Origin of the sequence: Bradyrhizobium cajani, assembly GCF_009759665.1 — a bacterium.
GTDB lineage: Bacteria > Pseudomonadota > Alphaproteobacteria > Rhizobiales > Xanthobacteraceae > Bradyrhizobium > Bradyrhizobium cajani.
Map to the genome: position 1 here is coordinate 114,452 of NZ_WQNE01000015.1, position 57,671 is coordinate 172,122.

General features: G+C 63.9%; 43 protein-coding genes (2 of these 43 running past the window's edge). 31 read left to right on the top strand and 12 right to left on the bottom strand.

Translation table 11 applies throughout. The features are described from left to right. From GPL20_RS19345 to GPL20_RS19420, 16 genes are all read left to right on the top strand, one after another. On the top strand, nt 1-9,719 hold the 3' portion of the coding sequence (locus GPL20_RS19345; protein WP_167533108.1) for an Ig-like domain-containing protein. Its footprint begins 4,471 nt before the window's first position; the window shows 9,719 of its 14,190 coding nt (coding positions 4,472-14,190); its start codon lies beyond the left edge, outside the window; it ends in the stop codon at nt 9,717-9,719. Between the two features lie 181 nt (nt 9,720-9,900). Then, a complete protein-coding gene (locus tag GPL20_RS19350) occupies nt 9,901-10,461 on the top strand; it encodes a sigma-70 family RNA polymerase sigma factor (protein WP_157331094.1) in 561 nt (186 codons plus the stop codon). A 114-nt stretch (nt 10,462-10,575) separates the two neighbouring features. Continuing rightward, nucleotides 10,576-11,556, top strand: coding sequence for a FecR family protein (locus GPL20_RS19355; RefSeq protein ID WP_157331095.1), 981 nt, complete (start codon nt 10,576-10,578; stop codon nt 11,554-11,556). A 117-nt stretch (nt 11,557-11,673) separates the two neighbouring features. Beyond that, nucleotides 11,674-15,108, top strand: a complete 3,435-nt coding sequence (locus GPL20_RS19360; protein ID WP_157331096.1) for a TonB-dependent receptor domain-containing protein — start codon at nt 11,674-11,676, stop codon at nt 15,106-15,108. Nucleotides 15,109-15,260: 152 nt separating this feature from the next. Beyond that, entirely contained in the window at nt 15,261-16,073 is an 813-nt protein-coding gene (locus GPL20_RS19365; protein WP_157331097.1) for a calcium-binding protein, read from the top strand. Between the two features lie 12 nt (nt 16,074-16,085). After that, nucleotides 16,086-17,909 (top strand): type I secretion system permease/ATPase, encoded by a 1,824-nt coding sequence (locus tag GPL20_RS19370; protein WP_157331141.1) that lies wholly within the window; start codon nt 16,086-16,088, stop codon nt 17,907-17,909. Further along, nucleotides 17,896-19,206 (top strand): HlyD family type I secretion periplasmic adaptor subunit, encoded by a 1,311-nt coding sequence (locus GPL20_RS19375; protein ID WP_157331140.1) that lies wholly within the window; start codon nt 17,896-17,898, stop codon nt 19,204-19,206. Before GPL20_RS19370 ends, GPL20_RS19375 begins: the two co-directional genes overlap by 14 nt. Before the next feature lie 5 nt (nt 19,207-19,211). Next, nucleotides 19,212-19,829, top strand: coding sequence for a biliverdin-producing heme oxygenase (locus tag GPL20_RS19380; RefSeq protein WP_157331098.1), 618 nt, complete (start codon nt 19,212-19,214; stop codon nt 19,827-19,829). 1 nt (nt 19,830) lies between these two features. Next, nucleotides 19,831-20,793 carry a tonB-system energizer ExbB gene (gene exbB, locus GPL20_RS19385; RefSeq protein ID WP_157331099.1) on the top strand — a complete coding sequence of 321 codons (963 nt, stop codon included), beginning with the start codon at nt 19,831-19,833 and terminating at the stop codon, nt 20,791-20,793. Nucleotides 20,794-20,798: 5 nt separating this feature from the next. Then, a complete protein-coding gene (exbD, locus tag GPL20_RS19390) occupies nt 20,799-21,287 on the top strand; it encodes a TonB system transport protein ExbD (RefSeq protein ID WP_157331100.1) in 489 nt (162 codons plus the stop codon). 161 nt (nt 21,288-21,448) lie between these two features. Further along, nucleotides 21,449-22,108, top strand: coding sequence for an energy transducer TonB family protein (locus GPL20_RS19395; RefSeq protein ID WP_246250712.1), 660 nt, complete (start codon nt 21,449-21,451; stop codon nt 22,106-22,108). Between the two features lie 227 nt (nt 22,109-22,335). Beyond that, nucleotides 22,336-23,286 (top strand): PDR/VanB family oxidoreductase, encoded by a 951-nt coding sequence (locus GPL20_RS19400; RefSeq protein WP_157331101.1) that lies wholly within the window; start codon nt 22,336-22,338, stop codon nt 23,284-23,286. A 19-nt stretch (nt 23,287-23,305) separates the two neighbouring features. Continuing rightward, nucleotides 23,306-24,646 carry an aromatic ring-hydroxylating dioxygenase subunit alpha gene (locus GPL20_RS19405; RefSeq protein ID WP_157331102.1) on the top strand — a complete coding sequence of 447 codons (1,341 nt, stop codon included), beginning with the start codon at nt 23,306-23,308 and terminating at the stop codon, nt 24,644-24,646. Beyond that, on the top strand, nt 24,643-25,119 hold the full coding sequence (locus GPL20_RS19410; RefSeq protein WP_157331103.1) for an aromatic-ring-hydroxylating dioxygenase subunit beta: 477 nt from the start codon (nt 24,643-24,645) through the stop codon (nt 25,117-25,119). The genes GPL20_RS19405 and GPL20_RS19410 overlap by 4 nt, the downstream gene beginning before the upstream one ends. A gap of 7 nt (nt 25,120-25,126) precedes the next feature. Next, a complete protein-coding gene (locus tag GPL20_RS19415; protein WP_157331104.1) occupies nt 25,127-26,743 on the top strand; it encodes an ATP-dependent acyl-CoA ligase in 1,617 nt (538 codons plus the stop codon). A gap of 22 nt (nt 26,744-26,765) precedes the next feature. Continuing rightward, complete coding sequence (locus GPL20_RS19420; RefSeq protein ID WP_157331105.1) at nt 26,766-27,494, top strand: SDR family NAD(P)-dependent oxidoreductase; 729 nt, start codon at nt 26,766-26,768, stop codon at nt 27,492-27,494. Nucleotides 27,495-27,502: 8 nt separating this feature from the next. Here the strand turns inward: GPL20_RS19420 and GPL20_RS19425 are convergent, their stop codons facing one another. Genes GPL20_RS19425 through GPL20_RS19440 form a run of 4 tightly spaced genes read right to left on the bottom strand, consistent with a single transcriptional unit; the run spans nt 27,503 to nt 32,343 of the window. Continuing rightward, nucleotides 27,503-27,985 (bottom strand): MarR family winged helix-turn-helix transcriptional regulator, encoded by a 483-nt coding sequence (locus GPL20_RS19425; protein ID WP_157331106.1) that lies wholly within the window; start codon nt 27,983-27,985, stop codon nt 27,503-27,505. A 14-nt stretch (nt 27,986-27,999) separates the two neighbouring features. Then, nucleotides 28,000-28,596, bottom strand: a complete 597-nt coding sequence (locus GPL20_RS19430) for a MarR family winged helix-turn-helix transcriptional regulator (protein WP_246250715.1) — start codon at nt 28,594-28,596, stop codon at nt 28,000-28,002. Between the two features lie 25 nt (nt 28,597-28,621). After that, the gene (locus GPL20_RS19435; RefSeq protein ID WP_157331107.1) at nt 28,622-30,187 is read right to left on the bottom strand and encodes an indolepyruvate oxidoreductase subunit beta family protein; all 1,566 of its coding nucleotides are present in this window, start codon (nt 30,185-30,187) and stop codon (nt 28,622-28,624) included. Continuing rightward, nucleotides 30,184-32,343 (bottom strand): thiamine pyrophosphate-dependent enzyme, encoded by a 2,160-nt coding sequence (locus GPL20_RS19440; RefSeq protein ID WP_157331108.1) that lies wholly within the window; start codon nt 32,341-32,343, stop codon nt 30,184-30,186. Before GPL20_RS19440 ends, GPL20_RS19435 begins: the two co-directional genes overlap by 4 nt. Nucleotides 32,344-32,688: 345 nt before the next feature. Between GPL20_RS19440 and GPL20_RS19445 the strand changes: the two genes are divergently transcribed. The 4 genes from GPL20_RS19445 to GPL20_RS19460 are packed head-to-tail and all read left to right on the top strand — an operon-like array spanning nt 32,689 to nt 35,902. Continuing rightward, nucleotides 32,689-33,795, top strand: a complete 1,107-nt coding sequence (locus GPL20_RS19445) for a cupin domain-containing protein (RefSeq protein ID WP_157331109.1) — start codon at nt 32,689-32,691, stop codon at nt 33,793-33,795. Nucleotides 33,796-33,837: 42 nt separating this feature from the next. After that, the gene (locus GPL20_RS19450; protein ID WP_157331110.1) at nt 33,838-34,746 is read left to right on the top strand and encodes a fumarylacetoacetate hydrolase family protein; all 909 of its coding nucleotides are present in this window, start codon (nt 33,838-33,840) and stop codon (nt 34,744-34,746) included. Then, nucleotides 34,746-35,177: an acyl-CoA thioesterase gene (locus GPL20_RS19455; RefSeq protein WP_157331111.1), complete on the top strand. Its 432-nt coding sequence runs from the start codon at nt 34,746-34,748 to the stop codon at nt 35,175-35,177. Before GPL20_RS19450 ends, GPL20_RS19455 begins: the two co-directional genes overlap by 1 nt. Beyond that, a complete protein-coding gene (locus GPL20_RS19460; protein ID WP_157331112.1) occupies nt 35,174-35,902 on the top strand; it encodes a hypothetical protein in 729 nt (242 codons plus the stop codon). The genes GPL20_RS19455 and GPL20_RS19460 overlap by 4 nt, the downstream gene beginning before the upstream one ends. 171 nt (nt 35,903-36,073) lie before the next feature. Here GPL20_RS19460 and GPL20_RS19465 read toward each other — a convergent pair whose 3' ends face one another. Continuing rightward, nucleotides 36,074-37,609, bottom strand: coding sequence for a hypothetical protein (locus GPL20_RS19465; protein WP_157331113.1), 1,536 nt, complete (start codon nt 37,607-37,609; stop codon nt 36,074-36,076). A gap of 20 nt (nt 37,610-37,629) precedes the next feature. Beyond that, nucleotides 37,630-37,974, bottom strand: coding sequence for a hypothetical protein (locus tag GPL20_RS19470; RefSeq protein ID WP_157331114.1), 345 nt, complete (start codon nt 37,972-37,974; stop codon nt 37,630-37,632). Nucleotides 37,975-38,444: 470 nt separating this feature from the next. Between GPL20_RS19470 and GPL20_RS19475 the strand changes: the two genes are divergently transcribed. Then, nucleotides 38,445-39,452: a class I SAM-dependent methyltransferase gene (locus tag GPL20_RS19475; RefSeq protein ID WP_157331115.1), complete on the top strand. Its 1,008-nt coding sequence runs from the start codon at nt 38,445-38,447 to the stop codon at nt 39,450-39,452. A gap of 250 nt (nt 39,453-39,702) precedes the next feature. Further along, nucleotides 39,703-40,047, top strand: a complete 345-nt coding sequence (locus GPL20_RS19480; protein ID WP_157331116.1) for a YciI family protein — start codon at nt 39,703-39,705, stop codon at nt 40,045-40,047. Between the two features lie 205 nt (nt 40,048-40,252). On the opposite strand, the gene GPL20_RS19485 is transcribed toward GPL20_RS19480, so the two are convergent. The 5 genes from GPL20_RS19485 to GPL20_RS19505 all read right to left on the bottom strand — a co-directional run bounded on the left by GPL20_RS19485 (nt 40,253) and on the right by GPL20_RS19505 (nt 45,703). After that, entirely contained in the window at nt 40,253-40,657 is a 405-nt protein-coding gene (locus GPL20_RS19485) for a VOC family protein (RefSeq protein WP_157331117.1), read from the bottom strand. A 343-nt stretch (nt 40,658-41,000) separates the two neighbouring features. Beyond that, nucleotides 41,001-41,714, bottom strand: coding sequence for an ABC transporter ATP-binding protein (locus tag GPL20_RS19490; RefSeq protein ID WP_212470554.1), 714 nt, complete (start codon nt 41,712-41,714; stop codon nt 41,001-41,003). Next, nucleotides 41,711-43,480, bottom strand: coding sequence for a branched-chain amino acid ABC transporter ATP-binding protein/permease (locus GPL20_RS19495; protein ID WP_157331118.1), 1,770 nt, complete (start codon nt 43,478-43,480; stop codon nt 41,711-41,713). The genes GPL20_RS19490 and GPL20_RS19495 overlap by 4 nt, the downstream gene beginning before the upstream one ends. Beyond that, complete coding sequence (locus GPL20_RS19500) at nt 43,477-44,520, bottom strand: branched-chain amino acid ABC transporter permease (RefSeq protein WP_157331119.1); 1,044 nt, start codon at nt 44,518-44,520, stop codon at nt 43,477-43,479. The genes GPL20_RS19495 and GPL20_RS19500 overlap by 4 nt, the downstream gene beginning before the upstream one ends. Nucleotides 44,521-44,554: 34 nt before the next feature. Next, entirely contained in the window at nt 44,555-45,703 is a 1,149-nt protein-coding gene (locus tag GPL20_RS19505) for an ABC transporter substrate-binding protein (RefSeq protein WP_157331120.1), read from the bottom strand. 619 nt (nt 45,704-46,322) lie between these two features. Between GPL20_RS19505 and GPL20_RS19510 the strand changes: the two genes are divergently transcribed. Genes GPL20_RS19510 through GPL20_RS19540 form a run of 7 tightly spaced genes read left to right on the top strand, consistent with a single transcriptional unit; the run spans nt 46,323 to nt 53,682 of the window. Continuing rightward, entirely contained in the window at nt 46,323-47,105 is a 783-nt protein-coding gene (locus tag GPL20_RS19510) for an aspartate/glutamate racemase family protein (protein ID WP_157331121.1), read from the top strand. 35 nt (nt 47,106-47,140) lie between these two features. Next, nucleotides 47,141-47,569 (top strand): Ohr family peroxiredoxin, encoded by a 429-nt coding sequence (locus tag GPL20_RS19515; protein ID WP_157331122.1) that lies wholly within the window; start codon nt 47,141-47,143, stop codon nt 47,567-47,569. A gap of 12 nt (nt 47,570-47,581) precedes the next feature. Further along, a complete protein-coding gene (locus GPL20_RS19520) occupies nt 47,582-48,760 on the top strand; it encodes a thiolase family protein (protein ID WP_254125568.1) in 1,179 nt (392 codons plus the stop codon). Further along, nucleotides 48,757-49,998 (top strand): SDR family NAD(P)-dependent oxidoreductase, encoded by a 1,242-nt coding sequence (locus GPL20_RS19525; RefSeq protein ID WP_157331123.1) that lies wholly within the window; start codon nt 48,757-48,759, stop codon nt 49,996-49,998. The genes GPL20_RS19520 and GPL20_RS19525 overlap by 4 nt, the downstream gene beginning before the upstream one ends. 34 nt (nt 49,999-50,032) lie before the next feature. Further along, complete coding sequence (locus GPL20_RS19530; protein ID WP_167533109.1) at nt 50,033-50,815, top strand: cyclase family protein; 783 nt, start codon at nt 50,033-50,035, stop codon at nt 50,813-50,815. 60 nt (nt 50,816-50,875) lie between these two features. Beyond that, entirely contained in the window at nt 50,876-52,033 is a 1,158-nt protein-coding gene (locus GPL20_RS19535; protein WP_157331125.1) for an ABC transporter substrate-binding protein, read from the top strand. Nucleotides 52,034-52,044: 11 nt separating this feature from the next. Beyond that, nucleotides 52,045-53,682: an ATP-dependent acyl-CoA ligase gene (locus GPL20_RS19540; RefSeq protein WP_157331126.1), complete on the top strand. Its 1,638-nt coding sequence runs from the start codon at nt 52,045-52,047 to the stop codon at nt 53,680-53,682. Nucleotides 53,683-53,701: 19 nt separating this feature from the next. Here the strand turns inward: GPL20_RS19540 and GPL20_RS19545 are convergent, their stop codons facing one another. After that, on the bottom strand, nt 53,702-54,208 hold the full coding sequence (locus GPL20_RS19545; RefSeq protein WP_157331127.1) for a MarR family winged helix-turn-helix transcriptional regulator: 507 nt from the start codon (nt 54,206-54,208) through the stop codon (nt 53,702-53,704). A 310-nt stretch (nt 54,209-54,518) separates the two neighbouring features. Here GPL20_RS19545 and GPL20_RS19550 point away from each other — a divergent pair, with 310 nt between their 5' ends. Together GPL20_RS19550 and GPL20_RS19555 are read left to right on the top strand one after the other, a co-directional pair. Further along, entirely contained in the window at nt 54,519-56,840 is a 2,322-nt protein-coding gene (locus tag GPL20_RS19550) for a bifunctional salicylyl-CoA 5-hydroxylase/oxidoreductase (RefSeq protein ID WP_157331128.1), read from the top strand. A gap of 16 nt (nt 56,841-56,856) precedes the next feature. Then, nucleotides 56,857-57,671 carry the 5' portion of an acyl-CoA dehydrogenase family protein gene (locus GPL20_RS19555; protein ID WP_157331129.1) on the top strand. It continues 364 nt past the right edge of the window, so 815 of the gene's 1,179 nt are visible here — the first part of the coding sequence; its start codon is at nt 56,857-56,859; the stop codon falls past the right edge of the window.

Sequence of the window (57,671 nt, forward strand, 5' to 3'; positions counted from 1 at the left end):
TGACGGTCTCCGGCACCAACGGTGTGCTGGCCGCCGGCGAGAGGATCCAGGTCAGTAGCGACGGCGGGACCACCTGGGTCGACGTGACGCAATCGACGTCGACGACCTGGAGCTATGCCGACCCGGCGACGCATGCCACGAGCTTTACTTACCAGGCCCGCATCGTCGATCTCGCTGGCAACATCGGCACCGCCACAAGCCACGCGGTGACGATCGACACCACGGCGCCGGCCGAGGCACTGGCGATCACGGCGATCAGCTCGGACACCGGCACGGCCGGCGATTTCATTACCAGCGACACGACCCTGACGGTCTCCGGCACCAACGGTGCGCTGGCCGCTAGCGAGAAGATTCAGGTGTCGAGCGATGGCGGCGTCACCTGGGCCGACGTCACGCAGTCGACGGTGACAAGCTGGAGCCATGTCGACCCGGCGACACATGCCGCGAGCTTCACCTACCAGGCGCGCATTGTCGATCTCGCCGGCAATATCGGAACGACGGCCAGCCAGGCGATCACGATCGACACCGGGGCACCGGCCGAGGCGCTGGCGATCACGGCGATCAGTTCCGACACCGGCACGGCCGGCGACTTCATCACCAGCGATACGACGCTGACGGTCTCCGGCAGCAATGGCGCGCTGGCCCCTGACGAGAAGATCCAGGTCAGCAGCAATGGCGGTGTGACCTGGGTCGACGTCACGCAGTCGACCGCGACGACCTGGAGCCACATCGACCCGGCGACGCATGCCGCGAGCTTCACCTACCAGGTGCGCATCGTCGATCTCGCCGGCAATATCGGCACCACGGCCAGCCAGGCCGTGACGATCGACACGACGGCGCCATCGGAGGCGCTGGCGATCACAGCCATCAGTGCAGACACCGGCACCGCCGGCGATTTCGTCACCAGCGACACGAGTCTGACGGTCTCCGGCACCAACGGTGCGCTGGCCCCCGGCGAGAGGATTCAGGTGTCGAGCGATGGCGGCGTCACCTGGGCCGACGTCACGCAGTCGACGGCGACGACCTGGAGCCATGCCGATCCGGCGACGCATGCCGCGAGCTTCACCTATCAGGCCCGCATTGTCGATCTCTCCGGCAATATCGGCACCGCCACAAGCCATGCGGTGACGATCGACACCGGGGCACCAGCCGAGGCGCTGGCGATCACGGCGATCAGCTCCGACACCGGCACGGCCGGCGATTTCGTCACCAGCGACACGACGCTGACGGTCTCCGGCACCAACGGCGCGCTGGCCGCTAGCGAGAAGATCCAGGTGTCGAGCGATGGCGGCGTCACCTGGGCCGACGTCACGCAGTCGACGGCGACAAGCTGGAGCCATGTCGACCCGGCGACACATGCCGCGAGCTTCACCTACCAGGCGCGCATTGTCGATCTCGCCGGCAATATCGGAACGACGGCCAGCCAGGCGATCACGATCGACACCGGGGCACCGACCGAGGCGTTGGCGATCGCGGCGATCAGTTCGGACACCGGCACGGCCGGTGATTTCATCACCAGCGACACGACGCTGACTGTCTCCGGCAGCAATGGCGCGCTGGCCGCCGGCGACAAGATTCAAGTGTCGAGCGATGGAGGGACGACCTGGGTCGACGTCACGCAGTCGACCGCAACGACCTGGAGCTACCTCGACCCGGCGACGCATGCCGCGAGCTTCACCTACCAGGCGCGCATCGTCAATCTTGCCGGCAATATCGGCACCACGACGAGCCATGCGGTGACGATCGATACCACGGCACCGGGCGAGACGCTGGCAATCACGGCGATCAGCTCCGACACCGGCACGGGCGGCGATTTCGTCACCAGCGACACGAGTCTGACGGTCTCCGGCACCAACGGTGTGCTGGCCGCCGGCGAGAGGATCCAGGTCAGTAGCGACGGCGGGACCACCTGGGCCGACGTGACGCAATCGACGTCGACGACCTGGAGCTATGTCGACCCGACGACGCACGCCACGAGCTTTACTTACCAGGCGCGCATCATCGATCTCGCCGGCAATATCGGCACCACCACAAGCCATGCGGTGACGATCGACACCACGGCGCCGGCCGAGGCACTGGCGATCACGGCGATCGGCTCGGACACCGGCACGGCCGGCGACTTCATCACCAGCGATACGACGCTGACGGTCTCCGGCACCAACGGTGCGCTGGCCGCCGGCGAGAAGATCCAGATCTCGAGTGATGGCGGGACGACCTGGATTGATGTCACGCAGTCGACGTCGACAACCTGGAGCTACGCCGACCCGGCGACGCATAGCGCCAGCTTCAGCTACCAGGTTCGCATCGTCGATCTCGGCGGCAACATCGGCACCACGGTCAGCCAGGCGATCACGATCGACACCACGGCCCCCGCGGAGACGCTGGCGATTACGGCCATCGACCAGGATACCGGCACGCCGGGCGACTTCGTGACCAATGACCCGACGCTGACGGTGTCCGGTACCAACGGCGTGCTGGCCTTTGGCGAGAAGATCCAGGTCTCCAGCGACGGCGGTGTGACCTGGGCCGACGCCACGCAGTCGACGTCGACGACGTGGAGCTATGTCGACCCGGTGACACATGCATCGAGCTTCACCTATCAGGCCCGGATCGTCGACGCCGCCGGAAATATTGGCACCACGGCCAGCCATGCCGTCACGATCGATACGTCTGCGCCGACGGAGAGCCTTGCAATCGGCTCTGTGGCGGGAAGCTCGTCGCCCACGAGCACCGCGATTACGATATCCGGGACCAACAGCGTGCTTCAGGCCGGCGACAAGGTCCAGATCAGCACCGACGGCACCACCTGGACCGATGTTGCCCGCAACAGCCTGACGCGGTGGAGCTTCGTCGACACCACTGTCCGCACCGCGAATTTCACCTACTTCACGCGCGTTGTGGATTCCACCGGCAATGTCGGCGCCACCGCGAACCAGCCGGTTGTGGTCGCCGGCAATGGCGGGACCGCGACGATCGCCGGCGCCTCCTCCGTCCTCGCCGAGTTTACCGGGAGTGGCGGCACGCTTCAGATCGGGCCGGCCGGACTGACCGGCACGATCAACGCGATCTCGATCGCTAGCGGTTCCGTCACGATCAACGGCACCGGTACCGTCACGGCGACCACCGGCGACGCGATCGATCTCTATGCGACCGGCGCCACATCGGCCAATCCGGCGAACCTGACCGTCAATCCGACCGGACAGGTCACCGGCGCCGCATCCGGTATCTCGGTCCTTCAGAACGCATACGGATCCATCACGGTCACGGCGTCCGGACCGGTGACGGGTCAGTCGGGCAAGGGCATTTGGGCCCAGCAAAGCGCCACGGGCACCGGCAGCATCCTGATCAACGGGTCGGGCAGCGTCACCGGAAGCGGCGCGGCCTTCAGCGGAATCGTCGCCACGATTCTGAATGCATCGAACAACAACAATATTACCGTCAACGAGAGCGGAGACATCACGGGCGGATATGACGGCATCCGGGTCGTGACCAACGGCAATGGCAATGAAATCATCACCACGGGTGCCAATGCCACCGTTACGGGCCTGACGCATTACGGCATCGAAGCGCAGTCCGGCGGCACCGGCAACATCTCGATCACGACCGGCTCTACCGGCACGATCACGGCCGCCAGCGCCGCCATCAACGCATACAACCAGGCCTCCGCGATTCCAAAGGTCGGCGGCGTCATCGCCAGCTCGATTTCGGTGACCGCCAACGGCACGATCAATTCCGGAACGGTGCTGACCGGCAACGGCAGCCTGCCGGCCGGCATCCTGGCAGGCTACAAGGGCGGAGCGAACAACACCGTCAATTCCAGCGTCTACGGCAATGTCAACATCGACAACTACGCCAATGTCAATGCCGCAGCTGGCGACGGCATCCGCGGCTACAATTTCGGCAGCGGCAACGTCACCATCAATCACCATGCCGGCGCGATCACCGCGAAGAACGAGTATGGCATCGCCGCGAGCAGCTACGGCAGCGGCAATGTTTCGATAACGACGAGCACCGGCACGAGCATCGCCTCCGGCTCGCATGGCATCATGGCAATCAATCTGGCGACCGCGATCGCAGGCTCGGCGCTGTCGAGCGTGAGCGTCACGGCCTCGGGCACGATTACGTCAGGCACCCATCTTTCGAGCGGAGGCAGTCAACCGCAGGGCATTTCCGTCGGCTATTTCGGCAGCAATGGCACGTCGAATTCCAACATCAACGGCACTGTCACCCTGGACAATTCCGCCAACGTGACGGCGCTCGCCGGCTGGGGTCTTCTGGCCTACAACTGGGGGAATGGCAACGTCACGCTGATCGACCGGGCCAATACGGTCGTCTCGGGCGCGCAGATCGGCATCGCGGCCAGCTCGAACGTGAGCGGACCGACGGCGACGCCCTCCACGGTGACGCTCACTGTCGAGGCCAACGCCACGATCACGTCCGGGGCCCTCTATGGCCTCGCGGGCATCCAGTCCAACAACGCCAGCGGCGGCAGCATTTTTATCACCACCGCCAGCGGCGACGTCATCACCTCCGGCGGGACCGGCATCAATGCAAATGCGGTAGCTTCGAGCGCCTCGTCCGGGACACAGGTCTCGGTGACGGCGGCCGGCACGATCAATTCGGGCTACAATTTCTTCTCGAACGGCTCGGGTCCATCGGGCATTGCGGCCGGCTTCGGCAGCAGCAATGGACAGGTTAATTCGGCCGTCCAGGGTAACGTTGTCGTCAACACCTCGGCGTCCGTCACGGCCGCCTCGGGCTGGGGTCTCAACCTCTACAATTTCGGCACCGGCAATATCAGCGCGACGGTTCAGGCGGGGGCGGTGATCAAGGCACCCCTGGTCGGCATCAACGCCTTCGCCCAGGGGGGCGGCAGCGTCACGATCATCAACAACGGCGCGATCACGTCATCGGGCGTGGCGATCAACACGGGCACCGGCACCGGCGCGTCCAGCGTCAATGGCACGATGTCCGTGACCAACACGGGGACCATCGTCGGCTCCGGCTCGGTGTTCAACCAGGTCGTTCAGATCAACAGCTCCAACAGCACGCAGGCGGCGACCTTCACCAACGCCGGCACCGTCACGGCGAGCCTGTTCGGCAAGACGACCAACAGCTACGCCCTTGCGATGTACAGCGTCAGCGGGACCGTCACGGCCCTCAACAACGGCGGCGGCGTTCTGACCGGAAACGTCTCGCTCGGCGGGGCCGCGAGCTTCACCAACGCGGCGGGGGCCATCTGGAGCCTTAACGGCCAGAATTCCATCGGCAGCAGTGGGGGTTTGGTCGCCAACGCCGGAATCATGAACGTGCTCGGGTTCGCCATCCTGTCGTCCGGCGGCAGTCTGGCGCTGGCCAACACCGGCAGCATCAATCTCGCGCCCAATAGTGCGGCGCGGATCTTTGGCAACGTGTCGGGCAATGGCACGATCTTGATCGGAGACAGGTCCGAGCTCGAGATCTCCGGAACGGTGACGGGGCAGACCGTGTCCTTCGCGACGACCGGTCGCGGCCTCCTGACCATCGACCTTCCGTCCTCCTTCAGTGCCACGATCGATCATTTTTCGATCGGCAATGTGATCGCGTTGACCGGGGCCGGCATTTCGAGCGCGACGCTGGGAAGCGGCACGATTTCCGTCACGGGCGCGAGTCAGAGCTATTCCTACAACGTCACGAACGTGCAATCCGGCGCCATGCTCGACATCCTGGCCGCCGACAAGCTGATGCTGCTGTCGGCCTCCACGGTCCAGCTTTCCGACAACCTCCAGTATTTCATCTCGAGCCCTGCGCTGTCCTACGTTCTCGACCACGATACGATTTCGGGTTCCGGCTCCGGCTTCGTAGTGAGCACCACGGATGCAAGCATCGCTAACACCTACTCGGTGGTGGTGAACCAGACCTCGTCGATCAATGTCACGGGCGCCGGCGTGGGCGTGGCCGTTTCGACAGGCGGTGCCAATATCGCCATCGTCAATGCCGGAACGGTTTCGAGCGGCGGCACCGGAATCAGCTCGAGTTCCGGCGGCGGCGCTGCCGACATCTCGGACTACGGCAATGTCAGCGGCACCCAATATGCGATTGCCGCAACGTCCAGCAGCGGAAAGCTGAACATCCTGACCGGCATCGGTGCGAGCCTCACCAGCGCCAATTCGTACGGGCTCTACGCGCAGACAACCTCCGGCGACATCAACATCACGACTCTGTTCGGAACCATCAATTCGGGAAGCGCCGGTATCCTGGCGCAGGAGCAGGGCAGCGCGGGTGCCTCTGGCTCGATCACGGTCATCAACGAGTCGACCATCACCTCCGGAGCCTTTTCAATCAACTCCGGTGCTGCGACCGTCGGTCCGGCCAACGGCTCTGCCGGCATCAGGGCCGGAATTCTGAACAACGGCACGACGTCGTTCAACGGCTCGACCACCACCGGCAACGTCTATGTCGAAGACCGCGGCAACATCACGGCTGCGACCGGCTCCGGAATCTTTGCCTTCAACTATGGGGCCGGCAACACGACCGTGTCGCTCGGGCAGGGCGCGCAGATCCAGGCGACTGCCGCGGGCAGCCCGACCAGCTCGGGCTTCACCCAATACGGCATCTTTGCCTTCAACTATGGCGCCGGCAGCTCGACGGTCACCACCGGCTGGGGCTCGACCATCAATTCCGGCGGGACAGCCATCAATGCCGGCAACCAGGCCACGACGATTGCGCAGGGCTCGGGCAGCACGGTCACCGTGATCGCGCAAGGCATCATCACTTCCGGCGTCAACAACAACAATTCCGGCAGTGCGCCATCCGCCATTCAGGCCGGCTACAACCCGGGCAATGCCGGCGTTTCCAATCCCAACACGAATAACGTGTACGGCGACGTTTTCGTCGGTGTGTCCGGCGACGGCAGCACCAACGGCTTCATCACCGCGGCGGCTGGATCGGGCATCAATGCGTACAACTATGGTGTCGGCAGCGTGACCGTCACACTGGGGCCCCGGGTTTCGATCCAGGCCCTGACCGCAGCGACAAGCTCGACATCGGGGAATGCACCCTATGGCATTGGTATCCTGACCCTTGGGCCCGGCAACATCACCGTCACGACGGGTAGCCAGGACAACATCCAGTCCGGCAGCACCGGCATCAATGCGGTCAACGAGGCGACCTCGATCGCGGCCGCCGTCGGAGCCACCATCGCGGTGACGACGGCTGGAGTCATTCACTCTCGAACGCTTCTGAACAACGGGGGCAATCAGCCATCGGGAATTTCCGCGGGCTTCCTCGGGGGCCTCACCCAGACGCCGAATCTCAACGTCAACGGCGCGGTGATCATCAACAATGCTGCAACGATCACCGCCGATGCGGGCATAGGCATCAACGCCTACAATTTCGGCAACGGCAACATCGCCGTGAACCAGGCCAGCGGCGCCAATATCACAGCGGTCCAGCAGGCGATCAGTGCCCATGCGGAAGGCGCGGGGACCGGCGACATCGCGGTCAATGTCTACGCCAATTCGACGCTGACCTCCGCGGCCAGTTACGGCATCATGGCCCTCAACACGAACAACGGGAGCATCTCGGTCATCACCTCCGCCGGCGACGTGATCAACTCCGGAGGCGCGGGCATCAACGCGGCCCAAGAGGCTACGGCGACTTCCGCCAGCACGTCGGTCGTTGTGACCGCTGCCGGCACGATCAATTCGGGGACGGCGCTGACCGGTTTCGGCAATCAGCCCGCCGGCATCATTGCAGGCTATATCGGGCAGGCCACCAATCCGGCGCCCGGCAATGCCGCGAACTACAATGTCCACGGCGAGGTCGTCGTGAACAACTTTGCGACGATTACCGCAGCCGCCGGTAACGGGATTCAGGCCTATAACTACGGAACCGGCGACGTCTACGCGAACAATTTCGGCGCGACGATCACCGCGCTCGGTGGCGCCAGCCCGCCGAACGGATCGGGCGTGGGCATTCTGGCGCAGACCTACGGGCCCGGCAGCGTCTACGTCACGACGACGGGGGCAACCTTCATCAATTCCGGCAGCTCGGGCATCGCCGCGTTGAACAAGGCGACGACCGCCGACCCTGGCAATCCGACGGTTGTCGTGCCCGCGACGTCCGTGATCTCGGTGATTGCCAACGGCACGATCCACTCCGGCACGATTCCGACGGCCAACGCCGCCGGCGATCCGGCTGCCGGTATTCTGGCGAGCTACAACCCCAACAATCAGAGCACAGTCGACAGTCGTGTGCTCGGCTCCATCTTCGTCGACGATCACGCAACCATCGTTGCGCCGACCGGGACGGACGGCATCCGTGCCGCCAACTATGGGACCGGCAATATTTCAATCGTCGTCGAGTCCGATGCCGACATTATCGCCGGCCGTTACGGTGTGGCCGGGCTCGGCTATGACGGGGGCGACGTCAGCATCGTCATTGCCGGTTCTGTGATCGGCGGGACCGCGGGCATCGACGCCATCACGACCGGGTCCGGAATCGTGACGATCGACAATTCCGGCTTCGTCAGCGGTGTGATCACCGCCTACAACGGCACCGTCACCAACCAGGCCGGCGCCGACTGGCAGCTCAACGGCGCCAGCGTGTTCACCGGCACGAGCACACTTTCCAACGCCGGTACAATCGAGAGCACCGGCGTGTCGTCGATCCAGGGGCTCGCAGGCCTTACCAACACCGGAACGATTGCGGTTGAATCCGGAAGCCTGACCATTGGTTCTTCCGTAACCGGCGGTGGCACGGCCATCGTCCACAATGCGTCGCTCGTCCTGAGCGGTGCCTCGGATATGCTCGTCTCCTTCAATACGGGACCGACCACGCCCGGAGTGCTCGTGCTCGGCGACGTCACGCATTTCACCGGAACGGTCACAGGCTTCACCTATGGAGACACGATCGATCTGGTCGGGATTGCGCCCGGAAGCGTCAGCGTATCCAATTCGGGCGGGCTGACCGTAAACTACGGGACGGGGGCGTTCGCGCTCGTCGGCGACTATGATCCGACGGGCTTCTCCATCGCATCCGACGGCCAGGGCGGGACGAATATCGTCTGGAATCATCAGGCGCCGGTCATCGTGACCAGCCAGTTCGGCACGGTACACAATCCGGATGGATCGACGACCATCACGGGCCTGCTGGTGACCGATTCCGATCCGAATGCGGGGACCGAGACATTCAGCCTCGCGGCAACGACGCAAGCCGCGTCGTCGGGAAGCAGCGTCTCCGTGTCGACGAGCTCGGGCTCTCTCTCGGCCATCAACGGCATCTTTGCATCCGGGGTGACCTATCTGCCGGGAGCCACGCCGCCGGCGACGGACATGGTCTCGCTGACGGTCAAGGACGGTTTTGGTGCGACCCAGACCGTGAACTTCGTCTTCAATCAGGCCGGTATCGGCCCGAACATCACCCTGCAAGGCACGGCCGGCAACGACGTGATCTTCGCCACCAATTCCGCAGACACACTGGCCGGCGGCACGGGGCTGGATCAGTTCGTGTTCGCACCGGCATCGGCCTCGCCAATCATGCACACGATTTCCGACTTCACCGTGGGGATCGACAAGCTCGATGTTCGTCAGTTCAGCGGACTTTCGGCATCGTCACTTCCCAGCGAGGTTCAGGTCGGGAACGACACGCTGCTCTCGCTTGGTGCGAATGACTCCATCCTTCTGAAGAACATCGTTGCAACGAGTCTGCACGCGACCGATTTCATCTTCCACGCCTGAGGACAATGGATGCGTCGTGCGCCGAGATTGCCTGCTGGTGGTGGCCTTGGCTGCGCGAAGGACGACGGCGTCCTGCTGCTTCCGGACCTTTCCTGAACCCGGCCGCGCCCGCAACGCGCCGTGTAACTTGGAAGCTCTCTAAGATCTTGATCTTGCGCGGTTAATCACCGGACATGTAAGAGTGACGCCGTCCGCGCCAACTCTTGCAGGCGCCGTGTGCTTCGGGTCCGTGATGTCCGACGTAGTGGTTGCCCCGATCTCAGCGCTCATCGATGCGTACTACGGTGAATTGCGATCTTACGCCTCCCGCAAGCTCCGCAATCCCGTCGCGGCCGAAGATATCGTTCAGGAAGCCTGGTTGCGCTTTGCCAGTTCCGACAACGAGAACATCGCCAATCCGCGGGCGTATCTCTACCGGCTCGTCGGCAACCTCGTCATCGACCAGCAGCGTCGCGAGCAGACCCGAGGACGCGCTGCGGCGCAACCTGCCGAGCATCTTGACGTCGCCGACGAGACGGCCGACCTGGAGCGCCAGATCGTGGCGCGGCAGCGGCTGACGCTTCTGGCCAAAGCCGTTTCCGAACTGCCGCCGCGATGCCGGGATTGCTTCATCCTGCGGCGCTTCGACGACGTCGAGCCGGACGAGATCGCCATACGCATGGGAATCAGCCGGAATATGGTCGAAAAGCATCTCCGGCAGGCGCTTGTCCACTGCACCAGGCGCCTGCGCGAAGGCGATTGATTTTTTCTCCCAATCGACCTCCTCTATTTTAGAATTGCTCCGTCATAGAGAGTGAGATCGCGGGCAACCGCCACTCTCGCGGCGCTGTTTTCATGCTGGATCGACGAATTATCCATGAATGACGGGGAGAGGCCGACCACCCTCGACGAGGCGGCGGAATGGTACGTGCGGCGGGACGCCGGGGCGCTCGACGCCGCGGAAGAGGCGCTGTTCCGGGCATGGCTGATGCAGCCGGCCAATCGCACGGCCTACGAGGAGATCTCCCGCACCTGGGATGATCTCGGCCGTATCCCGCGACCTCGGCTGAGCATGGCCGCGCCGCGACCTGATGGAATCCGCCGGCTTCCGCTCCGGGGGCATCGGCCTCGTTCATCCCGGGTCCGCCGCTGGGCGGCTGCCGCTGCGGCGGTCGTGGCGACCGTCGTCGCTGCTGGCTACGCCTTCGATCTTCCTATGCGGCTCGAGGCGGATGCAATGACCGCCACCGGCGAAACCCGGACCGTGCCCCTCGATGACGGCAGCACCGTCGTCCTGAACACCGCGAGCGCCATCGCCGTCGACTATTCGCGCGAGCGGCGGCGCATTCGCCTCCTGCGCGGAGAGGCCGTCTTTACTGTTGCCAAGGATGCGGCACGCCCGTTCGTCGTCGCCGCCGCGTCGGGCGAGGCGGTCGCGCGCGGCACGGTCTTCGCTGTCCGCAAGGAGGATGAGGCCGCAACGGTGACGGTGCTGGAAAGCCGAGTTGGCGTGTCCTACCCGGCGGCTGGCCGAACGGCGGTTGAGCTCTCTTCCGGAGAGACCATCGATTATTCGCGCCGCGGTCTCGGCGAGTTGCGGGCGGTCGACGCCGATGCGGCGACCGCCTGGCGGCGTGGCAAGCTGATCTTCGTCGACCGTCCGCTCGGAGAAGTGGTCGCGGAGCTGAATCGTTACCATTCTGGACGGATTCAAATCATCGACGGCTCCATCGGCAGTCACCTGGTCAGCGGCGTGTTTGAAACCAGGAATCCTTTGCAGGCACTGGACGTTATCGAGCAGACGCTCGGGCTGCACTCGACGCGGCTGAGCGGTCTGCTGATCCTGCTGCACCACTGAGCGAGAAAAGTTCGCTCAACCGACCTCCTCTTTTTCAGGGCGTCTGCGTCTCACTGTCGGAAGGCGATTGCACCGGCACCTGGCCGATGCGAGTTGCGACGGACAGGTGACGGGGGCGTGGTGTTGGGGGCGAGTGCAAGGAAACGGATCGAGATCGCGTTCCTGACAACGACGGCGATGTTTGCGGCAAGTCCCGGGTCGTCGGTAGCGATTGCGCAGACGGCCCAGAATCTGACGAGCGCGTCTGTCAGGACCTATGCGATCCCGGCCGGACCGCTCGCCGCGGCGCTCAATCGCTTTGCCGACGTCTCGCAGCTCCAGCTCATCTACAGCGCCGTCATCGCGCGCGGGCGCCAGACCGGTGGCATCAACGGTGCGTTCACGCCGCAGCAGGCCATGGCACACCTTCTTGCCGGCTCCGGCTTGTCCTACCACTTCACGGGCGGCAACGCCGTCACGATCTTCGATCCTGCAAACAAGGACGCGGGCGCACCGCCTTCCTCCGATGGATCGCTGCTGCTCGACACCATCGACGTCACCGCCAAGAAATCCGACGGCTTCACGCCCGACACGCCATATCAAACGCCCGGGTCCGTCTCGCATATCTCGCGCGAGCAGATCGACCGCGTGCCGCCGACCTCCGCCGGCGATGTGTTCATCAACACCCCCGGCGTGATCTCGGCAGGCAGCCACGTCGGCACGTCGATCAATCCCAACATCCGCGGTCTTCAGGGCATGGGGCGCGTCGCGACGATGATCGATGGCGCGCGACAGACCACGAGCTCCTATCGCGGTTATGTCGGCAATCGTGACGAGACCTATGTCGATCCAGACCTGATCGGCGGCATCGACATCTCCAAGGGCCCGAGCACCGGCGTCGGGGTCGGCGGCATCGCGGGAACGGTCAATCTGCGCACGCTCGATGCCAGCGACATCGTCAAGGACGGCCAGTCGTTCGGCGTTCGCCTGAAGGGCAGCGTCGGCACCAACGCCGTGACCGAACGCGCGCCCAGCTTCCTGTCCAGCACCACCGTCAATCCGGCCAGTGAGAGCCGTCCGTCCTACTTCAACGGCGGTTCCCAGTCGGGAAGCGCGGTGGTTGCGGCGATCAAGGACAATTACGAATTCCTTGTCGCCTATTCGAAGCACGTCCAGGGCAACTATTTCGCTGGAACGAACGTACCTCCCGGGATCACCTTCAAGCCTGCGGCGAACGCCAATGCGCTCATCGGCCCCGGTCAGGAGGTCTTCAACACGTCGGAGAACACCGACTCGTTTTTGGCCAAGGGAAAGGTGAAGTGGGGCGACGGTCAATCGCTCGAGCTTGGCTACCTCTCGTACAATTCGCGGTATGGCGAGCTCGACGAGCTCAGCTATCAGTTCGCCCTGAATTCGGGAATCCTGCAATACGGGCAGTTTCCGCTTTCCGAAACCCATGTCGACACCTACACGGCCAAGTACAAGTTTCAGCCGTCGGACAGTCCCCATGTGAACTTCCGGGCCAATCTCTGGCTGAGCGATGTCGCATCGGAACGCCATGGCCTGCTGCCGGGGCCCTCCGGGATGACAACCCTGGGCGGCGACACCGGCAACACGTCCGTGTTTGCCACGCCGCTCGGCCAGCTCACCTGGGACAATGGCGTGGAGTTCACACGCGAGCACGCGACGGCGGAGCAATTCGCGAGTTCGGTTACCGGATCGGAGGGCTGGGAGACCAACGGCCCATCGGGCGTACGGCTGATGACCGGGACGTTCAGCAACGCAAGTCTGAAGCCGACGGACTGGCTGACGCTCTCCGGGGGGCTGCGCTACGACCACTACAACTCCGAGGGGGAGGGATATCTCACCAAGTTTCCAGAGCGTTTCGGAGGACGGGTAAGTCCCAATGCCGGCATCGTTCTCTCGCCGATCGAGGGACTTCAGTTCTACGGCCAGTACAAGGAGGGCTACCGCCCTCCGAGCCTCCGCGAGTCCCATTGGCACTATCAAGGGCTGCTCTGGAACAATCCGAATCTCCGGCCGGAGATCGCCAAGAACTATGAAGGCGGCTTGAACGTCCTGCGCAACGATCTTGTCAGGCCCGGCGACAAGCTTCGCGTCAAGCTGTCCTATTTCGACAATCACTACGACGACTACATCGTTCGCTTTCAAACGGGGGAAGAGGCCGTCTCGGGTGGTCAGAAGTATCAATGGTACAACATCGACAGCGCCAACTTTCGTGGCTTCGAGGTTTCCGGTGGATATGACGCGGGCTCGTTCTTCCTCGAAGGCAACTTCACGAAATACACGAAGATCGAATATTGCGAGATCGCCTCCCGCTGCGCGCCGCCACTTTCCACCGCCGTCGCGAGCGCGACGGGTGCGCTCAAGAACGACTACGCGGCAAACTACATCCCACCGGAATACGCAGGCAGCGTCACGGCCGGCATCCGGCTGTTCGACCAGAAACTGACACTGGGCGCCCGAACGCAGTTCTCCTCGCCGCGCTCGGGCAGCGTCTGGCCGCCATCCGGCGCGGCGACGTTCACATGGCCATCATACAACGTGTACGACCTCTTCGGCAGCTACCGGATCGACGCCGATTCGATCGTGAACTTCAGTGTCGAGAACATCACCGATCAGTACTATTTCGGTGCGCTCACCTCGATCGGCGTCCCGTCGCCGGGCCGCACGGCCCGCGTCAGCTACACCACGACGCTGGACGACACCAAGCCGCTGGTCCGCAAGCTCCCACACATTCAATTGGGCAATGCCTCGCTCGGCGAGCCGGGAAGCGACTGGACCGGCCTCTATGTGGGTGGGCATCTCGGCTACGGCCTGGGCAGAAGCGCGGGTGTGACCACGACCGGTAACGGAACGCCTGGAGGCGTCGCCGCAACGGAGTCGGCCAACGTGAACGTCTCCGACCTCACGAGAGGATTCCAGGGCGGATTCAATTATCAGTTCGCCAATCGCCTGGTGATCGGAGCCGAGGGAGAGTTCTCCTGGACCAAGCTGAGGGCAACGCAGGCGGCTATCGCAACCGAATCGCCGCAACTGGCGGCGGGAAGCTTCCTCCAGGCCAAGACCGACTACAGATTCGATTGGACGGCGTCGCTGCGCGGACGCCTCGGCTACGCCTTCGATCGCACCTTGCTCTATGCCGCGGGCGGCATCGCGTTTCTGAACGAGACCGAGATTCGCACGCAGTACCAGGCGCAGAGCGGATCGGTGGCCGGCACGCTGGCGAGGCTCACGGAAGAGGCTTCGGCGGTACGCCGTGGCTGGACCCTGGGGGCGGGCTTCGAACATGCGCTGACGAGTCATTGGACGCTGAAGGGCGAATATTCCTACGACCACTTTGGCAATCAGGGATTCCTTTTCCCGAGTGCGACTGCTGGCGTCATGGGACCGTCGACCGTGAGGGTCTGCGTCCTGTTTCTTCCGAACGGCACATGCCGGGTCTTCACCAACCGGACCGTTCCGGGCTCCTCCCAAACCACCAATGGACGCAAGGCGGAGAATGACCTCGACCTGCACGCGATCAAGTTCGGCGTGAACTACCGCTTCTGATCGTTCCGATGATGATCGCGCTGAACCTGATCAGCCTCGGCATCGCGAACGAGCAAGCGGCGAACTTCGAAACCCGAGAATTCTGCGGTAACCCGCCGCAGAAGTGAAGGCTCGCCGGGCGGCGGCCGATACAGCAAGCAAGGAGACATCTCATGTCTGTCGAAATCGATCTGACGAACAACAGTCGCGATCTCCTGGACTACTTCAAGAACACCTGGCAGGCGGACTTCGCCTACAACGGAAATGGCAGCTTCTACGATTCGACGCAGGCGCAGCCCTTCTCGCAATGGGGCGCGGGGACCAATGGCCACAGCGGCGTCGTCCTCGAGGGAGATCTCTATTACCCGATCGGGACCGGCGGCGGTCTTTCGTCGAGCAGCACGCTGGACGGCCTGGACTTCGGTCACGGCTATGCCGGCGGCTCGACCGGGCCGTTCAGCGTCACCTCCGATCTCCACATCGATCTCGGCGGCGCGGCACCGGATGCCATGTTCAACGAGGCGCTCTACGCACTGTCCCATGGTGGCAATCTGCAACAGACCACGCTGCCCGTTGCCCCGGGTGTCAGCGTTCCCTTCCATGGTCTCTACGACTACTTCGCGGAGGTCGGCACCCATCAGGTCGGCACGAGCGGAGACGACATCCTCTACAGCTTCGCCGGCAACGACACCCTGACCGGCAACGGAGGCAACGACATCTACACCTTCGACCTGCACGGGCTCGGCACGTTGACCACCGACTTCACCAAGGTCGGCAACGACGTCGTCAGCGATTTCACCGCCAGCAACGACTCGCTGATCTTCGGTCTACAGAACAGCGCCTACGACACCTATGCCGAGGTGCTCGGCGCGGCGACCCAGCAGGGTGCCAACACCGTGTTCGATTTCGGCACGCTCGGAACGGTCACGCTCGACAACGTGAACAAGGCGGATCTGGTGGGTGGCACCAACCTGTTCCTCGTCTAGGTCGGGGACTTGATGCTTCTCTCCTCGAAAGCAACTCCGCCGCAGGCCATGCCTGCGGCGGTCGTCGCGCCCCTCAGGCGCGCCGCGGCCGGATTGGCGCTGGTCAGCGGAGCCATCAACATCCTGATGTTGACGGCGCCGCTGTTCATGCTGCAGGTCTACGACCGCGTGCTGGCGAGCCGCAGCATCCCGACCCTCGTCGGTCTCGCCTGCCTGGCGCTGGGACTCTATGTCTTCCAGGCGTTTCTGGACGTCATTCGCGCCCGTATTCTTCTCCGCGTCGGCGAGCGGATCGATCGGCAGATCTCGGCTCGGGTACACGAGGCCATCATCCGCCTCCCGCTCGAGACGCGAGCCGTCGGAGACGGCCTGCAGCCCCTTCGCGATCTCGACAGCGTCCGGAACTTTCTCGGCACGCAGGCACCGACCGCTCTGTTCGATCTGCCCTGGATGCCGCTCTATCTCGCCATCTGCTTTCTCTTCCATGTCTGGATCGGTGTCACCGCCTTGAGCGGCGCGCTCATATTGATGTCGCTGACCGTCGCGACGGAGCAGCTCACCCGCGCATCGCTGCGCGACACCACCAGGCAGGGCATGGACCGCAATGCCAGGATGGATGCGAGCCGACGGAATGCGGAAGTCGTGCGCGCGATGGGCATGAATGATGCGCTCCTCGCGCGGTGGTCGATTGTGAACGGCGCTTATCTCACCTCGAACCGTCGCACCGGCGACGTGGTCGGCGCATTCAGCGCGAACTCCCGCGCGATCAGGCAGATCCTCCAGTCGGCGATCCTGGGCGTCGGCGCATATCTCGTCATCGGGCAGGAGGTGACGGCTGGCGTGATGGTCGCGAGCTCGATCATGATGGGGCGCGCGCTTGCGCCTGTCGACCTCGCGATCGCGGGCTGGAAGCCTTTCCTGGCGGCGAGACAAAGCTGGCTGCGCCTGACGGATCTGCTCGCTCTCGTGCCGCCGCCTGCCTCGGTGCTGGCGCTGCCGCGGCCGGCCCGAAACCTCACGGCCGAGGCGCTGACCATCGTTCCGCCAGGTCGCAAGAGCCCCACCGTTAGCGGCGTCAGTCTGAGCCTTTCGGCCGGAAGTGCCCTGGGCGTCATCGGACCGAGCGGCAGCGGAAAGTCCACGCTCATCCGCGCGCTCGTCGGCGTATGGACGCCCATCGGCGGCAAGATCAGGCTGGACGGTGCGTCCCTCGATCAATGGGACCGCCGCGCGCTGGGGACGCACACGGGCTATTTGCCTCAGGGCGTGGATCTGTTCGAAGGCACCATCAGCGAGAACATCGCCCGGTTCAACGACAATCCGGACCCCGCCGCCGTCGTCGCCGCAGCGAAGGCCGCGGGCGCGCATGATCTGATCACCCAGTTTGAAAAGGGCTATCAGACCAATGTCGGGGAGGGCGGCTCCGTGCTGTCGGCCGGACAACGCCAGCGCATCGGGCTGGCCCGGGCACTCTACGGCGATCCTTTCCTCGTCGTGCTCGATGAGCCCAACGCCAACCTCGACGCCGATGGCGAACGCGCCGTGATCCAGGCCATCGCCGCGATCCGCGCGCGCGGAGGCATCGCGATCGTCGTTGCGCATCGCCCGAGCGCGCTCGGCGCCGTCGACTACGTCCTGATGATGGAAGCCGGGCGCTGCAAGGCGTTCGGACCGCGCGACGCGGTGCTGTCGCGTGTCCTGCGGAACGGTTCTGCGCGCACGGCGATGGCAGCTGACGGCGAGCAGCGGTCGGGCGCGCTCATGCCGCTCCGCGTGGTCGCAGGCTCGACCGAAACGCTTGAACGACCTGACGGGGGCGATGATGTCGAACGATGATGTCGCCGACGTGTCCCGTTCGATCAGACGCCAGTTCATGTTGGGCGGCGTCGCTTGCCTCGTCCTCTTTGCGGGCCTCGGCGGGTGGGCGACGGCGACAAATCTGGCGGGTGCCGTCATGGCCGACGGCACATTCGTGGTCGAATCCTACGTGAAGAGCGTGCAGCACCCGACCGGTGGCGTCGTCGGTGAATTGCTGGTTCGCGAGGGGCAGCGCGTCAATCGCGGCGACGTCCTGATCCGCCTCGATGCGACGCAGGTGAAAGCCAATCTCGCCATCGTCAGCAAGCGCCTCGATGAACTGATGGCGCGTGAGGCCCGGCTCGAAGCTGAACGCGACGACCAGGAAGCGATCGTGTTTCCGCCGCTTCTCGTTGCGCGGACCGGCCAGGCGGAGGTCGGGCGTGTCATGCAGGGCGAGAAGAACCTGTTCCTGTCCCGTCGCGCGACCCGGGACAGCAAGAAGGCGCAGTTGAGGGAGCGCATCGCCGAGTACGAGCATCAGATCGACGGCCTGAGGACGCAGCAATCGGCGTACGAACGCGGCATCGAGGTTCGCCGGCGGGAGATGACCAGCCTGCGCGATCTGCTGCAGCGGGGCATCACGACCGTTCAGCGTCTGAATGAGCTGGAGCGGGACGAGGCGACACTGGACGCCTATCGCGGCCAGGTGGTTGCGGGGCAGGCGCAGGCAGCGGGCAGCATCGCCGAGGCCAGATTGCAGATCCTCCAGGTCGATCAGGACCTCAAGGCCGAGGTGACGAGCGACCTGCGCGATACGCAGGCCCAGATCGGCGAATTTTCGGAACGCAAGATCGCCGCCGAGGATCAGTTGCGGCGCATCGACATGATCGCACCTCAGGATGGATGGGTGCATAATCTGTCCGTTCACACGGTCGGCGGTGTCGTGCCTCCCCGCGAGACCGTCATGGAGATCGTTCCCGACGAGGACCGGTTGACGCTCGAGGCGCACATTCCGCCGCGGAACATTCACGATGTTCGTCTCGGACAACGCGCAAGTCTGCGCCTGACCGCCTTCAACCTGCGTACGACCCCGGAGCTCGAAGGAGCGGTGAGCCGCGTGGGTGCCGACCTCACGCAGGACCAGCGGACGGGCACGTCCTTCTACGTCATCCGCATCTCCATTCCGCCGGAGCAGCTGGTCCGGATTGCCGGGCTGAAGCTCGTTCCGGGAATGCCGGCCGAAGCGTTCATCCAGACCGGCGAGCGCACGGCGCTCTCATACCTCGTCAAGCCGCTTTCGGATCAGATCAATCGAGCCTTCAGGGAGAACTAGCGACAATGAGTACGATCGATATCGAAGAGTCTCTCGATGCCAGCCGGGCCAGACGCCTGAAGGCCGCAACGAGCGGTCAGCATGACGGCCTTGACGAACAGATCATGGCGCAGAACCCGTTCGCGAACCGCGAACGTTATGGTCGCTTCGTGACCGTGCAACGTGAATTCCATCGCGACATCGATGGGCTCTACCTCTCTCACGCGCTCGGCCGATTGTTGCCCGGTCTCTCCTCGCGCCGCCGCCTCGGCCTGATCGAGCAGGATCTGAGCGACCTCGGCATCGTGCCGGCCAGCCTCCGCGACAGGCCCGAATTCGACGGCAAGGGCGCCGACGTGCCGACGGCGATCGGTTGGCTCTATGTTGCGGAAGGCTCGAATCTCGGCGCGGCGTTTCTGCTCAAAGCGGCCGGAAGACTTGGGCTGTCGGAGTCCTTCGGAGCCCGTCATCTGGCGGCGGCCCCAGAGGGGCGCGCTGCGCATTGGAGGACGTTCACGATGGCGCTTGACGCCGTGGACCTCTCTGATCCCGAGGAAGAACGCGCCGTCGCCGGGGCGCGAGCCGCTTTCTCCCGTGTGCAGGAACTGGTGTCCGACCTGCTCGGGCCAGCAGCGGGGACATGACATGGCTCGCTCGGAGAAATGGCGTTGGACGATCACGACGTTCGTTCTGATCGTCGCGCTGGCGTTGGGAGTAGCCAGCGGATTTGCGCAACAGCCGGACACGCCGCCTGCGGCGAGCCTCGCCGCGCCGGCCGGCCAGCCGGCTTCGGAAGAGGCTGCAGAGACGGTCAAGCCAGCTTCCGCCGCGGTCGCTCCGGCAGCGCGTTCGGAAGCGTGGTCGCGCAGCCCGGACCCCCGCGCCGGTCTGCCGCACGATCTGTCGCCGCTCGGGATGTTTGCTGCGGCCGATTGGGTGGTCAAGGCCGTGATGGTCGGGCTCGCCTTTGCCTCGCTCGTCACCTGGATGGTGCTGTTTGCAAAAGCAGTCGAAATTGCCTGCGCCCGGGCCCGGGCCAACCGCGCGTTCGAAATCATCATGGCTTCGGAAAGCCTCGCTGTGGCCGACCACGCGCTGGCCGAGCGCGGCGGACCGGCCGCCTTCATGGTGCGATCGGCCAGCGAGGAAATGGCGCGCTCGGCGGTGGTGCTGGACTATGCCGGAGACGGTGGGCTGAAAGAGCGTGTCGTTTCCCGGCTTGCCCGCATCGAAGCCCAGGCTGGCCGTCGCCTGACTCGGGGCACGGGGGTGCTGGCGACGATCGGTGCGACCGCACCCTTTGTCGGCCTGTTCGGAACGGTGTGGGGCATCATGAATGCCTTCATCGGCATCTCGCATGCGCAGACCACCAATCTCGCGGTGGTCGCGCCGGGCATCGCCGAAGCCTTGCTCGCCACTGCGATGGGCCTCATCGCGGCAATTCCGGCGGTGGTCCTCTACAACGTGTTCGCTCGCGCCATCACCGGCTACCGGCAATTGCTCGCTGATGCTGCGGCCGGCGTCGAGCGCCTCGTGAGCCTCGATCTCGATTTTCGCAAAGTTCCGGCCGCTGCAAACCGGGCGGCGCCTCCACTTGCAGCCGAGTAGACGTCATGGCCGGAGGGATACGCGAACGCTTCGATGACGGGCTCGAAGATAACCACGAGATCAACGTCACGCCGTTCATCGACGTGATGCTCGTGCTGCTCATCATCTTCATGGTGGCGGCCCCTCTCGCGACCGTCGATATCCATGTCGACTTGCCGGCGTCGACGGCTCAACCCGCGCCGCGCCCCGAGCGGCCTCTCTATCTGTCGCTGAAGGACGATCTGACGCTCGCTCTCGGCAATGATCCGGTGGTGCGCGAGCGCCTGCAGGCGGCGATGGACGCCGCAACGCAGGGCAACAAGGACACGCGCGTTTTCGTGCGAGCCGACAAGACGGTTGACTACCAGCATCTCATGGAGGTGATGAACCTCCTGCGTGGGGCCGGCTATCTGAAGATCGCACTGGTCGGGCTCGAGACGGCTACGGTGCCGACGGTGGACGTCGTTGCTCCCGGTCACGGTCAGTCGATGATGCCGGGGACAGGTGGGCCGTGAGGCGTTCCGGCGGATTTGTCACATCGGGGAATAAGCTCGCGGAGACGGCACTCTGGGCCTCCGGCGCAGTCTTCACGCTCGTGTTCCATGCAGGGATCGCGGTCTGGCTGCTGCGATCCGAGCCGGTTGTTGCCGCGGCCGATGCGCCGCCTGCCGCCGTCATGATCGAGTTGGCCGACACGCCGCAGGCGGCGATGACGGAGACGAACGAGCTCACCCCGGCGCTGAAATCCGTCGAGGAAAACGTCGCGCAGCTTGAGCAAAAGCGGGAGGAGGTACCGAAGGAGCAACCGCCCGAACCGACCATCGAACCCACGCCCGAGCCAGTCGAGCAGGATGTCAGGGAGAAGCCGCCGCTCCAGGACAAGGCCGAGGTTTCGCTTCCGCCAGCTCCGCCGAAAACGGAAAAGCCAAAGCCGAAGCCAAAACCTCGCAAGGAGCAGACCGCGACGGAAGCGCACGCGGCAATCCGGGCGCAGGTCCAGGCTCAACAATCAAGCCGCACTGCCGCCGCGCAGACCGCGTCCGGCATCTCCTCCCTGTCGCCTGCCAGTTGGCAGTCGCTCCTGATGGGGCATCTGGAGCGGCGCAAGCGCTACCCTCCGGGTGCCCAATCGCGCGGCGAGAGCGGCGTTGCCTATGTGCGCTTCACCATCGACGAGAGGGGTAACGTGCTGTCCGCTAGTCTGGCCCGCTCGGCGGGCTTCGCCGAGCTCGATCAGGAAGTGATCGCGTTGGTGCATCGTGCGTCACCGGTGCCGGCGCCGCCAGCAGGTGCCAAGCGAATCATCACGGCGCCGGTACGTTTCAGCGCGCGATAGGCTGATAAATCATCCCGCTTCCGGACCGATAAACTTCAATATCGCCTCTCGCTCTCGCAACAGGTCGGCTGGCGCCAGTCGATTTGCGCGCAGATGTCCACGGCCGATGCGGAAAATGCGCAGGCCGTTCGTCCCGGTCAGGGCGATTCCATCCCCACCCCGACGATTGACATGGAATTATTACATGTCTAAAAATATGCAAATCCATATAATTGTGAGATGCCTGAATGGACGCGCATCCGCTCAAGCTCAAGGTGAGGTCGTGTATCGCGGAAACCCCGCTGGTGCGGAGCCTTGTGCTGGGCGTGGAGGGCGGTGTCGTGCCGCGATGGCAGGCGGGCGCGCATGTTCGCGTAGGGCTCCCGGACGGAGGAGACCGGCCCTATTCACTGATGGCCCTGCCGGGCCTCACGGACGACGCGCTGGCGCTCGGGGTCCTGCGCGAGGAGGCCTCGACCGGCGGCTCGCGGTTCATGCATGCGTTGAAGGTCGGCGATGTCGTGAAGGCAACTGCGCCGGTCAATAATTTTCGGCTTCATGAGGGAGCCTCTCCCGCACGGCTGTTTGCCGGCGGCATCGGCGTCACGCCCATCCTGTCGATGGCGGCTGAGCTGAACGCCCGTGGCAACCCGTATCGCCTGCACTACGCGGGCCGCGCGCGGGGGCTGCTGGCGTTCCTGCCGCAGTTGCAGGAGATCTGCCCGAACAGCCTCTCCATCCATTACGACGATGACGAGTCCCGCCTGGATATCGCGGCGGCGCTCGGCGATGTGCCGGCTGGCTGCCATGTCTACGTCTGCGGCCCCGCGGGCATGATCGACGCGGTGAAGGCGGCTGCGCTTGCCGGGGGCATCGCGCCGGACCGCATCCATTACGAGCTCTTCAAGGCAGAGCAGCCGAGCTTGCCCGACAAGCCGTTCGAGGTCGAGCTCAAGTCGACCGGGCAGGTTGTCACCGTGGCAGCCGATCAGACCATCATCCAGGCGCTGGAAGCGGCCGGTCTCGACGTTCTCTACGACTGCCAGCGCGGCGATTGCGGCATCTGCCAGTGCGGCGTGCTCTCGGGCGTTCCCGATCATCGCGATGTCATTCTCAGCGATGACGAGAAGGCGTCGAACAAGGTCATGCAGATCTGCGTATCGCGCGCCAAATCGGAACGGCTGGTGTTGGATCTCTGACGGGAGGCAAGGGGGTACCATGGCGAATTACCGAAACAATGCCTTTGCGATCGAGGCGCTGGTGCGCCAGGCCGAGGTGCATCGCGACGTCTATGTCGATCCCGAGATCTTCGAGATCGAGATGGAGCATCTGTTCCCGAACAGCTGGGTCTATGTCGGGCATGCCAGTCAGCTCGCAAAGCCCGGCGATTTCATCACCGCCACGATCGGCCGGCAGCCGGTGATGGCGAGCCGCCATACCGACGGGACCATCCACGTCTTTTACAACCGCTGCCCGCACAAGGGCGTGAAGATCGCATCCGAACCCTGCGGCCACACCGGAAAATTCTTCCGCTGTCCCTATCACGCCTGGTCGTTCAAGACCGACGGCTCGCTGCTCGCGATTCCCCTGAAGAAGGGATATGAGGGCACAGGGTTCGGCGATGCGCAGGCCAACGAGGGGTTGTCGAAGATCAAGAACGTCGTCGTCTATCGCGATTTCATCTTCGCGCAGTTGAACGACAATGGCGTTTCCTTCGAGGATTATTTCGGCGAGAGCCTGTCGACGATCGACAACATGGTCGAGCGGTCGCCGGAAGGAAAGCTCGCGGTCGTGGCTGCGCCGATCCGCTACATGCACACCTGCAATTGGAAAATGCTGGTCGAGAACCAGACCGACACCTGCCATCCGATGGTGGCGCATGAAAGCTCCGCCGGCACCGCGGTGAAGGTCTGGAAGCGTGAGCAGGGGGATGGCACGGAAACGCCGATGGCGGTACAGCTCTACGGGCCTTTCATGAGCCCGTACGAATTCTACGAGCAGAGCGGCATCAGGATCTGGCCCAATGGCCACGGCCATACCGGCGTCGCCAACTCCATCCACTCGAACTACTCTGACATCGAAGGCTATCTCGCCCAGATGGTCGCGGCCTATGGCGAGAAGCGCGCGCACGAGATCCTCGGCGAAGTCAGGCACAACACCGTCTACTTTCCGAATGTCATGGTGAAGGGCGCCGTCCAGATCCTGCGCAACTTCATCCCGATCGCGGTCGACAAGACGCTGGTCGAAAGCTGGGTCTATCGCCTGGTCGGCGCGCCCGACAAGCTCTATGAGCGTGCCCTGATGTACAACCGCTTCATCAACGCGCCGACCTCGATCGTCGGTCATGACGACCTCGAAATGTACGAACGCGCCCAGGAAGGGCTGAAGTCCAACGGCAATCAATGGGTCAACCTCCAGCGCCTCTATGAGGCCGGTGAGCCGGCGGACGTCACCGCCGTCATCAACGGGACGTCCGAGCGGCAGATGCGGAACCAGTTTCATGCCTGGGCCAAGTTCATGACCATCGACATGGACAAGCGTATCGAGGCCGCGGAATGATCACCGAGAAGACCATCACGGACTTCGTCTATCGCGAGGCCGATCTGCTCGACACGATGCAGTGGCAGGCTTGGCTCGATCTGTTTCATCCCGAAGGGCGTTACTGGATGCCGCTGGAATGGCAGCAGCAGGATCCGGTGCTGCAACCCTCCCTGATGTACGAGGACCTGCTGCTGTTGAAAGTGCGGGTCGAGCGGCTGGCCGGCGAGCGGACCTTCAGCCAGAAGCCGAAGAGCCGCTGTCATCATCTGCTCCAGGCACCGCAGATCATCGCCTGCGATCCGGAGGCCGGCCTGTTCAAGGCGCGGACCTCCTACATCTACACGGAGACACGCGGTGATATGCTGGAGCGCTATTCCGGATGGGCCTCGCACGATCTCGTCCGGGTCGGCGATGACCTGAAGATCAAGCTCAAGCGCGTCGATCTCGTCAATTTCGACGCGCCGTTCGGCAACATCCAGCTCTTCATGTGAGAATGCCTTGACCGCTGCGACCACCGTTTACGCGCGCTTTCGCGAAACCGCCCTCCGCAGCAGTGAGGCGGGCTTCCTCAACGTTCTGCCGGAGACCGCCGACATCTACGGCATCGCGGCGGGGGAGATCTCCTATCGCGCCATGCTCGAACGGGTCGAGCGCTGGCGGTCGGCGTTCGCAAGCCGCGGCTACGGCGAGGGCCACCGGGTCGGGCTTCTGCTCCAGAACCGGCCGGTGTTCATCGAGCTGTGGTTCGCGCTCAATGCGCTCGGCGTCTCCGTCGTGCCGATCAATCCCGACTTACGGATGAGCGAGCTCGAATACATCATCGCGCATTCCGAGATGAACGCGGCGTTCGTGCTTGCCGAGCGGCGCGCCGAGGTCGAGACGGCGGCGCGTCAGGCCGGCCGTGCGATTGCGGTGGTGACCGACACGGACGACGTTCCCGCTCCCTTTGGTGGCGCGCTGGCTGCGACCGCAGGCGACGGCGAAACCGAGTGCGCGCTGCTTTACACGTCGGGAACGACCGGGCAGCCGAAGGGCTGCGTGCTCACCAACACCTATTTCCTGCATTCCGGAAACTGGTACCGCGACGTCGGCGGGCTGTGTGGGCTGAAGGCGGAGGGCGAGCGCATGATCACGCCGCTGCCGCTGTTCCACATGAACGCGATGGCGGTGTCGCTGATGGCGATGCTGTCGGTCGGCGGCAGCCTGACCATGCTCGATCGCTTCCATCCGCGCAGCTGGTGGAGATCGGTGCGCGAGAGCCGGGCGACCTGCCTGCATTATCTCGGCGTGATGCCCTCGATGCTGATGAGTGCACCGGCATCGGAGCAGGACAGGGCCCATGCCGTGCGCTTCGGCTTCGGCGCCGGCGTGGACAAGCTGCTGCACGCCCCGTTCGAAGAGCGTTTCGGCTTTCCCTTGATCGAAGCCTGGGCGATGACCGAGACGGGCAGCGGCGGCGTGATCGCCGCCAATGTTGAGCCGCGCAAGATCGGCACCAGCTGCTTTGGCCGGCCCGCGGCAGAGGTGGACATTCGCATCGTCGATGAGAGCGGCAATGATGCGCCGGTGGATGTGCCGGGCGAGCTGCTGGTGCGGCGAGCCGGTGCAGACCCGCGCTACGGCTTCTTCCGGGAATACCTGAAAAACCCGCAAGCCACCAATGAGGCCTGGGACGGCGGCTGGCTGCACACCGGCGATATCGTGTCGCGCGATGCGGACGGCGATCTGCATTTCGTCGACCGCAAGAAGAACGTCATCCGCCGCTCCGGCGAGAATATCGCCGCGGTCGAGGTCGAGTCCGTCCTCAACCGCCATCCGGCGATCCGGCAGGCTGCGGTTGCGGCGACGCCCGATTCTGTGCGCGGCGACGAGGTCGCGGCCGTCATCATCGCCGAGCAGGCGGGCGCCGATCGGCTACTCGCCGAGGACATCGTGCGCTGGAGCCTGGAGCAGATGGCCTACTACAAGGCGCCCGGCTGGATCTGCTTCGTCGAGAGCCTGCCGCTGACCGCAACCGAGAAGATCCAGCGCGGCGGCCTCAAGGACCATGTGGCGAAGCTGATGGGCGAGGGCGCGTTCTTTGACCTGCGCGAGCTCAAGCGGCGGCAAGTCTGAGACAAGTCTGAGGGAACCGAGCATGAGCGCGATCCGTACGACACTGGTCACCGGCGGCAATTCGGGGATCGGCGAAGCCCTGGCGAAACGGCTCGTCGAGAAAGGCCAGCGCGTCGTCTCGGTCGGATTGGAGAAGCCCACCTGGACCCATGATCTGCTCGCCGCCTATTGCGCCGACCTGACCAGCATCGAGGAGACGCGCGCGATCGCGCAAGCAATCTGCCGCGACCACACGATCGATCGCCTCGTGCACAATGCAGGCATCATCCTGCCGAACCTGCTGCAAAATGCAAAACCCGAGGACATCCTGACGCTGGCGCAACTGCATCTGGGTGCGCCGATGCAGCTGACCCAGGCCGCAATGGAGGGGATGCGCACGCGCCGCTTCGGCCGCGTCGTGTTCGTCTCTTCGCGCGCCGCGATGGGGGCGGCGACGCGCTCGGCCTATTCGGCGACCAAGGCCGGTGTGCACGGAATGGCGCGGACCTGGGCGCTCGAGCTTGCCGCCAGCGGCATCACCGTGAACGTGGTCGCGCCGGGGCCGATCCTCACCGACAATTTCTGGGGCGTCGTCCCGAAGGATTCGGAGCAGCAGGAGCGGATGGCGCGCAACGTGCCCGTCGGCCGGCTCGGCTCGCGCGAGGACGTCGCGCACGCGATCGAGTTCTTCCTCGACGAGCGCTCGGACTTCGTCACCGGCCAGGTGCTCTACGTCTGCGGCGGCACCAGCCTCGTCGGCCTCGGTCCCTGACGCCTCATTCAGATCTGGTTCTGCCGGATGTTCTCGACCATCTTGGCAAGCACGCGGGCGCAGACCTCGATCTCGTCGGGGTCGATGCCCGCGATCAGCCGGTCGTAATTGGTCACCATGATCGGCCAGATCTTGCGCAGCAGCGCTTCGCCCTCCGGCGTCAGCGCCACCACCCGGCGACGCTGGTCCTCCTCGGCGATCTCGCGCATCACGAGGCCCGACGACACCATCGACTCGACCATGCGGCTCGCAGTCGACTGCTCGGTCACGGCGAGGACGGAGATTTCGTTGACTGTCAGGCTCTTGTGGATGAACAGGACCGACAACGTTCGAAAGACGACATTGTTGATGCCGTGCTCGCTGAGATCGCGGTTCTGGTCCAGGTTCCAGCGATTGGCGAGGCGGTTGAACAGATACGGAATGTAGCTATGCAGCTGGTCCCTGGTCCTGGGCGGACCCGACTTCCACCTGCTCTTGGATTCTTTGGCCATTGTCTTTTGCGGCTCTACTTCTTGCTTTCAGGGCGAATTTTCGAGGAGAGGGAGCGCAACGCCGATAGCGCAACATCCAGCTCCCGGGGCGGAATCGTCTCCAGCCGTTTGCATAGATGCTTCTTGTGGACGTCCGCCGCCTTCCGGAACAGCTGCTCACCCTTGGGCGTCAGGCGCACGATGAACGACCGCCGGTCTTCGCGCGACATTTCCTTGCTGATGAGGTCGTCCGCCAGGAGGCGCTGCACCAGCCCCGAGACGTTGCCGCCGGAGACCTTCAGGTTCTGCGACAATTGCCCGAGCGCGAGGCCCTCCCTGCAGCGGTCGAGCTGGGCCAGCACGTCGAACTTCGCCAGCGACAGTCCGAACTCGGCGCCCAGCATCGCATTCAGCGACGCGAAAATCTCGCCATGCAGGGACAGCAGCTGAAGCCAGAGCCGGGTTTCGATCTGCCCATAGGCGGGACCTATGTTCTCTTTGAGTGCTGCCGGCATCGCATGACCATCACGGTGTCTCGTCGAGGGGGATACTCGCTGGATATCGCTCCGATGAACGACCTGAGAATCGTAGTCAAGGCGCCTGATTCTGGCGTCCTTCAGTCCGGGCAGCAACCGAATCCGCGGCCAGCCGCGGGCATCACGCGAAGCTCTTGATGGTCTGGATCACGCCGTCGAGTTCCTTGCCCGGGCCGTCCTTCAACGCCGCCTCCCGCAGCCGCCGTGCCCAGTCGGCGGCATCGTCGCGCCGCTCCACCAGCTTGATCGTAGCCAGCGTCCTGTCGAATTTCGACAGCCCGCGGCTGTGGGTATCGGAATAGCCCTTCACCAGCCGGCGGCATTGCAGGATTTCGACGCCGAGCTGGTAGTTGATGCCGACGGCATCAATCGCCTGCTTGAGCCACCGGTCCCGGTGCGCCGTCTCGACCGCATGACGTAGCGAGCGGCGGCGCATGCCGCGCAGCCCGCCCACCACATAGAGCGCGAGGAACCAGGGCAACGAATAGGTCCGCACCCGGCGTCCCCTGTTGACGCGGCGATCGAGCCAGCCGAGGAGGCGGGGCCTCGTGCCAAGCCAGCGGCCGAAGCTTGCCGGCAGCATGCCCATGACCTCTTCCATGCGCGGGTGCATGAACTCGGTGGTCTGGAGCACCTGGTCTTGCGACAGCTCCAGCTCGCGCTCGATCCGCGTGCGACGACTGGATCGAGTCTTGAGGTCGGCGACGCGGATGACGTCGTCATAGCTCATCGCGTTGGCGAGATGTTTTGCGGCGGCCTGCGTGAACGCGTAGCCCCGCTCGGTGCCACCGGAGTTCCGGTCTGCGGTGCAGACCGTTCCGAGGATGTCGAGATATTCGGCGCCATAGGCGACGTCCTGGAAATCGACCACCTTCCTCAGGCCGGCGCGCGCCATCGCCTGCACCGGCCCGGGCAATTCCTGCGTCAGGCGCGCGACGAGGGCGGCGAGCTGCGGATCGGCGGGCGTTGGCGAGGAACGGGCGTCGGTCTCTGCCGGCTGTGCCGGTGCTGCAACGTCGGAAGGTCCAGCCTGAACCCGGTCGAACGCGGCTTCGAAGGTCCGGATGCTGGCCTTGGCGCCTTTTTCGCCGGCGCGGATCACGTCGAGATAGCTCTCGCGGCTGAACGGCAGCACGCCCGCCGCGGCCAGCGCACCAAACATCGCCGCCGAGATGACGCTGCCATGCGCGATCGCCAGCGCATTCAGATCGAAGATGATCTCGGTCTTGGCGGCAACGCCGATCGCACCCGTCACCGCGCCCTTGTCGGCGATGCCGTTGCCCGGCACGATCTTTTCGCCGATCGCAAACGACCTGTGGTTCGAGGCGATCAGCGTCGTGCGTTCCGGCGTCACGAGGCCACGCAGGATCGACCGGCCGGCCTCGATGAATTCCGCCGCCATCACCACGTCGACGTCGCCGGGCGTCGGCATCAGCGACAGGATCGGCTTGCGGCCGCCTGCCGGCGGCATCGCCTCGATGTAGTAGATGGTGGCGCCGGTGCGCTGGGCGACGCCGGGCACCGAGGTCGATTGCGCGACCCAGCCATGGTTCTCGGCGAGCTGCACGATCCAGTCGGTGAGGACGCCGCCGCCCTGGCCGCCCATCGCGACGATCGCGATCGAGATCGGCCGTTCGGTCGCATCTCCAGCGGCCGGGAGGGCCAGCCGTACCGTCTCGTCCCTCATGCCAGCGCCTCGAGGGGCGGACGCTGCCGGTCGCGCCGCCGTTGCAGCCAGCCGATCACGGACATGGCGACCTTCGACTTGAACTTGTCCCAGCGGCTTGGATTGTGGATGACGTCGGCGCGGTAGAACGAGGGACAGAGCACGGCGGCTTCGGCGACCTCGCCGCAATTGCCGCAGCCGACGCAGGAATTGTCGATGGCCGCGACCGGATCGTCGCGCAGGGGATCGTCGAGCTGCTTCACCGAGAGCGACGGGCAGCCCGAGAGGCGGATGCAGGCGTGGTCGCCCGTGCAGACGTCCTCGTCGACGCCGAACCGCTCCTTGACGGTGCGGACGCCGTCCTTGATCGCCTTGTTGATCTGCGGCTTCACGCGGCGCTGCTTGTTGAGCATGCATTCGGAGGAGGCGACGATGACCTTGGGGCCTTCGTCCTTCGTCGTCAGCGCCTCTTTCAGCGTATCGCGCATCCTGCCGACGTCATAGGTGCGGTCGATCTGCCGGACCCATTGGCCGCCGATGCCCTTCACCGCCTGCACGATCGAATTGTTGGTCTTGCGCCGCTTGTTGGCCGCGCGCGAGGACAGGATGTCCTGGCCGCCGGTCGCGGAGGTGTAGTAGTTGTCGACGATGACGAAGACGCCGTCATGCTTGTTGAAGACGGCGTTGCCGATGCCGCTGGTCAGGCCGTTGTGCCAGAAACCGCCGTCGCCCATCACCGCGATCGAGCGCTTGTCGGCCTTGACGTTGAAGGCCGAGGTCGAGGCCGGGCCGAGGCCGAAGCCCATCGTCGTCGCGCCGATGTTGAACGGCGGCAGGATCGAGAACAGATGGCAGCCGATGTCGGCTGAGACGTGGTGCTGGCCGAGTTCCTCTTCCACCAGCTTCATCGCGGCGAAGATCGGCCGTTCCGGGCAGCCGGTGCAGAGTCCTGGTGGGCGCGCCGGCACGACCTGCTTGAGCTTCTCGATCGCCGGATGATTGAGCACGGGAGCCGCATCGGGCGCCGGCGGCCGGTTGCCGAGCAGCCGCGGCTCGGTCTTCTCTAAAAACTCCCTGACGCCGCCGAGCAGGACCTGCGCGGTGTAGTCGCCGCCCATCGGCAGCACGTCCTTGCCGTGGACGCGCGCCTGGATGTCCTTGCGCCGCAGCACGGTATTGATCGCCTGCTCCAGATATTCCGGCTGACCTTCCTCGACGATCAGGACTGCGTCCTTGTCGAGACAGAACTCCGCGACCTCCGCATCGATCACGGGGTAGGTGACGTTCATGATATAAAGCGGGATCTGCGTATTGCCGTAGGCATCCGAGAGCCCGAGATATTGCAGCGCGCGGATCACGTTGTTGTACATGCCGCCCTGCATGATGATGCCGACCTTACCCTGCTGCGGCCCCATCCACTCGTTCAATTTGTTGTCCCGGATGAAGCCGATCGCCGCCGGCAGCCGCGTCTTGATCTTCTCCTGCTCGTGCTCATAGGCCGCCGGCGGCAGCACGATGCGGCCGACGTCGCGCTTTGGATTGTTCAGCGCGTCCTTGATGGTGTGGGCGGGCTTGACGTTGTCCTTGCAGGCGAAGCTGCCATGCATGTGACAGGCGCGAACGCGGACCTCGAGCATCACGGGGGTGTTCGAGACTTCCGAGAGCTCAAAACCCTTCTCGATCAGATTGACGATGCATTCGTGGTCGGGGCGCGGGTCGAGCAGCCACATCTGCGACTTCATCGCGAAGGCGTGGGTGCGCTCCTGCATGATCGAGGAGCCTTCGCCATAGTCCTCGCCGACGATGACCATGGTGCCGCCGGTGACGCCGCCCGAGGCGAGGTTGGCGAGTGCATCGGAGGCGACATTGGTGCCGACCGTGGACTTCCAGGCCACCGCGCCGCGCAGCGGATACATCACCGAGGCCGACAGCATGGCGGCGGCCGCTGCCTCGTTGGCCGAGCTCTGGAACACGACGCCGAGATCGTCGAGCACGTCCTTGGCGTCGGCGAGCACGTCCATCAGGTGCGAGATCGGCGAGCCCTGATAGCCGCCGACATAGGCGACACCCGATTGCAGCAGCGCCTTGGTGATGGCGAGGATGCCTTCGCCGCGGAACGTGTCGCCATCGCCGAGCCGGAGATCCTCGACCTCGCGAGCAAAAGACCGTTCAGCCATTGCACCCTCCAGAAATATGCGTTAGCATACGTTTACATGTAAAGTAAGTCAACGCCGCGCCATGCTATCACGCCTCTGGAGCTCTGCTTCGAAAGCGAAGATCATGAGCCCGCGACAGGGTAGGGCCAATGCCGAAGCTGCCTCGCTTGAGAGCTGCCGCCGTCCAGGCCTCACCCCTATATCTCGACGCGAGCGCGACCGCCGACAAGGCGGCTTCACCGGTCCGTGAGGCAGCCAGCCACGGCGCCAGGCTTGTCGACGGTTCGGAACACGTCGACCATGTGGCGCCATGAGACAGGACTTCGTCAAACCGGACTTTTCGTCGAACAGGACTTGGAGGATAGGATGCGTGAGAACGTGATCGGCCGGGCCAATGTCGAGGACACCCCCGAGCTCAAAGCCTATTACAAGGACCTCGAAAAGTATGAAGCCGGTGCGCTCTGGACGGTCGCCAACAAGATCGAGCCATGGCAGCCGCAATCGGCGTCCGTTCCCGTGCTCTGGCGTTACAAGGACCTGCGTGAGCATGTGCTGCGTTCGGTCGAGCTGGTCTCGCCGGAAAAGGCGGGACGGCGGGTGATCTATCTGAACAATCCCGGCCGCCGCGACGTGTCGGCCGCGGTGGGCTGGCTCTATTCGGGACTTCAGGTGATGCATCCCGGCGAGGTCGCCTCCGCCCACGCGCACTCGGCCTCCGCATTGCGCTTCATCATGGAAGGCGCGGGGGCCTACACCATCGTCGATGGGCACAAGATGACGCTCGGCGCGCGCGATTTCGTGCTCACGCCGAACGGCACCTGGCACGAGCATGGTGTCGACGCAGGCGGCTCGGTCTGCATCTGGCAGGACGGCCTCGACATCCCGCTCGTCAATGCGCTGGAGGCAAATTTCTTCGTCGTGCATCCCAAGGTCCAGCAGGAAGAATCCGGCTATCCCGTCGACGACATGACCAAGACCTGGGGCAATCCCGGCCTTCGCCCGGTGAACGCGCCGTGGTCGAAGGGCTATTCGCCCATGTTCAAGTATGAGTGGGAGCCGACCTACGACGCCTTGCAGAAATACGCCGCCGCGACCGACGGCTCGCCCTACGACGGCATTCTCATGAACTATGTCAATCCGGTCACGGGCGGGCATGTGATGCAGACGATCGGCGCCAGCATGCAGCTGCTGCGGCCGGGGGAGAAGACGAAGTCGCACCGGCACACCGGAAGCTTCATCTATCAGGTTGCCAAGGGCAGCGGCTATTCGATCATCGCCGGCAAGCGTCTGGATTGGGAGGAGCGCGACATCTTCTGCGTGCCGTCCTGGGCCTGGCACGAGCACGGCAATGCGTCTTCGAGCGAGGACGCCTGCCTGTTCTGCTTCAACGATCTGCCCGTCATCGAGGGCCTCGGTTTCTACCGGGAAGAGGCCTATGGCGACAATGCAGGGCACCAGCCGGTAGCCGCCTGACGTCTTTCACCGAATCAATCGAAAGAGCCGGATATAGCTTCCATGCGCCTTGTCACCTACACCACGGGCTCCAGCGGATCCCGTCTCGGAGTCCTCGTCAGCGGATTGGTCGTCGATATCGAGCGTCTCGGCGCCTCGCGCGGCGTTGCCTGGCCGAGCGACATGCTGTCATTCATCGACAACAGCGTGACGTTGCTGCCGGCGCTGCAAGAGCGCCTGGAGAATGCCAATGGGCGCCCGCCGACCGGCTCCGCCGTTCCGGTCGAGGACGTCAAGCTGCAGGCGCCGATCCCGCGTCCGCGCAAGAACATCTTTGGCATCGGGCTGAACTACCGCGCGCATGTTGCGGAGTCCGCCAAGAGCCTGGATACCAGCAAGGACCTGCCGAAGCAGCCGGTGGTTTTCTCCAAGCCGCCAACCTCGGTGATTGGTCCCGGCGCCGCAATTCATCACAACGCGAAGATGACGCAGCAGCTCGACTGGGAGGTCGAGCTCGCCGTCATCATCGGGAAGACCGCGACGCGCATCCCGGTCGAGAAGGCCATGGACCACGTCTTCGGCTATTCGGTCATGATCGACATCTCCGCGCGCGACAATCGCCGCGCCGGCCAGTGGATCTTTTCCAAGGGCATGGATACCTACGCGCCGTTCGGCCCGTGCATCGTGACCGCGGACGAGATCCCGAACCCGCATGACTTGCGGCTCTGGCTGACCAAGAACGGGGTCATGAAGCAGGACTCCAACACCAAATACATGATCTTCGATATCCCGGTCCTGATTGCCGACATCTCGTCGGGGATGACGCTCGAGCCCGGCGATATCATCGCGACCGGGACGCCCGAGGGTGTCGGTGCCGGTATGACTCCTCAGGAATGGCTGTGGCCCGGCGACGTGGTGGAAGCCGGTGTCGATGGTGTCGGTGTCATCCGGCACCCGGTTGTCGCGATCTGATGACGTCGTTCTCGTTTGATCGCGAGCTGCGCTTCGGGGACTGCGATCCTTCGGGGATCGCGTATTTCCCATCCTATCTGAACATCCTCAACGGCGTCGTCGAGGACTTCTGGGCGGGAATCGGTTTTCCCTGGCCGGAATTGATCGCGGTCCGGAAGATCGGGACGCCGACCGTGCATCTGACCTGCGATTTCTCGCGGCCGTCGATGTTCGGCGATCTCCTGAGCTTTGGACTCAGCATCAGCAAGGTGGGCGGATCGTCGCTCCATCTGGCCCATGTCATATCGGGCGCCGACGGCATGCGCTGGCGCGCGCGCCAGATTGTTGCCGCAACCTCGCTGGTCGATCACCGCGCCATACCGTGGCCGGATGATGTACGCGCGGCGCTCGTGGCGCATCTGCATGCCGGCGAGGAGATCGCGGCATCATGATCTCGCTCTTCATGACCTTCTCGGATCCGGCCGGCGCGCGGCGAATTCATGCGGACGATCTTGCGGCTGCATCTGGCATGCTCGGATCGATCCCAGACATGACCGAGGGCCTGCTGTTCACGCCGCTGGAGCAATCGGTCGATCATCCCTACAAGGACGACGGCACCGGGCCGGTCTTTGCGCTCCAATTGCGTTTCCCGGACCTGTTTGCGTGCGAGGCCGCGCTGGATCGCGCTGGTGTGCTCGCTGATCTCGCCTCAGGCGTCGGCCTGTCGAGCCTTGCCGGACTGGACGTGACGCACCAGGCGATGTTGACGCGCGCCTTTCCCGTCGATGACGCCGCGCATGCGCCTGGCACGGTGACGCCGTGCAGCTACCTCGTGCACTATCCGGGGCCGGCCGACGACATCAACGCCTGGAATTTGCATTATCTGGAGCATCACCCGCCGATCATGCGGACTTTCCCGAATGTCCGTCAGATCGAGATCTGCACGCGCATCGATTGGGTCGACCGGCTGCCGTCGCAGCGGGTCGAGCACATGCAGCGCAACAAGCTGGTGTTCGACAGCCCGCAAGCCCTTGCGCACGCGCTCGGCTCCGACGTCATCACGCGCATGCGCGCGGACTTCGTAAAATTCCCGCCATTCGCGGGCGGCAACAAGCATTTTCCGATGCTGACGCGGGTGGTGCGATCTGGGGCCAAAAGCGCGATGAGATTAGGATGAATCGTCATCGCGCTTTAGGTTGTTGTTTGAGCATGATCTTTTCGGAAAACCGCTGCGCACTTTTCCGGATCATGCTTTAGCTGGGGCATGCCCTTTTTAGTCTCGTCCCAGATCAGGGGGGCAGCGCCCCTTACAGCGCCGCGATAGAAGGCTGCGCCAAGAGGATCACGCCTAACCTTGAAGAGACCTGATAATCCTATCCCGACTGGTTTTAATTTCCGAGAACCGCTCGCGAAGAATGTCAGGAGTGCCCCACAGGTCCATCTCGTCCACTGTGTCCCAAAATGTAGCTGTATCGCCAAAATGAGAATACGTGCCAATGGGGGTGCTGAGAAGCCGATCAAGTTCGGGTTCACGCGTATTTCGGGCTACACTAACGTAATCAATGGCGTGCAGGCTCGCTTGTGTGAGCATGTTGCCCATCGGGGCAATGCTCTCGGTGACTCGCTTCAGCTTATCGGCATTTCGTTTTCTTAGCTTCGGCATGCCCACGATTTCTGGAGAGTCAATCATTGTATCAATGAGCGTGCCCAAGCGGATGGCCGTGTAGGAGGTAAATCGGTTGAACACCGTCAGTCGTTCAATTTTGTCCGCTGAGTCGCGTAACCCGCTTAACGAAAGAGCTTTGCCAACGATCTGACAGGCCAGAAGGTACATGAGTGACAGCGCCACCTCGGAAAAAAATGCAATTATGTCAGGCTGCCCCTTCCTTTCTCTACGTCCAGCGTCAACGCAAACTTCCCAGATGAGTTTTGTCGCGACGTGGTCGGCCAGCATTTCGGATCTCAGGTCCTTCACCCACGACGGTATCTTTTGCCTAAACTCATCAACCAGACATCCCGGATAGACGGCGTCAGCTTTTCCGCGTGCGACGTCGGCTGCATGGAGGCCTTTATAATCTCTCTCGGATGATCGGGCAGAATTCTCGAGCTCCGTGCATGCCGCCGCGTGAGAAACTCGCTTATAATCCCAAATCTGGGGTATCAACTCCGGCTCCGCACGGTGACCCAGCTCATGTGCGAACGCAAAATACCAAAGCGGATAATAGAACGCTGGCGTTTGGACGGAATGCCAACGGATCTGCACAAACCCATCGGCCATCGGCCGACCTTGGACGAACGGGTCGTATAGAGCGTGATTTCGCGCAGCGGCGAAACAGGCGACGGCCGCCACGAGCTCTCCTGCGTGCAGCAAATGGTCCGCCATGAGACGGAGGCAAATGCGCCGGAACTGATCGCCGATATCGAAGCCAGGAATATGAGTCGAGCCGCCGAGGTAAAGCGAAGCCACATGGCTAAATAGCTGAGCGTAGACGGCCGCCCGCGCGCTATAGCACACGGGTACAGGCTCGCCATTGCCGCTTTTGATCGTGAAGTGTGCCGGTAGACCGCCATCCGCCCGGTAGACCGAGAACTTGCAACTAGTAACCGATTTGGCGGATTGGATTATCGCTGCCAGGTCCCGCTTGAAAGTGGGGCCGTTGGTTGCGGCTATCGGGGTCAAGCCTGCTAACTCGAAGTCATGGGACGATGCCGTGACCTGAGCGACGTGCTTTGATTTAACTTTGTGAGCGATGCAGGCTAGATCCAAATCATATTTCGGATCAATGGCTGTGGTGGGAAAATATCCGTCGAGACTCAGCTCAACCGGCGGTTTCCCCGAAAACAGCTTAGCAAGGCTGCAGCCGCCTCTGAATCGCATGATCATGCCCCGTTCGACAGGTCATACTATTTTTTCGGGGGAGGCGCCTTTTGGTTCATCTCCCGCATTATCTTTGCCAGTCCATCAGCGTCGAGTTCCTTCGCCGTGATCGACGTTCCGTTGATGGATATGCCGCGTATCTCGCCGGGCCTGCGACGTCTGATAAGCGCCATGATGATCCCCGAGACCGCGGGAATGGCAATAGGAGCGATCTGCACAGCTAAATTCACCAACTGCGCCCCCTCACCATCCCATTGCTCAATTTCTCCGCTTTTGGTGCGCGTATTTGCGACCTTGTCGAGTTCAGTATGAAGCTCCTCAACGGCACTTTGCTCGCCTTCGAGGACAACCGTCACAAGCTCATCGGCCATTGGCTCTCTCCTGGAAAACTTGCATGCGCCGATATTCTACTGGAAGTTGATACTCTGGACCATCCAGATTTGGAAATCTAGTTGTCGATTCTTCGATGTTCCCGCCGAACGCGTGATGTCGCGCGAGCGTCGCGGCCATCGTCCTTGGTCCGTTCGCACCCCGTAAGCCGACGTCAAGGCGTGGAAACAGAGCGGGAGCTAAGGGCTTAATAGGCGACGTGGGCGACGGAGGCCTCAGGGAACCGGAACAACCCTGCGCAGGAGACAGGTGGACTATAAAATCGTGACTGGCTGGTTTCGGTTTAATCGGGATGAGCGGCCGCTCCCAGGATATGCGCTTTCGCGCCGCAGCTTGGCCTATCTCCGCTTTTCGCTGCCGCGCTCGCCGCTTTGCCAGCCTTCATTCGAATGATGACGAGACAGTCGAACTCAACCACTCTCCACCAAAACGCTGAATGGGGTCAGGATAGATGAGCACCTGTCCAGCATGCGGCAATGCATCAACCGCCAAATTGTTCGAAGTGACGGCGGATCAGGCTTCTCGATCCTTCGTTAATCCGCGCCAGTATCCGGACCGCTCTCGAAAATTGACAGGCCACCTGTCGCTTCTGTGGGGCCGCGACACGTGCGATATCCGTAAGTGCCCGGATTGCGGATTTGGCTTTGCAGATCCGTTCGTCGCGGGTGGCGCTGAATTTTATAACCTGGCCGCGCCACACCCTTCCTATCCAGCCATGAAATGGGAGTATGCAAGGACAATCGAAGAGCTGCGTGGCCTGAGCACTGCTGGAAAAACTGCGATCGATGTAGGGGCGGGGTTCGGCTATTTTCTCGATCTCATCAAGGACAACTGCTTTCACGCGTCCGATATCTACGCAGTCGACTACAACGAAACAGCGCAATTGGCATTGCAATCCAAAGGCTACAAGACCTTTTCGGGTGATCTTCGCGAGGATGACTTCATCCCCATGAGAGGGGCCTTCGACATCATCTTCATGTTTCAGGTGTTCGAGCACATGGACCGAGTGGATGACGTCTTCGCTCGATTGAAATACCTTCTCAAGGCGCAAGGCTCTGTCTTCATAGCCGTGCCAAACGAAATCCGAACGTATTATATGGAGTGCCATGAATCGCTCATAGACATGCCACCGAACCATATTGGCCGCTGGACGAAAGAAGCGTTTGATTCCATTTGCCGCCGACATGGCCTGCGATTGAGCATTTGCGAACGAGAACCATTCAAGCTCCTGAAGTTCCTCCGGGAAGACATCGTGGACAGCTTTTTGCGCAGGGCGGAGAAACCGGGCAGCTTCTGTGAGTTCGTGCGTGGCCTGCCGCGAAGCAAAGCGCAGCGAATTGGGCAGGCCGTGATCGCACTTGCGCTTTCACCATTACGCTTGCCGGCATGGACCTACGCGGTCGGGAACAGATCGACACTGGGAAGTGCGCTCTGGGTGAAGATCGACAAAGTCTCATGAGGGCTGCGAAGGTGATCAGCTGATCGTTGCGAGGTCATCCAAATGGGCGCCCCGAGGCGCGCATCCAGGAGGTCCGCAATGGGTCCAAGGGCTGCCTTCGGCTGCTCGCATGATGCTGTTCGGCCGACCTCCCGAAAGCCGACTTCGCAGCCCTCTGAGTGAAGGTCCGCCGGGGTCATAAGCGGAATACGCCAAACACCGATGATCTGGGGTAGTATGTTCTCCTAGCCGCAGATAATAGGAAGGTCACATGACGCACTACATTATCTACTTCAACCAGCAATGGGTCGGTGATCACTCCGAAGAGTGGTTTCAGTCTCGCGGACCGTTGGCTAGGGCAGTCGTGGCCGAGATGAAGGAAGCGGGCGTGCTCATCTTCGCCGCGGGAGTAGATGAAGATCTGAGCAAGGCTTTCAGTGCCAATAACATCAGCGGCGAACTGCAGTTTGGCGAAGGTCGGTATTCCAACGCCCCGGAGTATCTCGGTGGCTTCACGGTCGTTGATGTCTCCGAGCAAGAATCGGCGAAGTTTTGGGCCGGCAAGCTCGCAATCGCTTGTGGCTGGCCGCAAGAGATTCGGCCACTCCATGTGTGACGGCTGCAGGATGTGAGTCCGAACCTACGCCGAGGTCGACGGCTGAACGTCTCGCGTCGTTCATGATGCCTGGCTTGGGGCAACCTTCGGAAAAATGCCTGAGTAGCCTTAGCCCGTATGGGCACTAGCTTCGCCTAAGCCCATTGCCGAATAGGTGCGACGGCAATGGGTCAAGGGCTGCCTTCGGCTGCGATCCAGCCGCCGGTCAGGACCGAACCGGCTGCCCGATTCCAAGAAGGTTGCCTTCGCTGTCGTGGAACCAGGCGCCTCGCTCACCGATACCCTTGCTGGCGTAATTCCCGGCTATCTCGGCGATCCCGTCAACGGTCTTCAGGCCGGGCAGGTCATATTCCTCGAACGCGACGCCCCGCGCGCGAAGTTCGCGCACCGTTGCCTCGATGTCCTCAACTTCCCAGCCCATCTGCGTGTGCGTGCCAGATTGCACTCCGGCCGAAACGAATATTGCAAACTCGCCACTTGCGCAGACGTAGCGCAGTCCACCTTCGCGTTGTTCGACCGGCTCGAGCCCGAGTTTCTCGGAATAGAATGCCCGCGCCCGATCGAGGTCCTTGGCTGGAAGACGGGTGGCCACCTTCGCTTTCCCTAGCATTCTTCTCTCCTTCCCACAGCAAATGGATTGCAAAGCTTGCGCCGTTACGTGCGCCGGCCGTCGTACAACGTTGAAGCCGCCGTCTGGTGTGACGAGGCAGGACCGCGCCTGGCGGTTCACATCGGAGATCTCAGATGTCCGAGTTGGCCGCGAAGCCATAGGATCCAAGGACGGCGCGATGATGACACTATGCCACTGTTTTGCCCGACGGATCAAGCAGATTTCGTAAAATCCGTAGTTGTCCAGTGTTAAGCCATTGATATCGCTGGCGCGGGCTACTGTGCATGGGGTTGTTTTCGAATATTCTTGTTGTGCGGCTCGCCGGGCCTGATCCGGCCCGGTGTCAGTGTCCGCCGAGATAGGCCGTGATCAGCCGGGGATCGTGGATGAGATCCTTGGCTGGACCTGACTGCACGATCTCGCCGGTCTCCAGCACATAGCCGTAATCTGCCGTCTCCAGCGCGGCGCGCGCGTTCTGCTCGACCAGCAGGATCGACACGCCGAGATCGCGCAGCGAGGCGATAGTGCGAAAAATCTCGCGCACGATCAGCGGTGCAAGGCCGAGGCTCGGCTCGTCCAGCATCAGCAGTTTTGGCTTGGCCATCAGCGCGCGTCCGAGCGCCAGCATCTGGCGTTCGCCGCCGGAGAGCGTGCCGGCCGCCTGACGCTGCCGCTCCTTCAGGCGCGGGAAGCGATCGTAGACCTCGTCCAGCGTCTTCTGCACGCCCGAGCGGTCGCGCAGGCTGTAGGAGCCGAGCAGGAGATTGTCGGCGACCGACATGTCGGAGAACAGCTCGCGCTTTTCCGGAACGAGGCAGAGCCGGCGCTCGACGCGATCCTCGACCGACATCTTGCCGATATCGCCGCCCTGGAAGACCATGCGGCCGCGCGAGGCGAGCAGGCCGATGGCCGCCATCAGCAGCGTGGTCTTGCCGGCGCCGTTGGGGCCGATGACGGTGACGATCTGTCCTTCTTCGACCGACAGCGACACGTTGCGGACCGCTTCGACATTGTCGTAGCAGACGGTGACGTCTCGCATGGAAAACATCTCGCTCACGCGACGCCTCCGAGATAGGCCTCTTGAACCCGCTCGTCGCTGCGGATCGCCGCTGGCGCGCCCTCGCAGAGCTTGGATCCGAAATCGAGCACGACGATGCGATCGACCAGCGACATCACGAATTCCATGTCGTGCTCGACGATCAGGATCGTCAGATGGTCCGCCCGTAGCGACCTCAGGAGTTCGGCAAGCCGCAGCTTCTCCTGGCGGCGCAGGCCCGCCGCCGGCTCGTCGAGCACGAGCAGCGTCGGGTCCGCAGCAAGCGCGCGTGCGATCTCGAGGATGCGCTGATTGCCGAGCGGCAGATTGCCGGCGAGCTCGAACGGCTTGTCGCCGAGCCCGACGCGTTCGAGCTGCATCAAGGCCTCGTGCCGGGCGCTGGCTTCCTCGCGCTGGTTGAGGCGGAACGCGCCGGCAAGCAGGCCTGCGCCTGTGCGGGCATAGGTGCCGAGCATCACGTTTTCCAGCAAGCTCATGCGCGGCCTGAGCTTCACATGCTGGAAGGTCCGCGCGATGCCCGCCTTGGCGATGCGCGATTGCGCCTCGCGCGTGATCGGCCGTCCCGTGAAGACGATCTCGCCCTTGTTGACCCTGAGCGCGCCGGTCAGGCAGTTGAACATCGTGCTCTTGCCGGCGCCGTTCGGTCCGATGACGGCGAGGATCTCGCCCGACCGCACCTCAAAGCTGACATTGTTGACGGCGATCAGGCCGCCGAACCGCCGCTCGGCGCCGTCGACTTTCAGCAGGAGCTCGCCCGGCGCGGGCTGCGCACGGCGGGGCAGGGGCGGGGCGGGCTGCGGCCGCTCGCGCTGGAGCTTCGGCAAATAGCGCGCGACGAAGGGCACGATGCCCTGCCGTGCCCATTGCAGAAAGAGGATGAACAGCGCGGAGAAGGCGACGATCTCGAGCTGACCGGAGGCGCCCTTGGCGATCAGCGGCAGATAGTCCTGCACGCTGTTCTTGAGCAGGGTGACGATGGCGGCGCCGACGACACCGCCGAGCAGGCTGCCGGCGCCGCCGACCATCGACATCATCAGATATTCGATGCCCATGCCGGCATCGAACGGACCCGGGCTGATGAAGCGGCTCATATGGGCGTAGAGCCAGCCCGAGAGCGAGGCCAGGAAAGCCGCGATCACGAAGGTCACGAGCTTGATCTGGAACGCGTTGATGCCGAGGCTCTCGACCAGCGTGTTGCCGCCGCGAAGCGCCCGCATGGCGCGGCCGATGCGGGAGTCCAGCAGGTTGTAGCCGAGGAACAGCACGGCGGCGACGATGCCCCAGATCAGGAAATAGATCTGTGCGCTCGTGACCAGCGCGAACGAGCCGAAGCTGATCGGCGGGATCGAGGAGATGCCGTTGAAGCGTCCCAGCCCCTCGACATTGCCGAACAGGAAACCGATGGCGAGGCCCCAGGCGACGGTCGACAGCGACAGGAAATGGCCCTGAAGCCGCAGCGTGACGACGCCGAGGATCGCGGCGACCCCGCAAGTCAGCGCCACGCCGAACACGAGGCCAAGCCATGGCGAATAGCCGTTGAGGGCCGACACCCATGCCGTCGCATAGGCCGCGACGCCGACGAATGCGGCCTGTCCGAACGACACGATGCCGCCGACGCCGGTCAGCAGCGCGAGCCCGATGGCGACGAGCGAATAGATGCCGATATAGTTCATCAGCGTGATGCTGAACGGGCTGAGCACGAAGGGCGCCAGCGCAAGGCACACCACCGCGGCCAGCGCGGCAAGCTGAACATGAAAGCGCGTCATTCCTCGATCTCCTCCTCGGAATGCAGCGAAGCGAGGGATCGCCAGATCAGGATCGGGATCAGGAGCGAGAACACGATGACATCCTTCAGCGCGCTGCTCTCGAAGGATGCGAAGCTTTCGAGGATGCCGACGCCGACCGCACCGATCGCGGCCCCGGGATAGCTGGTCATGCCGCCGACGATGGCGCCGACGAACGCCTTGAGGCCGATCAGGAAGCCGGAGTCATAGAACACCGTGTTGACAGGCGCGATCAGGATGCCCGAGACGCCGGCCATCAGCGAGCCGAGCAGATAGGCGATCGTTCCGGCGCGCGCGGGCCGGATTCCCATCAGCCGCGATCCGGTGCGGTTGACCGCGGTGGCGCGCAGGGATTTGCCGACCAGCGTGAAGTCGAAGAAGAGATAGAGCAGGCCGCTGAAGACCAGCGCCGCGATCACGATCAGCATGGTCTGACCCGAGATCAGCACGCCGGCGAACTCGGTCGAGAGCGACGTCAGCGGCTCGGTCCTGACGCCCTCGGGTCCGAAGAACAGGAGGCCGAGGCCGACCAGCGCGAAGTGCAATGCGACGGAGACGGTCAGCAGCAGCAGCACCGTTCCGTCGGCGATCGGGCGGAAGACGATCCGATCCAGCAGCGGGGAGATGGGCGTGATCAGCATCAGCGCCAGCACGAGCCGGATGGCGAGGGGCGGGTCCATTCGCATGACAAGCCAGGCGGCGCCGACCACGGCCAGGGGAAGCACGAGGTAGAAGAGAAGCGCGCGCGGCAGGAGGCGAAGCTCGCTGGCGCGCAGGAGCGAGATGATTTCGATCAGGGTCGCAAGACAGGCCAGGATCACGACCAGCGCTCCGGTGCCCGGAAAGCGCTTGGCGTCGAGCGCTGCAAGCGTGAGCGCGGTGAATGCGGCGATGTCGCCAAAGGGAATGAAGATGACCCGCGTCACCGTGAAAATGAGGACCGTTCCGATCGCCACCAGCGCATAGACTGCGCCGGTGGCGATCCCGTCGATCGCAAGAATGGCTGCGATGTCGCTCGTCATTGAGACGCCGTTCCCCCGTTCTGACTGTCTGCGCTTACGGCGTGTACTTCCAGGCGCCGCCGGTGAGGCGCACCACGACCAGCGAGCGCTCGTCGACACCGGTCACGGCGCCCGGCTTGAAATTGTAGACGGCATGCACGCCCGGCAGCTCCTTGGTGCTGAGGATCGCATCGCGCAGCGCCGTGCGGAATTCGGCGGTACCGGGCTTTGCGCTCTTCAGCGCGCGCTCGGCGGCGTTGGCGAAGATCAGCCAGGCGTCGAACGAGTAGGCGGAGAAGCCGTCGGTGGTCGGAATGTTGTGGGTCTTCTGGTAGACCGCGCGGAAATCCAGCGCGATCTTCTTGGCGAAGTGCTCGTCGGGAAGCTGCTCGGCCACGATCACCGGGCCGGCGGAGACCTGGATGCCTTCGGCCGCCTTGCCGCCGACGTTCACGAAGTCCGGGTTGACCAGTGCCACCGTGCCGTAGGTGTTTCCCTTGAAGCCGCGCTCGGCGAGGCTGAGAAGCGGCAGGGCGCCCTGCGTGCCCGAACCGCCGTCGAGCACGGCGTCGGGACGCGCGGCCATGACCTTGAGGATCTGCGCGGTCACCGAGGTGTCGGTGCGGGCATAACGTTCGTTGGTCTGCAGCTTGATCTCGCCGGCAGCTTCCGCCGCCTTGGCGCCGTTGTAGACGAGGTCGCCCCACGCATCCGAGAAGCCGATATAGCCGATGTTCTTCATGCCATCGCGCTTCATGCGATCGGCGACGATCTTGACGAGGAGGGAGGCCGGCTGCGGCACCGAGACGACCCATTGCTCCGGCGATTCCGGCAGCTTGCCGATCGGCGAGACCGCGATCATCGGCACCTTCAATTCGCTCGCCACCGCCGCCATGGCGATGGTCGACGGCGCCGTGGCGGTCCCGATCAACAGGTCGACCTTCTCTTCTTCCACCAGCTTGCGCGCGTTGCGGGTGGCGGCCGACGGATCGGAGCCGTCGTCGAGCTGGATCAGGCGGACGGTCTCGCCGTTGATCGTCTTCTTGTATTCGTAGGCGGCATTGATGCCGCGCCCGTAGGGAATGCCGATCGACGAACCGTTGCCGCTCAGCGACGTGACGAAGCCGATGGTGATGTCGGCCTGCGCAGCCGGCGCTGCCAGGACGCCGGCAGCGAGTGCGAGGAAGCTCAGAGTCTTTCGCATGTGCGTTCTCCTCCGTTGATGCTGGATACGAATGACTGCCAACCGGGCAGCGAGCCCGGGTACAAACCGATCGAAAGTATTGTTGCAGCGCCAAACGCAGGGCGCGGCCGAAGAGAGTTCGCTCGGCCGGGCGTCAGCAACCATGGCGAGGCGTGCCGCTCAAATCACGGGCCCATCGGCGGAAACCGGCGGGCGCCTCTCGATGTGACGGAAAGTGATTGCCGCAGTCGCGATGCGCGACCGGAGATGCTGCTGCCGGCTCTTCAAGCCCGACGACTGTCCACACGATCGAGTCCCTCAAAATCGGTGCCCTGCAACATCATTGTCTTGGCCAGCGGCCGCAGCCGGTGGAGGATTACTTAAAGCCTAAAGTATTTCTGGCGGGGCCGTCAACACGTGTCACGGCGCCGTCAGAAAAAAATGTTGTTGCATACAATTCCATCAGAGTTCGCCATTTCCTTGATCTCTTCAGCTCGCCGAAAGGGCGTTCTCGCTGCGGTGCGAGAGCGCCCTTCGCAGGTGCTGCTGCGCACATTTGACGGGTCAATTAGTTTATGGTTGAAATATATCGTGGCAGCCGACGACCGATCCGCCGATGGACCGTTCGAGGAGAAGGACGATGCGCATCTTCTGGCAGAGCTTCGTTGATGCGAGCGTGAACGCGCCCTACATGGCGCTGCTGACAAAATACCTCAACACGATCGCGGCGCCCGGCACGACGGTGCATGTCGAAGGGATTTCGCCGCCGGACCGCGAGTTCGGACGGCTCGCCGAACTGCGCTGCGCGGTCCAGGCCATCGACAATGGCATCGCGGCCGAGGAGAGTGGGTTCGACGCCTTCGTCATGGGACATTTCCAGGATCCCGGCCTCTACGAGCTTCGTTCGACGCTCGCCATTCCCGTGATCGGGACCGGCGAGGCGACGCTGCTTGCGGCATCGCAGCTTGGCCGGCGCCTGGGTCTCGTCACGCTCGATCCCGTCTTCGAAGTCTGGCACTACGAGCAGGCCGAACGTTACGGCCTCGGTGACCGCGTCGTTCACGTGACCGGCATGGGCTGCAAGCCCGAGGATTTTGCCGATGCGTTCGCAGGCGATGAAGCGGCACAGGCCCGCATGATCAGGGATTTCGTCGCCTGCGCGCTGCCGCTGACGGAGCGGGGCGCCGATGTGGTGATTCCGGCCGGCGTTCTTCCCGGCCTCTTGATTGGACGCGAGCACGGCCTGAAGGTCGGGCATGCCCCTGTCGTCAATTGTGCAGCCGTGGCGCTCAAGAGCGCCGAGATGTGGGTGCAGCTCAGGCGGCTCAATGGCACCGAGCCCAGCCGCGGGCCGAGCTTCAGTCGCGCCAGCGATCTGGCCCGCAGTGACTTTCGCGCCATGCTCGCACGCAACAAGCGTTAGGGCCGGGCGCAGCGCCGAGTTCTGGAGAACGAGACATGATGACACCCGAGAAGATCCTGTACGAGACCGAGGTGACGGCCACCGGTGGCCGCGACGGCAAGGCGGCGAGCGCGGATGGTCTGCTATCGGTCTCGCTGTCCTTGCCGAAATCGATGGGCGGCCCCGGCGGCGAGGGGACCAATCCGGAGCAGCTCTTTGCGGCCGGCTATGCCGCGTGCTTTCTTGGCGCGGTCAAGCTGGTGGCGCGCACCCGGAAGGTCGTGCCGTCCGCCGAGCCGTCCGTGACGGCGAAGGTCGCGATGGGACCGGTCGCGGTCGGCTATGCACTCGCCGTCGACTTGAAGGTCAGTCTGCCCGGGGTCGAGAAAGCCGTCGCCGAGGAAGTCGTCGCCGGTGCGCATGAGCGTTGTCCCTATTCGAACGCGACACGCGGCAATATCGACGTCAGGCTGACGGTGAGCTGAGGCGGGCGACCGGTGACGAACTCCCAGCGCACACCCTACGACGGCATCGTGATGGCGGCTCCCGTCACGATTCCCTATGTGCGCTATTCCATCGAGAGTGCGCAATGGTGGATCGGCCGCGCGCTCGGCGCGCTCGTGGCCCAGGCCGGCATCAAGGCCTCCGATATCGACGGCCTCTGCGTCTCGAGCTTCACCATGGGCACCGACAGCGGCATCGGGCTCACGCAGCATTTCGGTCTCTGCGTGCGCTGGCTCGACACGATCCCGCTCGGCGGTGCCAGCGCCATTGCAGGCTTGCGAAAGGCTGCGCGCGCCGTCCAGGCCCGTGACGCCGACATCGTCGCCTGCGTGGCGGGCGACACCAACCATGTCGATTCCTTCCGCCTGACGCTCGAGAATTTCTCGCGCTTCAACCAGGACGCCGTCTACCCCTACGGCGCGGGCGGCGCCAACGCGAGCTTCGCGCTGATTGCGCGCAACTACATGCGGACCTTCGGCGTCTCGCGCGAGGACGTCGGCAGGATCGCGGTCGCCCAGCGCGCCAATGCGCTGCGCAATCCGCACGCCCTGATGAAAACGCCGCTGACGCTCGAGCAATATCTGGCGGCCCGGCCGATTTCCGATCCGATCCACCTCTTCGATTGCGTGATGCCCTGCGCCGGCGCAGAAGCCTTTCTGGTGATGCGCGAGGAGACCGCTGCATCGCTCGGGCTGCCCGCGGCCCGACTGCTATCGACGATCGAGCGGCACAACGCCTTTGCCGACGATCCGATGCAGGTGCGCGGTGGCTGGGCGATGGACGTCGGCGAGCTCTATGCCATGGCCGCCGTGAATCCCGACGATCTCGACATCGTCCAGACTTACGATGACTATCCCGTCATCACGATGATGCAGTTCGAGGATCTCGGCTTCTGCAGGAAAGGTGAGGGCGCGGAATTCGTCCGCGCGCACGATCTCACCATCGACGGCGACTTCCCGCACAATACCTCTGGCGGGCAGCTCTCCGTCGGGCAGGCTGGTGCCGCCGGTGCCTATCTCGGCCTCGTCGAGGGGCTGCGGCAGGTGCTGGGAGCCGCGGGCCCCACGCAGGTCAGGAATGCGCGCCTCGGCTTGGCCTCCGGGTTCGGTATGATCAATTATGACCGTGGACTCGCTTCGGGTGCCGCGATCTTTGCAGGGCCGTCACGATGATCGAGCCGATCAAGCCGCCCCGGCGCAAAAACCCGCTGCTGCGGACGCGGCTTCCCGCGTCGCCACCGAGGCCGCGCAGCCGGACATCGCACGGGTTCACGCGGGCGGCCGCCGAGGGGCGTTTCATGCTCCAGCGCTGCGAGGCCTGCGGCGCTTTCGCTTATCCGGCGCGGGAAGCTTGCCCGTCCTGCCTGTCGCCTGACCTCGCATTCGCGGACGCTCCGCGTGGCGGCGTGCTTCTGGCCGAGACGACAGCGCGTGTGCCGAGCGACGTCTATTTCCGCGAACGGGTGCCGTGGCGGATCGGGCTCGTCAAGATGGACTGCGGCCCGACGATCGTCGCGCACCTCCATACCGACTGCGTCGAGGGCGCGCCGGTCCGCATGTCGCTTCAACTCGACAAGAGCGGTCAGGCAGTGACCTTTGCCCGACCCGAGGGGGAGACTCCCAACATGGCAGACGACAGGCAGTGGCGGGAAATGACGGCCGATCCGAAATTCAGGCGGGTGCTCGTTACCAACGGCCGCAGCGTGATCGGCCAGGAAGCCGTCGTCGCCTTGAAGGCCGCGGGCGCGAAGACCGTGTTCGTTGGCGTGGCCGAACCCTGGCGGCCGTTTGCCGGTGAAGATCTGCTGCGCCGGCAGGAGGGCGTTGAGGTCGTCACGCTCGATGCGGCCGACGAAAAATCTGCTGCCGATCTTGCGGCCGACATCGGCGGCAAGGTGGAAATCCTCGTCAATACGACGGAATATGTGCGAGCGGGTGGCCTGCTCGACCGCAAGGGGACGAGCATCGCGCGGGACGAGATCGACCAGGCCTATCTCGGCTTCATCAATCTTGCACAGGCCTTCGGGCCCGCCATGCGGATGCGCGGCGCCGACGGCATCAACAACAGCGTCGCTTGGGTCAACATTCTGTCGGTCTATGCGCTTGCGAACTGGCCGGCCTTTGGCGCCTACTCGGCCTCGCAGGCCGCGTGCCTGTCGCTGTCGCACTGCCTTCGCGCGGAGCTGAGGCCGGGCGGCATCAAGGTCATGAATCTCTTCACCGGGCCCGTCGACACCGAATGGTTCCAGACCGTGCCGCCGCCGAAGGTCGCGCCGCGCGCGGTCGCGCAGGCGATCGTGTCGGGGCTGAAAAACGGGCTCGAAGAGATGTATGTCGGAGACGTTGCCGAAGAGATCCGGCAGCGTCTCGCGGCCAATCCGAAAGCGCTCGAGCGCGAGCTCGACAGGTGAAGGACGGATTTCAACCAAGCCGGAGGACGTGACAATGCAAAGCAAGAATCTCCTGGAGCTGGCCGGTGCGATTTCTTCCGGCGCGGTGCGCGTCGTCGATCTGACCTTCACGCTCAGTCCGGATTTTCCGGTCATCGTGCTGCCGCCGGAATTCGGCCAGGCGGCGCCGGTGCGCATCCAGGAGATCTCGCGATACGATGGTCGTGGTCCCGCCTGGTACTGGAACAACGTGACGTTTGGTGAACACACCGGCACGCATTTCGATGCGCCGATCCACTGGTTCACCGGCAAGGATCTGCCGAACAACGCCGTCGACACGATGCCGGCCAAGGACATGATCGCTCCGGCCTGCGTCATCGACTGCTCCGCGGAAGCGGCGCAGGATCCCGACTTCGTGCTGACGGTGCCGATCGTCGAGGCCTGGGAAGGCAAGCATGGACGCATTCCCGCGCGTCACTGGGTCCTGCTGCGCACCGACTGGTCGAAGAAGGGCTGGCGCGACTATTCCAACCTCAGGGATGACGGCGCGCACACACCGGGCCCGAACCCGGCCGTGATGAAGTGGCTGGTGGAGGAGCGCGGCATCATCGGTTTCGGCACCGAGACCATCGGCACCGATGCCGGGCAGGCCGGACATTTCGAGCCGCCTTATCCCGCGCATCACTTCCTGCACGGCGCCGGCCGCTACGGCCTGCAATGCCTTTGCAACCTCGACCAGCTTCCCGCCACCGGCGCCGTCATCGTGGCCTCGCCCCTGAAGATCCAGAACGGCTCCGGCAGTCCGCTCCGGGTCATCGCGCTGGTTGGGTCGAACTAACCAAGCGTGACGCTCGCCGAACGAGACAAGAGAAGAAGCCACTCCCGAAAGACAGGTGCCATGAACTTGATGAAGAGCCTATTGGCCTCCACCGTGCTGCTCATTGCCGTGCCAGAGATCGCGCAGGCGGACATTCTCGTCGGCTTCGTGACCGGCCTCAGCGGACCGGTGTCGTCGATCGGGATTCCGAACGGGAAGGGGATCGCGGCGGGCCAAGCCTATATCGGCGAGGTTGGTGGCGAGAAGCTTCGCCTGATTCAGCTCGACGATGGCTCCGATCCGACGGCGTCGGCGCGCAATGCGCGCAAGCTCGTCGAGCAGGAGAAGGTCGACGTTCTCATCGGCACGTCGGGAGCGCCTCAGACGCTGGCGATGGCGACCGCGGCGATCGAGATGAAGATCCCGATGATCGCGGTGTCCCCGATCGCGCCGGTACCGGCCGGCGATGGCGGTCCCTGGGTCGTGCAGACGCCGCAGCCGACGCCGCTGCTCGTCCAGGGCATCGTCGATCACATGAAGGCGCACCGGCTGAAAACCGTGGCCTTCATCGGGTTCTCCGATGCGTTCGGCGACCTCATGTACACCTCGCTCGAGCAGAGCGCGAAGGCGGCCGACATCAAGGTCATCGCGAACGAACGATATGCGCGATCGGATTCCTCGGTGACCGCGCAGGTGCTGCGCGCGCTCGCGGCGCGCCCCGACGCCATCATGCTCGGCGGCACCGGTACGCCCGGCGCGTTGCCGGTCATCGCCCTGTCCGAACGCGGATATAAGGGACCGCTCTACGGCAATCACGGCCTCATCAGCGCCGATTTCCTGCGTCTTGCCGGCAAGGCTGCCAACGGCATCATCTGCCCGACCGGGCCGGTCACCGCGGCCGAGCAGCTTCCAGCCGCCAATCCAATCCAGAAGGTGGCGCTGGATTTCCGGGCCGCCTTCGAGAAGGCGAATGGCGAGGTCCCGACGGATTCGTTCTCGTCATACTCCTTTGACGGCTGGCTGGTGTTCGTCGATGCAGCCAAACGCGCCATGGCATCCGGCGCCAAGGCAGGTACCCCGGAATTCCGTACCGCGCTGCGCGAGGCGCTGTTCACCACCAAGGACGTGGTGGGGACCCAGGGCATCTACACCTATACGCCGGCGGATCGGCACGGCGTCGACACCCGTGCGCGCGTTCTGGTTCAGATCGAAGACGGCAAGTACAAGCTGCTGCCGTGAGCGAGGCGCACATGGCGGAGCGAGGTGCGTCGTCGAGGATCGGGGAGGCGCCAGCCTGGGCCCGCGCCGTGGAGCTGTTTCCACCATCGGACCGGATCCTCTCCACCATCCTAACGCGGCAGGCGGAGCGCTACGGCGATCGTGTCCTGCTTGTGTCCGGCGAGACGCGCTGGACTTACGCCCAGGCCGCGGCGGTCGCGGCTGCATCCGCGCAGGCGCTCGTCGACGCCGGGATCAAGCCCGGCGACCGGGTGGCCCTGATGTGCTCCAACCGGCCGGAGTTTCTTCAGGTCTATCTCGGCTGCGCATGGCTCGGTGCAATCGTGGTGCCGATCAACACGGCGCTGCGCGGTTTGCAGCTCTCCCACATCTTCCGCAATTCGCAGCCCTCCCTCCTGGTCGTCGAAGCGGCGTTCCTTGCCGCGATCGACACGGTCGAGGCGGACGTCGAGCTTCCCTCTCAGGCCTGGATGATCGGGACTGCCGCCGAGACAGGCAACACGAAGATCTCGCCGGTTCCGCTACCCGCTCTGAACGATCGAGCGTCCGCGAGCCATGTGCGGCCTGGCGACACCGTGGCCATTCTCTATACGTCAGGCACCACAGGCCCCGCCAAGGGCGTGTGCTGTCCGCAGGCGCAATTGTTCTGGTGGGGCATCTATTCGGCGCGGGCGCTGGGCATTCGTGAAGGCGATGTGCTGTTCACGACGCTGCCGCTGTTCCACACCAACGCGCTGAACGCGTTCTATCAGGCCGTCCTGAACGGCTGCACTTACGTGCTGGAGGCGAAATTCTCTGCTTCCGGCTTCTGGGCTGCGGCGCGGCGGCACGATGCGACCGTCGGCTATCTGCTCGGCGCCATGGCATCGATGCTGCTGGCGCAGCCCGCGACTGGAGACGACAAAGCGCATCGGCTTCGCGTCGCGCTCGGGGGCGGCGTGCCGCCGCAGATCCACGGGCCGTTTTTCGAGCGGTTCGGTGTGCCACTGGTCGATGGCTATGGATCGACGGAGACCAATTTCGTGTTCGCAGGCCCGATCCCGTCCGATCGCCCGGGGACGATGGGATATCTTGCTGAAGGCATCGAAGCCCGGATCGTCGACGCAGACGATTCAGAGGTTCCCGAAGGGCAGGCTGGGGAGCTGCTGCTGCGCGCCAGCGAGCCCTTTGCGTTCGCGACCGGCTATTTCCGCATGCCGGAGAAGACGGTCGAGGCCTGGCGAAACCTCTGGTTCCACTCCGGTGATCGCGTGGTCCGCGATCCGGACAGGCATTATCGCTTCATCGATCGCATGAAGGATTCGATCCGCAGGCGCGGCGAGAACGTCTCTTCATGGGAGGTGGAGCAGGCCATCCAGTCCCATCCCGCCGTTGCAGCCTGCGCGATCTACCCGCTGCCGTCGGAATTGGGCGAGGACGAGGTTGCAGTCGCGATCCTGCCGGAGCCCGGCCAATCGATCGCGCCGATCGAAATCATCCGTCATTGCGAAGGGAGGATCGCCTATTTCGCCATTCCCCGCTACGTGCGGATCGTGAGCCAGATGCCTCTGACGGAGAACGGCAAGATCAAGAAGGGCGTGCTGCGCGAGGCAGGCGTGACGACGGATATCTGGGACCGCGAGGCGGCCGGAATCAAAGTGCGGCGCTAACGTCTGGCGTCGCGGGCCTTCACGGCTTGTCCAGCGAGTCCCGGACGACGCCCTTGAGCTGGTCGAGCTCGCCGATCAACCCGTCGAGCCTGTCAGTCGGGAATTCGGCCAGCAACTCCGCGAGCCATGAGCCATGGCTCTTCGCCATGCGCCGGAAGGCCTTTCGGCCCTCGACCGTCATGCAGACGATCTGCACGCGGCGGTCGAGCGTCGACGGCGTGCGGGTGATGTAGCCGTCCTCGACCAGGCGGTCCACGATCGGCGTCAGGTTCCCGGCCGACACCATCAGGCGCTTGGGCAGCTCGCCCAGCACCAGCCCGCTCGGCTCGCGGTCGAGCTGGGCCAGAACGTCGAAGCGCGGCATCGTGAAATCGAATTCCTCGCGAAACCGGCGCCGCAGTTCGCCCTCGATCAGGGTCGTGCAGGCCAGCAGCCGAAGCCAGAGCCGTGTTTGGGCCCTGTACTCGGCCTCCTGGTCGGCCCCATTCTTGGGCGAAACAGGCGGGGACTCCTTCGCGAGTGCCAAAATCGAATCTCCTGGGCGCTTCTCGCCTGTCGAAAACAGACGCCATCGTGAACATTGGCAAGATAGTTCGTGCCAAAAGTAAATTCAAGGCGCGACGAAATCCTCGCCGAATTGGACTGGCCTTGCGATGAATCTGCTCGCCTTCCATCGGATTGTTGCGAGATCAGCGGCCATCTCGGCCGCCTCCGACAAGCGCCCTTGACAATCCGCGTCTTGTCGAAATATTTTATACTTAAAATAATTTGCGGCTCGACATTCCGAAGAGTTCGCAAGCTCGGCAAAACGGCGCGGCGCGCGAAAGCGAGGGATCATGCGCATAGTCTGTATCGGTGGCGGTCCGGCCGGGCTCTATCTCGGCCTCCTGATGAAGCGCCGCCACCCGGAGCACATCATTACCGTCGTCGAGCGCAACAAGCCCTACGATACGTTCGGCTGGGGCGTCGTGTTCTCCGACGCCATGATGCAGGCGATGCGCATTGCCGATCCCGAAAGCGCGACCGAGATCGAGGACGCGTTCAATCACTGGGACGATATCGAGCTCGTGTTCAAGGGGACGCGCCAGCGCACGAGCGGCCATGGCTTCATCGGCATCGGGCGGAAGCACCTGCTGAATATCCTGCAAAGGCGCTGCGAGGCGCTCGGCGTCGAGCTCGTCTTCGAGCGCGACGTCGAGTCCGATCTCGAGTTTCCCGACGCCGACCTGATCGTCGCCTGCGACGGCGTCAATTCCAGGATCCGCGCCCGCTATGCCGAAGAATTCCAGCCCGACATGGTGATCCGGCCGAACCGCTATATCTGGCTCGGTACCAAGAAGCCGTTCGACGCCTTCACGTTCGACTTTCAGAAGACCGAACATGGCTGGTTCCAGGCGCATATCTACAAGTTCGACGCCGAGACCTCGACCTTCATCGTCGAGACCACGGAAGACGCCTACAACGCCCATGGTCTTGGCGACCTCGATCAGCAAGGCTCGATCGAGTTCTGCGAAAAGATCTTCGCCGAGACGCTCGATGGCGCCGAGCTCCTGACCAATGCCCGCCATCTGCGCGGTTCGGCCTGGCTCAATTTCAGCCGTCTGATCTGCGGCAAATGGAGCGTGTTCAATGGCCGCTCCCATGTCGTGCTGATGGGCGATGCGGCGCACACCGCGCATTTCGCGATTGGCTCGGGCACCAAGCTCGCGCTCGACGATGCGATCGAGCTTGCCAACCAGTTCGATCGCCATGGTCACGGCCGCGACGGGATCGGGGCTGTGCTGGAAGCCTACGAGGAAGTGCGTCGCGTCGATGTCGCGCGCATCCAGAACGCCGCGCGCAACGCCATGGAATGGTTCGAGGTGGTCGGCCACCGCTATGCCGACACGCTGGAGCCACCGCAATTCTTCTATTCGATGCTGACGCGCTCACAGCGCATCAGCCACGAGAACTTGCGCCTGCGCGATCGCACCTGGCTGGAAGGCTTTGAGCGCTGGTTCGCCGCGCGTGCGGGGATTGCCGTGAAGGACGGCGAGCGGGTGCCGCCGCCGATGCTGACGCCGCACCGTGTGCGTGGCCTCTCGCTTGCGAACCGGATCATGGTCTCGCCAATGGCGATGTATTCGGCGCAGGATGGGCTCATCAACGACTTCCACATCGCCCATCTCGGTGCGCGCGCCATGGGCGGCGCCGGGCTGATCTTCGCCGAGATGACTTGCGTATCGCCGGATGCGCGGATCACGCCGGGCTGCCTCGGCCTCTGGAACGACGCGCAAGCCGCGCAGTGGCGCCGTCTGGTCGACTTGATCCACAGTCTCGGGCACGCCAAGGTCGGCATCCAGCTCGGCCATGCCGGGCGGAAGGGATCGACCAAGCTTGCATGGGAAGGCATCGATCAGCCGCTGGAGACCGGCAACTGGCCGCTGATCTCGGCATCGGCGCTGGCCTATCTGCCTCACGGCCAGTTGCCGCGGGCGATGGACAGCAAGGACATGGACCGCGTGCGCGACGATTTCATTGCGGCAACCCATCGCGCGGCGACAGCCGGCGTCGAGTGGCTCGAGCTCCATTGCGCACATGGCTATCTGTTGTCGAGCTTCCTGTCGCCGCTAACCAACCGGCGGACTGACGAGTATGGCGGCAGCCACGAGAATCGTGCGCGCTTTCCGCTCGAGGTGTTCCGCGCCATGCGCGCGGTGTGGCCGTCGGATCGGCCGATGTCGGTTCGGCTGTCGTGCCACGACTGGACCGAGGGCGGCAACACGCCGGCCGATGCGGCGATCTTCGCCGCGATGTTCAAGGAGGCCGGTGCCGACGTGATCGACTGCTCGTCGGGTCAGGTCTGGAAGGAGGAGCGGCCGATCTATGGCCGCCTGTTCCAGACGCCGTTCGCCGATCTCATTCGCAACGAGGTCGGTATCGAGACCATCGCGGTCGGCGCGATCTCGGAGGCCGATCACGCCAACTCGATCCTGGCCGCGGGCCGGGCCGATCTCTGCGCCATCGCGCGGCCACATCTGGCCGATCCCGCCTGGACGCTGCACGAGGCCGCACGCATCGGCATCACCGCGGTCAGTTGGCCGAAGCAATATCTGGCCGCCAAGGGACAATACGAGACCAACCTGGCGCGCGCCGCTGCGGCGGCCTCCGCCCAATGAACGGAGGAGAGGACATATGAGCTCCGTTGCAAAGGTCATCCGGCGCGAGTGGCTCGACTGGCCGTTCTTCGAGCCGCGTCATCAGACGATCGGCAGCGCGCTCGACCGCTTCGTGCAGTCCGGTGTGCTCGACAAGATCGACCACGACGACGTCGATGGCGCCTGTCGCCAGCTTGTGCGCGCGATGGGGGAGGCGGGGGTGCTCGATTGCGCGGTCGCGGCACCCGATGGCGATGCGACGTCGATCGATTCCCGCTCGATCTGCCTGTCGCGCGAGTCGCTTGCCTATGCCGATGGCCTTGCCGATTTTGCCTTCGCCATGCAGGGGCTCGGCTCCGGCGCAATCGCACTCGGAGGCTCAGCAGAGCTGCGTAAAGCGGTGCTGCCGAAAGTCCGGTCGGGCGAATGGCTCTCGGCCTTCGCACTGTCGGAGAAGGACGCGGGATCGGATGTCGCAGCGATGTCCTGCACGGCGCGCGCCGATGGCGACGACTACGTCATCGATGGCGAGAAGACCTGGATCTCCAACGGCGGGATCGCCGACGTCTACACGCTGTTTGCGAGAACCGGCGAGGCGCCGGGCGCTCGCGGGATCTCGGCCTTCGTCGTCTTTCCGGATGATCCCGGTTTCGGCATTGCCGAGCGCATCGATGTCATCGCCCCGCATCCGCTTGCGACGCTGCGCTTCACGAACTGCCGGATCCCGGCGAGCCGGCGCCTCGGCGCGCCCGGCGGCGGATTCAAGCTCGCGATGCAGACGCTGGACATCTTTCGTGCGTCGGTCGCCGCGGCGGCTGTCGGCTTTGCGCGGCGGGCACTCGACGAGGCCTT

What these genes read in the sequence shown, in the direction of transcription:
- GPL20_RS19380 (WP_157331098.1), top strand. Translation starts at nt 19,212, where the DNA reads ATGAGTACGATCGATATCGAAGAGTCTCTCGATGCCAGCCGGGCCAGA.
- GPL20_RS19475 (WP_157331115.1), top strand. Translation starts at nt 38,445, where the DNA reads ATGAGCACCTGTCCAGCATGCGGCAATGCATCAACCGCCAAATTGTTC.
- GPL20_RS19455 (WP_157331111.1), top strand. Translation starts at nt 34,746, where the DNA reads ATGACGTCGTTCTCGTTTGATCGCGAGCTGCGCTTCGGGGACTGCGAT.
- GPL20_RS19395 (WP_246250712.1), top strand. Translation starts at nt 21,449, where the DNA reads ATGATCGAGTTGGCCGACACGCCGCAGGCGGCGATGACGGAGACGAAC.
- GPL20_RS19530 (WP_167533109.1), top strand. Translation starts at nt 50,033, where the DNA reads ATGCAAAGCAAGAATCTCCTGGAGCTGGCCGGTGCGATTTCTTCCGGC.
- GPL20_RS19525 (WP_157331123.1), top strand. Translation starts at nt 48,757, where the DNA reads ATGATCGAGCCGATCAAGCCGCCCCGGCGCAAAAACCCGCTGCTGCGG.
- GPL20_RS19425 (WP_157331106.1), bottom strand. Translation starts at nt 27,985, where the DNA reads ATGGCCAAAGAATCCAAGAGCAGGTGGAAGTCGGGTCCGCCCAGGACC.
- GPL20_RS19510 (WP_157331121.1), top strand. Translation starts at nt 46,323, where the DNA reads ATGCGCATCTTCTGGCAGAGCTTCGTTGATGCGAGCGTGAACGCGCCC.
- GPL20_RS19405 (WP_157331102.1), top strand. Translation starts at nt 23,306, where the DNA reads ATGGCGAATTACCGAAACAATGCCTTTGCGATCGAGGCGCTGGTGCGC.
- GPL20_RS19480 (WP_157331116.1), top strand. Translation starts at nt 39,703, where the DNA reads ATGACGCACTACATTATCTACTTCAACCAGCAATGGGTCGGTGATCAC.
- GPL20_RS19495 (WP_157331118.1), bottom strand. Translation starts at nt 43,480, where the DNA reads ATGACGCGCTTTCATGTTCAGCTTGCCGCGCTGGCCGCGGTGGTGTGC.
- GPL20_RS19535 (WP_157331125.1), top strand. Translation starts at nt 50,876, where the DNA reads ATGAACTTGATGAAGAGCCTATTGGCCTCCACCGTGCTGCTCATTGCC.
- exbD (WP_157331100.1), top strand. Translation starts at nt 20,799, where the DNA reads ATGGCCGGAGGGATACGCGAACGCTTCGATGACGGGCTCGAAGATAAC.
- GPL20_RS19435 (WP_157331107.1), bottom strand. Translation starts at nt 30,187, where the DNA reads ATGAGGGACGAGACGGTACGGCTGGCCCTCCCGGCCGCTGGAGATGCG.
- GPL20_RS19400 (WP_157331101.1), top strand. Translation starts at nt 22,336, where the DNA reads ATGGACGCGCATCCGCTCAAGCTCAAGGTGAGGTCGTGTATCGCGGAA.
- GPL20_RS19540 (WP_157331126.1), top strand. Translation starts at nt 52,045, where the DNA reads ATGGCGGAGCGAGGTGCGTCGTCGAGGATCGGGGAGGCGCCAGCCTGG.
- GPL20_RS19365 (WP_157331097.1), top strand. Translation starts at nt 15,261, where the DNA reads ATGTCTGTCGAAATCGATCTGACGAACAACAGTCGCGATCTCCTGGAC.
- GPL20_RS19440 (WP_157331108.1), bottom strand. Translation starts at nt 32,343, where the DNA reads ATGGCTGAACGGTCTTTTGCTCGCGAGGTCGAGGATCTCCGGCTCGGC.
- GPL20_RS19355 (WP_157331095.1), top strand. Translation starts at nt 10,576, where the DNA reads ATGAATGACGGGGAGAGGCCGACCACCCTCGACGAGGCGGCGGAATGG.
- GPL20_RS19370 (WP_157331141.1), top strand. Translation starts at nt 16,086, where the DNA reads ATGCTTCTCTCCTCGAAAGCAACTCCGCCGCAGGCCATGCCTGCGGCG.
- GPL20_RS19485 (WP_157331117.1), bottom strand. Translation starts at nt 40,657, where the DNA reads ATGCTAGGGAAAGCGAAGGTGGCCACCCGTCTTCCAGCCAAGGACCTC.
- GPL20_RS19410 (WP_157331103.1), top strand. Translation starts at nt 24,643, where the DNA reads ATGATCACCGAGAAGACCATCACGGACTTCGTCTATCGCGAGGCCGAT.
- GPL20_RS19505 (WP_157331120.1), bottom strand. Translation starts at nt 45,703, where the DNA reads ATGCGAAAGACTCTGAGCTTCCTCGCACTCGCTGCCGGCGTCCTGGCA.
- GPL20_RS19470 (WP_157331114.1), bottom strand. Translation starts at nt 37,974, where the DNA reads ATGGCCGATGAGCTTGTGACGGTTGTCCTCGAAGGCGAGCAAAGTGCC.
- GPL20_RS19500 (WP_157331119.1), bottom strand. Translation starts at nt 44,520, where the DNA reads ATGACGAGCGACATCGCAGCCATTCTTGCGATCGACGGGATCGCCACC.
- GPL20_RS19450 (WP_157331110.1), top strand. Translation starts at nt 33,838, where the DNA reads ATGCGCCTTGTCACCTACACCACGGGCTCCAGCGGATCCCGTCTCGGA.
- GPL20_RS19550 (WP_157331128.1), top strand. Translation starts at nt 54,519, where the DNA reads ATGCGCATAGTCTGTATCGGTGGCGGTCCGGCCGGGCTCTATCTCGGC.
- GPL20_RS19420 (WP_157331105.1), top strand. Translation starts at nt 26,766, where the DNA reads ATGAGCGCGATCCGTACGACACTGGTCACCGGCGGCAATTCGGGGATC.
- GPL20_RS19515 (WP_157331122.1), top strand. Translation starts at nt 47,141, where the DNA reads ATGATGACACCCGAGAAGATCCTGTACGAGACCGAGGTGACGGCCACC.
- GPL20_RS19445 (WP_157331109.1), top strand. Translation starts at nt 32,689, where the DNA reads ATGCGTGAGAACGTGATCGGCCGGGCCAATGTCGAGGACACCCCCGAG.
- GPL20_RS19460 (WP_157331112.1), top strand. Translation starts at nt 35,174, where the DNA reads ATGATCTCGCTCTTCATGACCTTCTCGGATCCGGCCGGCGCGCGGCGA.
- GPL20_RS19375 (WP_157331140.1), top strand. Translation starts at nt 17,896, where the DNA reads ATGTCGAACGATGATGTCGCCGACGTGTCCCGTTCGATCAGACGCCAG.
- GPL20_RS19465 (WP_157331113.1), bottom strand. Translation starts at nt 37,609, where the DNA reads ATGATCATGCGATTCAGAGGCGGCTGCAGCCTTGCTAAGCTGTTTTCG.
- exbB (WP_157331099.1), top strand. Translation starts at nt 19,831, where the DNA reads ATGGCTCGCTCGGAGAAATGGCGTTGGACGATCACGACGTTCGTTCTG.